This is a genomic window from Vibrio sp. CK2-1, assembly GCF_021726515.1.
In the GTDB taxonomy this organism is placed as follows: domain Bacteria; phylum Pseudomonadota; class Gammaproteobacteria; order Enterobacterales; family Vibrionaceae; genus Vibrio.
The window spans coordinates 57,672-100,528 of record NZ_JAKKCJ010000008.1; the positions used below are offsets into that span (position 1 = coordinate 57,672).

General features: G+C 42.0%; 41 protein-coding genes and 2 tRNA genes (1 of these 43 only partly in view). 8 read left to right on the top strand and 35 right to left on the bottom strand.

What is annotated here, in order from left to right; all coding sequences use genetic code 11:
- The 19 genes from der to trmJ form a co-directional block, all read right to left on the bottom strand.
- On the bottom strand, positions 1-185 hold the 5' end (the start) of the coding sequence (gene der, locus L3V25_RS15560; RefSeq protein ID WP_089123484.1) for a ribosome biogenesis GTPase Der. It extends 1,321 nt beyond the left edge of the window; 185 of the gene's 1,506 nt are visible here — the first part of the coding sequence; it begins with the start codon at positions 183-185; its stop codon lies off the left edge, out of view.
- A 201-nt stretch (positions 186-386) separates the two neighbouring features.
- Positions 387-1,553 (bottom strand): outer membrane protein assembly factor BamB, encoded by a 1,167-nt coding sequence (gene bamB, locus L3V25_RS15565; protein WP_237296376.1) that lies wholly within the window; start codon positions 1,551-1,553, stop codon positions 387-389.
- A gap of 12 nt (positions 1,554-1,565) precedes the next feature.
- The gene (locus L3V25_RS15570) at positions 1,566-2,183 is read right to left on the bottom strand and encodes a tetratricopeptide repeat protein (protein ID WP_237296377.1); all 618 of its coding nucleotides are present in this window, start codon (positions 2,181-2,183) and stop codon (positions 1,566-1,568) included.
- 35 nt (positions 2,184-2,218) lie between these two features.
- Positions 2,219-3,487, bottom strand: a complete 1,269-nt coding sequence (hisS, locus tag L3V25_RS15575; protein WP_237296378.1) for a histidine--tRNA ligase — start codon at positions 3,485-3,487, stop codon at positions 2,219-2,221.
- Positions 3,488-3,517: 30 nt separating this feature from the next.
- Complete coding sequence (ispG, locus tag L3V25_RS15580) at positions 3,518-4,639, bottom strand: flavodoxin-dependent (E)-4-hydroxy-3-methylbut-2-enyl-diphosphate synthase (protein WP_237296379.1); 1,122 nt, start codon at positions 4,637-4,639, stop codon at positions 3,518-3,520.
- A gap of 7 nt (positions 4,640-4,646) precedes the next feature.
- On the bottom strand, positions 4,647-5,624 hold the full coding sequence (rodZ, locus tag L3V25_RS15585; protein ID WP_237296380.1) for a cytoskeleton protein RodZ: 978 nt from the start codon (positions 5,622-5,624) through the stop codon (positions 4,647-4,649).
- Positions 5,614-6,366: a type IV pilus biogenesis/stability protein PilW gene (pilW, locus tag L3V25_RS15590; protein WP_237296413.1), complete on the bottom strand. Its 753-nt coding sequence runs from the start codon at positions 6,364-6,366 to the stop codon at positions 5,614-5,616. Before pilW ends, rodZ begins: the two co-directional genes overlap by 11 nt.
- A gap of 56 nt (positions 6,367-6,422) precedes the next feature.
- Entirely contained in the window at positions 6,423-7,541 is a 1,119-nt protein-coding gene (locus tag L3V25_RS15595; protein WP_237296381.1) for a bifunctional tRNA (adenosine(37)-C2)-methyltransferase TrmG/ribosomal RNA large subunit methyltransferase RlmN, read from the bottom strand.
- A 167-nt stretch (positions 7,542-7,708) separates the two neighbouring features.
- Positions 7,709-8,134, bottom strand: coding sequence for a nucleoside-diphosphate kinase (gene ndk / locus L3V25_RS15600; protein ID WP_237296382.1), 426 nt, complete (start codon positions 8,132-8,134; stop codon positions 7,709-7,711).
- 95 nt (positions 8,135-8,229) lie between these two features.
- Complete coding sequence (gene pepB, locus L3V25_RS15605) at positions 8,230-9,525, bottom strand: aminopeptidase PepB (RefSeq protein ID WP_237296383.1); 1,296 nt, start codon at positions 9,523-9,525, stop codon at positions 8,230-8,232.
- Between the two features lie 310 nt (positions 9,526-9,835).
- Positions 9,836-10,033 carry a Fe-S cluster assembly protein IscX gene (gene iscX, locus L3V25_RS15610; protein WP_089123494.1) on the bottom strand — a complete coding sequence of 66 codons (198 nt, stop codon included), beginning with the start codon at positions 10,031-10,033 and terminating at the stop codon, positions 9,836-9,838.
- Between the two features lie 28 nt (positions 10,034-10,061).
- A complete protein-coding gene (gene fdx, locus L3V25_RS15615) occupies positions 10,062-10,400 on the bottom strand; it encodes an ISC system 2Fe-2S type ferredoxin (protein ID WP_089123495.1) in 339 nt (112 codons plus the stop codon).
- 96 nt (positions 10,401-10,496) lie between these two features.
- Positions 10,497-12,347, bottom strand: a complete 1,851-nt coding sequence (hscA, locus tag L3V25_RS15620; protein WP_237296384.1) for a Fe-S protein assembly chaperone HscA — start codon at positions 12,345-12,347, stop codon at positions 10,497-10,499.
- Between the two features lie 61 nt (positions 12,348-12,408).
- Positions 12,409-12,924 carry a co-chaperone HscB gene (gene hscB, locus L3V25_RS15625; RefSeq protein WP_237296385.1) on the bottom strand — a complete coding sequence of 172 codons (516 nt, stop codon included), beginning with the start codon at positions 12,922-12,924 and terminating at the stop codon, positions 12,409-12,411.
- Positions 12,925-13,035: 111 nt separating this feature from the next.
- Entirely contained in the window at positions 13,036-13,359 is a 324-nt protein-coding gene (gene iscA / locus L3V25_RS15630) for an iron-sulfur cluster assembly protein IscA (RefSeq protein ID WP_089123498.1), read from the bottom strand.
- Between the two features lie 93 nt (positions 13,360-13,452).
- Positions 13,453-13,836: a Fe-S cluster assembly scaffold IscU gene (gene iscU, locus L3V25_RS15635; protein WP_089123499.1), complete on the bottom strand. Its 384-nt coding sequence runs from the start codon at positions 13,834-13,836 to the stop codon at positions 13,453-13,455.
- A 33-nt stretch (positions 13,837-13,869) separates the two neighbouring features.
- Entirely contained in the window at positions 13,870-15,084 is a 1,215-nt protein-coding gene (locus L3V25_RS15640; RefSeq protein WP_237296386.1) for an IscS subfamily cysteine desulfurase, read from the bottom strand.
- 33 nt (positions 15,085-15,117) lie between these two features.
- A complete protein-coding gene (gene iscR / locus L3V25_RS15645) occupies positions 15,118-15,642 on the bottom strand; it encodes a Fe-S cluster assembly transcriptional regulator IscR (RefSeq protein WP_237296387.1) in 525 nt (174 codons plus the stop codon).
- Positions 15,643-15,743: 101 nt separating this feature from the next.
- Positions 15,744-16,475: a tRNA (cytosine(32)/uridine(32)-2'-O)-methyltransferase TrmJ gene (trmJ, locus tag L3V25_RS15650; protein ID WP_237296414.1), complete on the bottom strand. Its 732-nt coding sequence runs from the start codon at positions 16,473-16,475 to the stop codon at positions 15,744-15,746.
- A 175-nt stretch (positions 16,476-16,650) separates the two neighbouring features.
- Here trmJ and suhB point away from each other — a divergent pair, with 175 nt between their 5' ends.
- Entirely contained in the window at positions 16,651-17,454 is an 804-nt protein-coding gene (suhB, locus tag L3V25_RS15655; RefSeq protein WP_237296388.1) for an inositol-1-monophosphatase, read from the top strand.
- Between the two features lie 192 nt (positions 17,455-17,646).
- On the opposite strand, the gene secF is transcribed toward suhB, so the two are convergent.
- The 6 genes from secF to L3V25_RS15685 all read right to left on the bottom strand — a co-directional run bounded on the left by secF (position 17,647) and on the right by L3V25_RS15685 (position 24,222).
- Positions 17,647-18,597 (bottom strand): protein translocase subunit SecF, encoded by a 951-nt coding sequence (secF, locus tag L3V25_RS15660; protein ID WP_237296389.1) that lies wholly within the window; start codon positions 18,595-18,597, stop codon positions 17,647-17,649.
- Positions 18,598-18,606: 9 nt separating this feature from the next.
- Entirely contained in the window at positions 18,607-20,457 is a 1,851-nt protein-coding gene (gene secD, locus L3V25_RS15665; protein ID WP_346656340.1) for a protein translocase subunit SecD, read from the bottom strand.
- A 39-nt stretch (positions 20,458-20,496) separates the two neighbouring features.
- A complete protein-coding gene (yajC, locus tag L3V25_RS15670; protein ID WP_027696760.1) occupies positions 20,497-20,829 on the bottom strand; it encodes a preprotein translocase subunit YajC in 333 nt (110 codons plus the stop codon).
- Positions 20,830-20,931: 102 nt separating this feature from the next.
- A complete protein-coding gene (gene tgt, locus L3V25_RS15675) occupies positions 20,932-22,083 on the bottom strand; it encodes a tRNA guanosine(34) transglycosylase Tgt (RefSeq protein WP_237296390.1) in 1,152 nt (383 codons plus the stop codon).
- 87 nt (positions 22,084-22,170) lie between these two features.
- Complete coding sequence (gene queA / locus L3V25_RS15680) at positions 22,171-23,223, bottom strand: tRNA preQ1(34) S-adenosylmethionine ribosyltransferase-isomerase QueA (protein WP_237296391.1); 1,053 nt, start codon at positions 23,221-23,223, stop codon at positions 22,171-22,173.
- A 93-nt stretch (positions 23,224-23,316) separates the two neighbouring features.
- Entirely contained in the window at positions 23,317-24,222 is a 906-nt protein-coding gene (locus tag L3V25_RS15685; RefSeq protein WP_237296392.1) for a hydrogen peroxide-inducible genes activator, read from the bottom strand.
- A gap of 201 nt (positions 24,223-24,423) precedes the next feature.
- Here L3V25_RS15685 and L3V25_RS15690 point away from each other — a divergent pair, with 201 nt between their 5' ends.
- Together L3V25_RS15690 and L3V25_RS15695 are read left to right on the top strand one after the other, a co-directional pair.
- Positions 24,424-25,035 (top strand): peroxiredoxin C, encoded by a 612-nt coding sequence (locus tag L3V25_RS15690; RefSeq protein ID WP_237296393.1) that lies wholly within the window; start codon positions 24,424-24,426, stop codon positions 25,033-25,035.
- 89 nt (positions 25,036-25,124) lie between these two features.
- A complete protein-coding gene (locus L3V25_RS15695; protein WP_237296394.1) occupies positions 25,125-25,868 on the top strand; it encodes a copper homeostasis protein CutC in 744 nt (247 codons plus the stop codon).
- Between the two features lie 98 nt (positions 25,869-25,966).
- On the opposite strand, the gene phoU is transcribed toward L3V25_RS15695, so the two are convergent.
- From phoU to L3V25_RS15715, 4 genes are read right to left on the bottom strand one after another with little or no spacing between them, the layout of a single operon-like run.
- Positions 25,967-26,659, bottom strand: a complete 693-nt coding sequence (phoU, locus tag L3V25_RS15700; RefSeq protein WP_237296395.1) for a phosphate signaling complex protein PhoU — start codon at positions 26,657-26,659, stop codon at positions 25,967-25,969.
- 46 nt (positions 26,660-26,705) lie between these two features.
- Complete coding sequence (gene pstB / locus L3V25_RS15705) at positions 26,706-27,524, bottom strand: phosphate ABC transporter ATP-binding protein PstB (protein WP_237296396.1); 819 nt, start codon at positions 27,522-27,524, stop codon at positions 26,706-26,708.
- Between the two features lies 1 nt (position 27,525).
- Entirely contained in the window at positions 27,526-29,187 is a 1,662-nt protein-coding gene (gene pstA / locus L3V25_RS15710; protein ID WP_237296397.1) for a phosphate ABC transporter permease PstA, read from the bottom strand.
- A gap of 57 nt (positions 29,188-29,244) precedes the next feature.
- Complete coding sequence (locus L3V25_RS15715) at positions 29,245-31,536, bottom strand: ABC transporter permease subunit (protein ID WP_237296398.1); 2,292 nt, start codon at positions 31,534-31,536, stop codon at positions 29,245-29,247.
- A gap of 218 nt (positions 31,537-31,754) precedes the next feature.
- Here L3V25_RS15715 and ppk1 point away from each other — a divergent pair, with 218 nt between their 5' ends.
- Positions 31,755-33,830 (top strand): polyphosphate kinase 1, encoded by a 2,076-nt coding sequence (ppk1, locus tag L3V25_RS15720; RefSeq protein ID WP_237296399.1) that lies wholly within the window; start codon positions 31,755-31,757, stop codon positions 33,828-33,830.
- 10 nt (positions 33,831-33,840) lie between these two features.
- Positions 33,841-35,382 (top strand): exopolyphosphatase, encoded by a 1,542-nt coding sequence (ppx, locus tag L3V25_RS15725; protein WP_237296400.1) that lies wholly within the window; start codon positions 33,841-33,843, stop codon positions 35,380-35,382.
- A 136-nt stretch (positions 35,383-35,518) separates the two neighbouring features.
- On the opposite strand, the gene L3V25_RS15730 is transcribed toward ppx, so the two are convergent.
- Genes L3V25_RS15730 through phoB form a run of 3 tightly spaced genes read right to left on the bottom strand, consistent with a single transcriptional unit; the run spans position 35,519 to position 38,531 of the window.
- The gene (locus L3V25_RS15730) at positions 35,519-36,481 is read right to left on the bottom strand and encodes a phosphate ABC transporter substrate-binding protein PstS family protein (RefSeq protein WP_237296401.1); all 963 of its coding nucleotides are present in this window, start codon (positions 36,479-36,481) and stop codon (positions 35,519-35,521) included.
- Positions 36,482-36,497: 16 nt separating this feature from the next.
- On the bottom strand, positions 36,498-37,805 hold the full coding sequence (phoR, locus tag L3V25_RS15735) for a phosphate regulon sensor histidine kinase PhoR (protein ID WP_237296402.1): 1,308 nt from the start codon (positions 37,803-37,805) through the stop codon (positions 36,498-36,500).
- A gap of 36 nt (positions 37,806-37,841) precedes the next feature.
- Positions 37,842-38,531, bottom strand: coding sequence for a phosphate regulon transcriptional regulator PhoB (phoB, locus tag L3V25_RS15740; protein WP_237296403.1), 690 nt, complete (start codon positions 38,529-38,531; stop codon positions 37,842-37,844).
- 256 nt (positions 38,532-38,787) lie between these two features.
- On the opposite strand from phoB, the gene rdgC reads away from it, so the two are divergent.
- From rdgC to L3V25_RS15755, 3 genes are all read left to right on the top strand, one after another.
- Positions 38,788-39,699 carry a recombination-associated protein RdgC gene (gene rdgC, locus L3V25_RS15745; RefSeq protein ID WP_237296404.1) on the top strand — a complete coding sequence of 304 codons (912 nt, stop codon included), beginning with the start codon at positions 38,788-38,790 and terminating at the stop codon, positions 39,697-39,699.
- 182 nt (positions 39,700-39,881) lie between these two features.
- Positions 39,882-41,285: a tRNA 5-hydroxyuridine modification protein YegQ gene (gene yegQ / locus L3V25_RS15750; RefSeq protein WP_237296405.1), complete on the top strand. Its 1,404-nt coding sequence runs from the start codon at positions 39,882-39,884 to the stop codon at positions 41,283-41,285.
- Between the two features lies 1 nt (position 41,286).
- Positions 41,287-41,541: a YfhL family 4Fe-4S dicluster ferredoxin gene (locus L3V25_RS15755; RefSeq protein WP_237296406.1), complete on the top strand. Its 255-nt coding sequence runs from the start codon at positions 41,287-41,289 to the stop codon at positions 41,539-41,541.
- Between the two features lie 105 nt (positions 41,542-41,646).
- On the opposite strand, the gene nfsA is transcribed toward L3V25_RS15755, so the two are convergent.
- From nfsA to L3V25_RS15770, 3 genes are all read right to left on the bottom strand, one after another.
- Positions 41,647-42,369, bottom strand: a complete 723-nt coding sequence (gene nfsA / locus L3V25_RS15760; RefSeq protein WP_237296407.1) for an oxygen-insensitive NADPH nitroreductase — start codon at positions 42,367-42,369, stop codon at positions 41,647-41,649.
- 217 nt (positions 42,370-42,586) lie between these two features.
- Positions 42,587-42,663, bottom strand: a tRNA-Trp gene (locus tag L3V25_RS15765).
- A gap of 70 nt (positions 42,664-42,733) precedes the next feature.
- Positions 42,734-42,810, bottom strand: a tRNA-Asp gene (locus L3V25_RS15770).
- Positions 42,811-42,857: the final 47 nt, after the last annotated feature.

Consider the following 42,857-nt stretch of genomic DNA (forward strand, 5'->3'; position numbering starts at 1 on the left):
CCATCAATACCGCCAGTATCGATCACGATGAACTCATGCTCACCCGATTTAGCTTGACCATATTTACGATCGCGAGTTAAGCCTGGAAAGTCAGCCACCAGCGCGTCACGTGTACGTGTAAGACGATTAAATAACGTGGATTTACCAACGTTTGGACGCCCAACTAGAGCCACTACAGGAATCATATTTACCTCTACAATCTTTAAAATCACATCAGTAGTTATAGGTAATGATCATCAACATGATGGTTACCTATAACTACTTAATCTATTCACATTCTTAGCTAACCACTTAAATAGCATAGCTAAGAATAACAACGGCTCCTATAATCCGAGTTGGATAGGAGCCGATTACTCATACTGATAAAATCAGGGGCGCAGATTATATCACGATCCTTCAGGGATCTGCATTTTCTTTATACCGCCATCACGATCAATGATGATAAAGCCATCATCGGTTTCAATTGGCGCGGTCGCGATACCTTCATCATCAATTAACTGTTGAGCGACAAACTTGCCAGAGGTTCTATCTAGCCAATGTAGGTAACCTTCGCCATCTGCCACCACGAGGTAATCACCAATCATCACAGGTGCTGTTAACTGACGATACTCTAGAGATTCATTACTCCAAATCTCAGTACCACTACGGATATCTACTGCCGAAATATGATCTTTATCAGTCACCACAAAAATACGGCTGCCGTCGGTTGCAAGGTCGGTTGCAGAAGAATAAGTACGCTTCCACATTGGTGCACCTGAACGTAAATCAATCGCGACCAACTGGCCATTAACCCCAACCGCGTATAGGTTAGCGCCAATAATTAACGGACTAGCATCAACATCGACGAGACGATCAATTTCTGTTGAGCCTTTTGGCGTACCAATCGGTTGTTGCCACAATAACTGACCACGTTGAATCAATGCTGCAGCAAGACGGCCATTTGCCATCCCCCAAAACACACCACCAGAAATAGAAACCGGAGAGCTATCACCACGTAAGGTTAAGTTAGGCACTTCATTACTGATATCCCAAACTTGCTCACCAGAGTCTTGTTTTAAAGCAATCAGAGAGCCTTTACTGGTATGCAACATCACTAGGCTTTCATCAGCTAGTGGCTTTGCTAAGATCTCACCATCGACTTTCTGCTGCCAAACAATAGAACCATCTTCTACCGACAGAGCAAATGCTTCGCCATTTTCAGTACCGATATACAACTTGTCATAAGAGGCGGTTAAGCCTCCGGATAAACGAGCTGGACCGTCTTCAGATAAATCTTGTTCCCAGAGCGTATTTCCAGTTTCAGGATCCAATGCTTTAACTTCACCATCTCGGCTTGCAACAAACACTTTGTCGTAAGCATACACTGGAGAAAGTTTTGAAAAATAATGTCCAACCCCATCACCGATAGAAGCACTCCACTCTGTTGTCGGAGTAAATTGGCTATTTACGACTGGTAGCGGAGCCATCACAATTGTATCTTCTTCGCTAGAACAGCCGAGTAGACCAAGTGTAATAGCTGAAATCGCTAAGCTACGGTTGAACATTTTTTTCATGCAAGACATCCCTTACTTTGCAAGATCATCAAGTTTAATTTGCAGCGCTTGATTGGTTGAACCATCTTGTTGAGCTTGAGTATAGGCTTTCACTGCGGCGTCTTTATCACCTTTCAGTAGGTAAATATCACCCATAAGCTCTTGGTTTCTCGCCTTCCAAGCTTCTGATTTTACATCTGAAACTGTTTTAATCGCATTATCATACTCACCTTGTGCTGCAAGTACGCGTGCAGTGCGGTAAGCGATAATTGGCGTTAAGGTTTCATCTTTAGTATTAGCTTGAGCCCATTTCAACTGAGTAAGTGCATCATCAAGCTTATCCGCATCGATTTGTACTTTTGCTAGTTGTAATGCTGTTAAAACCGCATAAGCCGTTTTATCGTTATTATCAATGAACTCTTGCGCTGATGCAGCAGCATCAATGCCTTTCGCTTCAATATTCGAAACGATAGCCGTATAGCCATGTGATGCAGTTTCTTGTACCGTTGTTTGGGTGTCTTGATAATAACGCCATCCCAAAATGCCGCCGATACCAACAACAACACCGATAATCACGGCTTTACCGTTCGCATGCCACCAATCTTTAATTGCTTCTACTTGTTGTTCTTCATCAGCGTCGTAGATACTCACGTCCTGTCCTCTTAAATAAATCGACTCAATATAAATTAAATAATGTTAGCTAAATGAGCAGCAACATCGGCTTGCGACATGGTTTGTTGTTCACCACCAGCAAGGTCTTTAACCACAACCGTTTGCTCGGCCACTTCATTTTCACCCAATACCAGTGCAAGGGTTGCGCCTACTTTATCCGCACGTTTGAATTGCTTCTTAAAGTTACCGCCACCAAAGTGAGTCATAAGACGAAGTCCCGGTACTGATTCACGTAATTGTTCAGCAAGCTTCATACCATTAACTAAAGTACCTTCGCCTGCTGTCACTAAGTAAACGTCAACCGATTTACGAGTGTCATTAAGTTCTAAGGTTTCTAGCATTAATACTAAGCGCTCAAGCCCCATCGCAAAGCCTACTGCTGGAGCAGGTTTACCACCAAGCTGTTCAACTAGACCATCATAACGACCACCACCACAAACGGTACCTTGTGAGCCTAGGCTTTCGGTGATCCACTCAAAAACGGTCTTATTGTAGTAATCTAAACCACGAACTAAACGTTGATTGACTTGATATTCAATGCCCGCAGCATCGAGTAATTCACATAGGCCAGCAAAGTGGGCTTTTGAATCATCATCAAGGTAATCTGCTAGTTGAGGTGCATCGACTAAAATCGCTTGGATCTCAGGATTTTTAGTATCCAATACACGTAGAGGATTGGTATACATGCGACGTTTGCAGTCTTCGTCCAGTACATCAATATGCTGCTCTAAAAATTCAATCAAGACACTACGGTAGTGTTGACGCGCTTCTAAAGAACCAATCGAGTTCAATTCAAGGCGAACGTGCTTATCGATCCCCAACTCACGCCATAGACGTGCCGTCATCATGATCAATTCCGCATCAACATCCGGTCCTTGCAAACCAAACACTTCAACACCGACTTGGTGGAATTGGCGATAACGACCTTTTTGTGGACGTTCATGGCGGAACATTGGTCCCATGTACCACAGACGTTGCTCTTGGTTATAAATCAAACCATTTTCAATTCCAGCACGCACACAACCCGCAGTCCCTTCAGGGCGCAGAGTTAAGCTATCGCCATTACGGTCTTCAAAGGTGTACATTTCCTTTTCAACCACGTCGGTAACTTCACCAATCGCACGCTTGAATAGGTTCGTCATCTCAACGATTGGCATACGGATCTCATTGTATCCATAAGAGCTAACGACACGCTTCACGGCGTCTTCAACTTTATGCCAAAGTGGAGATTGTGTCGGAAGGCAATCGTTCATGCCTCGAATTGCTTGAATTGTTTTACTCACAGTCTTTACCGTTTATATTCGTATAGGTGATTATTTATCGATGTGGCTGATATCAATACGGTTATTGCTATCTAACATGGATGCTTTGGCGCGAATTTTCGCTTCTAGTTGATCGATAACATTATCATTATCAAAGCGCTCTTTCTGACGTTTACCATCTTCATAAAACGCACTTTTCTTATTACCGCCAGCGATGCCCATGTGCGAAACTTCAGCTTCACCTGGGCCATTAACCACACAACCGATAATAGAGACATCCATTGGAGTGATGATGTCTTCTAAACGTTCTTCTAGCGCATTCACCGTACCAATGACGTCAAATTCTTGACGAGAACAGGTTGGACATGCAATGAAGTTGATGCCGCGAGAACGAATACGCAGTGACTTCAATATATCGAAGCCAACTTTAATTTCTTCAACAGGATTAGCGGCTAGAGAAATACGTAATGTATCGCCGATACCTTCCGCTAGCAGCATACCTAGGCCAACCGCTGATTTAACAGAGCCTGCACGAGCGCCACCCGCTTCGGTGATCCCTAGGTGCAATGGTTGATCAATTTGTTTCGCCAGTAAGCGATAAGAATCAACGGCTAGAAATACATCAGAAGCTTTCACACTGACTTTAAACTGATCAAAGTTAAGGCGGTCAAGAATATCTACATGGCGCATTGCAGACTCTACTAATGCTTCCGCAGTCGGTTCACCATATTTTTGTTGGATTTCTTTTTCTAAAGAGCCGCCATTAACACCAATTCGAATTGGAATGTTTTTATCACGAGCACAGTCAACAACCGCACGAATACGTTCTTCGTTGCCAATATTACCTGGGTTGATTCGTAAACAATCCACGCCATATTCCGCTACTTTTAACGCGATGCGATAATCAAAGTGGATGTCCGCTACAAGAGGAACATTCACTTGTTGTTTAATCAGCTTAAAGGCTTCGGCTGCATCCATGGTTGGTACCGATACGCGAACAATATCGGCGCCCACTTTTTCAAGTGCTTTAATTTGCGCGACGGTTGCTTCCACATCAGTAGTACGAGTGTTCGTCATTGACTGAACAGCTATCGGTGCACCGTCGCCAACTGGCACGTTACCAACATAAATACGGGTCGACTTGCGTCGTTTAATAGGAGATTCGTGTTGCATAATAATTCTACGGTAATGTCAATCGGGCCACTTTACCTGGAGTATACTTAGAAAGATCAACAGGTTCTTCGGCTAACGAAATAGACACCCCTTCAGGAGCGCCTAAAATAATAGAGTAAGGTGCTTTACCCGTTAAGGTTAAAGATTCACCGGCTTTTTTCAGTCCAGTCGCAAGTACTGAGCCTGAGCTATCTTTTACTTGTATCCAGCAATCATCTTTAAAGTGCATTGCTAGCGCATTATCCGTTTTTTGTTGCTCTGAATCTTGAGTGGCATCTTGGCTTTCAGCTTGGGCTGATTCCACTGTGTCTGAAGATTCAACTGCATTTTCGTCCGATGAAGCTTGTTCTGTTTCTAGCGCTTCTGATTGGGTAACGACTTCAGGCTGATTATCGTCTGTCGCTGTAGAGTCTTGCTCTGATGGCGTTGAAAATTCAGCTATCGTCTCTTCTTCAGAAGTAGGTTCTTCTGAAACAAAAGTTTGTGGGGCGTCTTCTACCTGTTCAGATTCGATCACTGCGCTTTCTTGTTGAGAAGACAAAGACGACGGGGATAAGGTATCGAGTTGGTGATTCTGCCACCACCATACTGATGAGATCCCGATGATGATCACTAAGATCCCCCAAGTTAAACGCATGATACGGTTATCATGTTGTTGTTTCTTGGTTTTTTGAGAAAAGCTATGCATAGGCTGCTCTTTATGCTGCCCTCTTCCTGACTCTTCTAGAGCAGCAAGGATATCTTTCTCTTTAATGCCAACGGCCTTAGCGTAAGATCGAAAATAGCCACGAATAAATGTGGCTACATGATGGCTATCGAAATGATTACTTTCGATATTTTCAATCACAGATATTTTTAGGCGTAAACGTTCAGAAATGTCCTTCTGAGTTAATCCTAACTCTTCTCTTCTTTGGCGTAACATTTCACCAGGAAGGATTTTGTGATTGTCTGATTTTGTCTCTAACTCGTTATTTTCAGTACTCATTCTGCCTGTACTTCTGATATTGGACAGAGTCTGGGTATTTAGTCTTAAGTATGTTGCCATATTTAGACACTAGCTCAGGATTATTGGCTTTGTTTTCTAGTTCTATTAACAAGCCTAAGCTAACTGGACGGTACCCATATCTCTTATTAAACTTTAATAGTCGAACCCTTGCATTGGAAAACTCGTCCTTTTCGATTTCCAACTCAGCCAATTGTAATAACGACTGAGACCTGCTGGGATCATGATCAAGAGCACGAGAAAAATAATTCCTTGCCTTCTCCTTATCACCACTTTTTAGGGCACATAAACCAGCATTTTCATAACTGGCTGCGACTAAGTAATAATAAGGTTGCTCTATCGCGCGGTTAAAATATTCATCCGCTTTTTCATACTCGCCTTGTCGACATAAAAATGCACCGTAGTTATTTAAGACATCCCCATTTTTAGGAGAACTATCCAATGCATCTTCATAAGCCTCTTCAGCTAATTCGTATTCGCCAACTCGTTGATAATAATACGCTACCGAATTCAAAGCTCGATAATAAGATGGCGCATATTTGACTGCCATCTCAAGGTTTTCTCGAGCTTTCACCATATTGCCTTCTTCCAAGTATCCCAAACCTAATGAGATTCTCGCTTCCGACGCTTTTATATTATCAAATTTAGCAGTATTTGGCTTATCGGTCACTGTAACACAACCAACTAAGAAACTAACTACTAAAGTAAAAACTAACTTTTTTATAGAAAACATTGGATTCCACCTAATTCAGGAGTGGGAACCAATGCCATCTATACTTATCAGACGGCTTTTACAGGAATAGGTTCCCCTTGCTGCTTCTGCTTTGTACGTTTTGTTCGGTCGATCACATCTCCGACAAGCTGACCACATGCCGCATCAATATCATCACCACGAGTTTTACGTACCGTCACCGTGTAGTCGTATTGCATTAAAGTTTTCATAAAACGATCAATGCGAGAATTACTCGGCTTCTTGTATGGTGACCCAGGATAAGGGTTAAATGGAATTAAATTAATTTTTGCAGGGGTATCTTTTAGCAACTCTGCGAGCTGCCTAGCATGTTCCATATCATCATTAACGTGATCGAGTAAAACATACTCAATCGTCACTTTGCCGCGGTTGGCATTTGAAGTGGCAATATAACGACGAACTGATTCTAAGAAATCTTGAATATCCCAGCGGTCGTTAATTGGCATAATCTGACTACGCAGCTCATCATTAGGCGCATGCAATGAGATCGCCAATGCCACATCGATGTTGCCAGTCATTTGGTCAAGGCCAGAAACTACACCTGAGGTTGAAACCGTCACACGACGTTTAGATAACCCAAAACCAAGGTCATCAAGCATGATCTCAAGTGATGGCATCAAGTTTTTCATGTTCAGTAGCGGCTCACCCATTCCCATCATTACTACGTTGGTAATCGGGCGACGGCCAGTGACTTTCTCTAAACCAATTTCACGTGATGCACGCCAGATTTGGCCAACAATTTCTGACACTTTTAAGTTGCGGTTAAAGCCTTGTTGCGCCGTTGAGCAGAAAGTACAAGCCAGTGCACAACCAACTTGAGATGACACACATAAGGTCGCGCGATCGCCATCAGGAATGTAAACCGTCTCAACATCTTGATCGCCAACACGCATAGCCCATTTTATGGTGCCATCAGTGGAATGCTGAGCCTCAGATACATAAGGAGCACGAATTTCACAACGCGCTTCTAGCTTGGCTTTAAGGGCTTTATTGATATTACTCATTTGTGAGAAATCATCACAACCAAAATGGTAGATCCATTTCATGATCTGATCGGCACGAAATGCCTTTTCATTCAGCTCTTCGGTAAAAAACTGGCGCAAACCTTTACGGTCAAAATCCAGCAGATTTACTTTTGTCATGGTCATGGTTTTCTCACTAATGGAACGATAAATAAGGGCGCGAATTGTACAGGGTTTATACACTCACAACAAGGTTTGTTCAGCCTTACCGATTAAATCGCACATAAAAAAGAGACCTTATATCAGGTCTCTTTAAGTATAGTGGAATTCTATCTATCTGAATAAAACTGTAATTATCGTGGACAAATTTCTGATTGAGGGAAGAAGTATTCGATTTCACGCGCTGCCGATTCTGGGCTATCCGAGCCATGAACCGAATTATGACGCATGCTAAGCGCATAATCTGCGCGTAAAGTGCCACAAGCCGCTTCTTCTGGGTTGGTTTTTCCCATTAGTTCACGGTAACGAGCAATGGCATTTTCACCTTCCAATACTTGCACCATAATAGGTCCAGATGTCATAAATTCTTTTAACGGCTCAAAAAACGGTTTGCCTTCATGCTCAGCATAAAAACCACTCGCTTGCTCTGCAGTTAAATGCACCATTTTAGCCGCAACGATAGACAGTCCAGCTTTTTCCATTCTTTGATAAATAGCACCAATCAAGTTACGTTCAACTGCATCAGGCTTGATGATTGAAAATGTTCTTTCTAAAGCCATATAAAATCCTTTGGTCTTATTTTTATCATTGTTAGCAAGAGGGAGAAAATCACTCCCTCAAAGCTTTATGTTGTGATTATTTTTATATTGCGCTGCTATTTTGCTTGATCAATTAAAATTCTAGCTAATGTTCGGACACCCATCCCTGTCGCTCCAGCTGACCACTTATCACTTGATGATTTACGGTAAGTACCGGCACAATCAAAATGTAACCAGCCTTTTTTATAATCTTCGACAAAGTAAGACAAAAAGGCTGCCGCTGTACTTGCGCCTGGGCTATACGCCGCTGACGAGATATTCGACATATCAGCAAAGTTTGATGGCAGCATATTGCGATGGAAGTCAGCTAACGGTAATTGCCACAAGCCTTCTGATTCCTGTTCCGCACTTTTTAGCGCTTTCTGTGCTAGCTTGCTGTCGAAAGTAAGGAGAGCATGGTAATCATTACCTAAAGCATTTTTGGCAGCACCCGTTAAAGTGGCACAATCAATAATCAGTTTTGGTTTTTGCTCACTGGCGTACATTAAGCCATCGGCTAGTACTAGTCGACCTTCCGCATCAGTATTCATTACTTCAACGGTCTTGCCATTTTTATAGGTAATGATGTCGCCTAGTTTTAATGCTCGGCCAGAAATCATATTCTCCGCGCAGCATAAGATCAGTTTTACACGCTTATTCAGACCACGAGCGATGGCTAATGCTAGTCCACCAGTAATAGTACCAGAGCCGCCCATATCCGCTTTCATTGAATCCATAAAACCTGATGGTTTAATACTGTAGCCACCTGAGTCAAACGTGATCCCTTTACCGACCAAACACGCATAGACAGGCGCATCAGCATCACCGGTTGGGTTAAAGTCGAGTTGTAACATCGCAGAGGTACGCTCAGAGCCGCGACCTACCGCATAGATCCCTTCCCAGCCTTCGGTGAGTAGATCTTTATCTTTTACAATCTTGTAGCTAACACTGCCTTCTGGGGCTAAAGATTTAATAAATTCGCCCGCCATCGTGGCTAATTGACGAGGCGCCACTTCTTCGGCACTTTTATTAATAATGTCACGAACCCAATCCGTCACCTTAATGCGTGCTTCTAACTCTAATTGCGCTTCGTTATCTAACTGCGGCCAAGTAACGGTGTTGCCTTTTTTAGAAGAACGGAAACCTTGAACGAAAGCCCAGATCATTTCCAAATCCCAATCTTCACCGGTTAGCTCAACATGTTTAATGCCTTGTGAGTCGAGTTTGCGTGCTGCACGTTGCGCCGAATCAAAATCAGATGCTGATGGTAAGTGAACAATCGCACCCTCGGCAGAAAAAGAAAGTAGTGCCTTTTCACCCCATTGAGATGGAGCCGCTTCACGAGTAATACTCACTGATAGTTGTGTTGACATTTTTACTCCTTACCTAAATGTCTGGGGAGCCCTTAAAACCAAATAGGCTGTCATTATTTGAGAAGATAACGAGCGCAAAATTTGCTCTATAAGCTCGCATCTTGAAATTACTTGGGTATATAAATTAGATTTAAAGCTAAGCTATATCATAATGCGATTCATCACAAGTATCATAATAGCCGTGAGAACTTGTGACTTTGACCTTTCTTTGCTGAAAATCCAGTCAGTTTTCCTCTAAGAAAACCTTCAGGCAAAATAAAAGCCTCCGAAGAGGCTTTCTATAAATGAAAATCTAATATGTTATCTAGCGTTAAATTTCATCTAACCAACAAAGCAAAATAGCTTCTAAGATTTTCTCATTAGAACGATTTGGCTCGTCATCAAAATCTTCGAGCTCAGTGATCCATTGGTGCATATCCGTAAAACGTACCGTTTGAGGATCGAGATCTGGAAATTTATCCGCGAGTTCAATGGCAATATCTTGTGAATCCGTCCATTTTAATCCCATGTGCTACTCCTTGCTCTACCAGATATTATTAATGATTTTCCGATGCTAAGTTGATGGTATAGCGAGGGATTTCAACCACCAAATCTTGATCTGCGACTTTCGCCTGACAGCCTAAACGAGATTCTGGCTCCAGACCCCATGCTTTATCTAGCATATCATCTTCTAATTCTTCACTTTCTTCTAATGAATCAAAGCCTTCACGAATCACAATGTGACAAGTTGTACAGGCACATGATTTTTCACAAGCATGCTCAATACCAATGCCATTTTTCAATGCGACATCTAATACAGATTCTCCTGTTTGTGCTTCTAATACAGCACCTTCTGGGCATAAATCTTCGTGAGGTAATACAACAATCTTAGGCATAATCCATCCTACTTCAATAGAGTTATTATAAGTTTTCTTTACTCATAATATATTGTCTATGCAACTGGTTAAGTACTTTTAACCAGTATCCATTCATTAAATATTATCGACTGACTGTCCGGCTAATGCCGCGCGAATTGATACATCCATTCGACGCGATGCAAAGTCTTGGCTTGCTTTGTCAGTATCTTTAATTCCTTGCTCAATCGCATCCGCGTCTTGGCCATTACGTAGTTGGATCAAGGTTCTTACTGAATCTTCTAGTGCTAAGTATTCTTCTTTACTTAGTAGCTCTTCACCATTTTCTTGCAAGGCGACAAGTAGACCTTCTATCACTCGGTCAGCTTCAACTTTCTGTTCCGCTAACGCACGAGCTTGCATATCTTCTTTAGCATGAGTCATTGAAGATCTCAGCATGTCGGCGATTTCAGTATCACTTAAGCCGTAAGAAGGTTTCACCTGAATATCGGCTTGTACGCCAGTACTCTTTTCCATTGCCGTCACTGAAAGCAATCCGTCAGCATCAACTTGATAAGTCACACGGATATGCGCAGCCCCCGCTTTCATTGGCGGAATACCGTTAAGAGTAAAACGAGCTAATGAACGACAATCATCAACCATTTCACGTTCACCTTGCGCGACGTGAACCAGCATAGCGGTTTGACCATCTTTGAATGTGGTGAACTCTTGCGCTTTAGCGACAGGGATAGTGGTATTACGTGGAATGATTTTCTCAACCAAGCCGCCCATGGTTTCGATACCAAGGGAAAGCGGGATCACATCCAATAGCAGCATGTCTGAATCGGGTTTATTACCGACTAGGATATCCGCTTGAATACCAGCACCAATTGCCACAACTTCATCTGGGTTAATGCTAGTCAGAGGTGTACGGCCGAAAAACTCACCAACCATAGTACGTACAAGTGGAGTACGAGTTGAACCGCCTACCATCACGACTTCACTGACCTCTTCCGCGGTAACATCGGCATCTTTTAATGCGCGACGACACGATAGTAAGGTTTTTTTAACTAGTGGCTGAATAATGTCATTAAATTGCTCACGAGTTAATGTGATGGTTTGACCTAGCACTTCAACGCTAACTTGTTCATTATCTGACAAACCGATTTTGGCTTGAGTTGCCGCATCCAATAACACTCGGTGCTGCTCGGCACTTAATTTATCAAGCTGACCAACTTGCTGCTTAAAATAACCTAATAAAAGATCATCAAAGTCATCACCACCTAGTGCAGAGTCACCGCCTGTAGCCAATACTTCAAATACGCCTTTTGATAGACGTAATAGTGAAATATCAAAAGTACCACCACCTAGGTCATAAACCGCGATCACACCTTCTTGGCCTGAATCTAAGCCATAAGCTATTGCCGCGGCAGTTGGTTCGTTTAATAAACGGAGTACTTTCAATCCGGCTAATTCGGCAGCATCTTTAGTACCCGCGCGCTGAGCATCATCAAAATAAGCAGGAACGGTGATCACAACGCCTTCGATCTCATGGGCTAGAGTGCTTTCCGCTCGCTCAACTAAGCTTTTTAAAATTTCACTCGAAACCTGAATAGGATTGACTAAGCCCGTAGGCACTTGAATAAGTGGTAGACCGTTGTCACTGGCTTGAAATTGATAAGGTAGATCAGCATAACGAGATTGAACATCATCAAGTGAACGACCAATAAGACGTTTCACTGAACTAATGGTATTTTTTGGATCTTGTTGCGCTTTTTGTTTTGCCTGTGCGCCGACTGACACACCATCTTGAGAATAATGAACTACTGAAGGCAAAATCGCTTTTTGGTTTTCATCAACCAAAGGAGTGCATGAGCCACTTCTTACTGCGGCAACAAGAGAGTTGGTAGTACCTAAATCAATCCCTACGGCGAACTTATGCTCATGTGGTGCGGCACTTTGACCAGGTTCTGCAATTTGAAGTAGCATATTCGGAACTATCCTTTCTATATTGGCTAATAGAGATTAAACGAGCTTTAACTCTAAAGCTTTAGCCAAGCAACTTATCTTCAAGTTGCTCGATTTCATATCTTAATTTATTAACAAATTTAAGCTTTCGAACGCCATCCGCAGCACTATCCCACTGCTCACTTTCAAGCTGTGCTTTTAATTGTACGAGTTGCTGCTGATACATTTTTTGAACTTTACTATCAAAATCCAATAAAGCACTTTCTGGCTCATCAGATTGAGCGATAGTTTCAATTTCTTCTCGCAATTCCATCTGTTCCATTAAGAACATTGGATCACTCATTGTCTGCTGTTCAGCACGAATATCAACACCTTGTAGAGCAAGGATATATTCTGCTCGAGAAATAGGAGACTTTAAGGTTTGATAGGCATCGTTAATTTCTGCTGCTTTCTGCACAGCCATTAATCGATCTCGTTCAGAAGCAGAGGCAAACTTATCTGGATGAAAGCGACGTTGCAGATCACGGAACGTTTCTGACAACGTATTATTATCTAACTCAAACTGATTCGGTAAGCCAAATAATTCAAAATGGTTCATAGTAATAACTCGTGCCTAATGCTAGCCAGTCACATGGTATTCACACATCACTGGCGTCTTAAAATGGCAATGGCACCCTAATTAGAGTGCCATCGTACCTATCATGAAGGATTATACGTTGAAGCTTTCACCACAACCACATTCACCTTTCACATTAGGGTTATTAAATTGAAAGCCTTCATTTAGCCCCTCTTTGACGAAATCAAGTTCGGTGCCATCGAGGTAAACTAAACTTTTAGGATCAATAATAATCTTTACCCCATCATGTTCAAAAGTTTGATCTTCTTCATTAAGCTGATCAACAAACTCTAAAACATAAGCCATACCTGAACACCCAGTGGTTCTTACACCTAAACGAAGACCAATGCCCTTGCCTCGGTTTTCCAAGAATGTTCTTACGCGATTTGCTGCCGCGTCTGTCATGGTGATGGCCATACTGCAACCTTGTGTATATCAATAAATAGGGTAAAAAATTAAAAAGATGCCTACGTAAAACAGGGAAAGGAAAGCCCTTCCCCTGATTTTACATTATTGCTGATGTTTCTTTTTATAATCCGACACTGCCGCTTTAATTGCATCTTCTGCAAGAATTGAACAGTGAACTTTTACTGGTGGCAATGCCAATTCTTCTGCGATTTCAGCGTTTTTAATTGAAGCCGCTTCATCTAGGCTTTTGCCTTTAACCCACTCGGTTACCAATGAGCTTGATGCAATGGCAGAACCACAACCATAGGTTTTAAATTTCGCATCTTCGATAATGCCTTCTGGCGATACTTTAATTTGCAGTTTCATTACGTCACCACAAGCTGGAGCACCTACCATACCGCTACCGATAGAAGGATCTTCTTTATCAAAAGAACCGACGTTACGTGGGTTCTCATAATGTTCAATTACTTTTTCGCTATACGCCATAATGTTTACCTCGAATCCTCGACTTCCTTGAGATTAATGATGAGCCCACTCAACGGTGTTCAAATCAATCCCTTCTTTGTACATGTCCCATAATGGTGACATGTCACGGAGTTTGTCTACTGCTACACGAATTTGTTTAACGGCATAGTCAATTTCTTCTTCAGTCGTAAAACGACCAAAAGAGAAACGAACCGAGCTGTGTGCTAATTCATCATCTAGCCCTAGTGCACGTAGTACGTACGAAGGCTCAAGGCTGGCAGATGTACATGCAGAACCCGAAGATACCGCAAGATCTTTCAGTGCCATCAATAATGATTCACCTTCAACAAATGCAAAACTTACATTTAAGTTGTTTGGTAGACGCTGCTCAAGATCGCCATTAATTGTCACAGCTTCCATATCTTTGATGCCGTCTAACAAGCGATTACGCAGTGCTAATGCATGGTCGTAATCTTTTTGCATATCTTGTTTAGCAACCGCAAAAGCTTCACCCATACCAACAATTTGATGAGTCGCTAAAGTACCAGAACGGAAACCACGCTCATGACCACCACCGTGCATTTGTGCTTCTAAACGAATGCGTGGTTTACGACGAACATAAAGTGCGCCAATACCTTTAGGACCATAAATTTTATGTGCTGATAAAGAGATTAAATCCACTTTTAATGCTTTGGTATCAATAGGTAGTTTACCTGCTGATTGCGCTGCATCGACATGAAAAATCGTTTTGTTTGCACGACATAATTCACCAATCGCTTCGATATCTTGAATAACACCGATTTCATTGTTGACGTGCATAATAGAAACTAAAACCGTATCTTCACGTAGTGCTGCTTTAAACTTCTCAATATCAATTAAGCCAGTGCTTTCCGGCTCAAGATAAGTCACTTCATAACCTTCACGCTCTAGCTGACGACATGGGTCTAGCACAGCTTTATGTTCAGTTTTACAAGTGATGATATGTTTGCCTTGCTTACCATAAAAGTGCGCGGCACCTTTAATTGCAAGGTTATCTGATTCTGTAGCACCAGAAGTAAATACAATTTCACGTGGGTCTGCATTTAAGATGTCTGCAATTTGCTCACGAGCATGATCAACTGCTTCTTCTGCCTGCCAACCAAATCGGTGAGAACGCGATGCAGGGTTACCAAAGGTGCCATCCATCGTCATAAATTGAACCATTTTTTCCGCCACACGTTGGTCAACCGGACATGTCGCTGAATAGTCAAAATAAATAGGCAGTTTCATTCTTTACTCCAATGTGAAAACTTTTCGCTCACGTTAAAGGTGAGCATTCATACCAACAGTGTCCGCTTTATCATTCTTTTCTGAAGCGTAATTGTTATTACCAAAGCTGTTATTCACTATTAGTTCAATATTCTGGCGCTCGGAGATATCAAGAACTTCATTGTTCATCATAAGCTCACCAAGCGTAATACCATCTAAGAACTCACTAATGCGAGCACTTAAATCATGCCACAGGGTATGAGTTAAGCAGCGTACGCCACCTTGGCAATCGCCTTTACCTTGACATTTTGTTGCATCAACCGATTCATCAACGGCTGAAATCACAGTACCGACCGCGATCTGATCCGCTTCGATACCAAGACGGTAACCACCACCTGGACCACGTACGCTTGCCACTAAGCCGGCTTTACGTAGTCGTGAAAAAAGTTGTTCCAAGTAAGATAGTGAAATCCCTTGGCGTTCTGAAATATCCGCTAACGGCACAGGTCCTTGATTTGAATGTAAAGCTACATCCAACATTGCTGTTACCGCGTATCTTCCTTTTGATGTAAGTCTCATATGCACCGTACCCACAGTAAGTATGTGGGGACTATAATTCCATACCATACTAAAATGGTCAAGTATTTATTTGACCATTTTAGTCAAGTATTCATAAGTGGCTATTTTTTCTCAGGAATAGACTTTTCAATCGAGGTTAGAATGCCTCGTAGCATGTTTAATTCTTGAACCTCAGGACGAGCTCGACTAAACAAGCGACGTAATTTATTCATCACCAAATTTGGTTTATCTTTAGAGATAAATTGGGTCTTCAAGATGGTGTTTTCAAGGTGCTGATAAAATAATTCTAATTCTTTATGCCTTGGGTACTCTTCAGCGACAGGTTCTGGATACTGCCCTGCTTGCTTGTTAAGCCAAGCCATGCGGATCTCATAGCTTAAAGTTTGTACTGCCATCGCTAAATTAAGCGAGCTATATTCAGGGTTTGCCGGAATACAAACATGATAATGACACTTTTGTAGCTCTTCATTGGTTAGCCCGGTTCTTTCACGGCCAAACACTAAAGCGACTTTACCTTTTTCAGCTTCTTGAATAAATTTTTCACCACACTCGCGAGGTTCAAGCATTGGCCATTCAAGCGTACGAGAACGAGCACTTGACCCAACCACTAATGCACAGTCTGACACCGCTTCATCTAAGGTTTCTACAATGCGGGCATTTTCCGCCACATCACCAGCGCCTGATGCTAAAGAAAGTGTCTGTTCATCAACTTGACACTGTGGTGCAACTAACACTAATTCGGTTAGCCCCATCACCTTCATTGCTCTTGCCGCAGAACCTATATTCCCAGAATGTGAGGTGCCGACTAAAATTACTTTTACGTTGTCTAACATTGCAGTCTTCGTCATAGTGAAAATTAGCCGCATAATATCATACTCCAAGCCAAATAAATGCTACCTTAATCGAGACAATTTACGAGTGAACAAAAAATAGACGCTTTCTATTTAGATAAACTCTGGTATACTGCACGCCGCTTTTTCGTTCTTTAACATCCGTTGGGAAAATTATATGCATCCTATGCTAAATATCGCTATTCGTGCTGCACGAATGGCTGGCAACCATATTGCAAAATCATTAGAAAATACTGACAAGATTGAATCTACTCAAAAAGGTCAGAACGACTTTGTCACAAACGTCGACAAAGAAGCAGAACAACTGATTATCGATACCATCAAGAAGTCTTACCCTGATCACTGCATCGTAGGTGAAGAAGGCGGTTCTATCGAAGGTAGAGATACTGATGTTCAATGGATCATTGACCCACTGGATGGCACTAATAACTTTGTAAAAGGTTTCCCTCACTTCTCAGTTTCAATTGCTGTGCGTATGCGCGGTAAAACTGAAGTTGCTTGTGTTTACGATCCAATTCGTAATGAGCTATTTACCGCTCAACGTGGTTCTGGCGCACAGTTAAACAACGCTCGTCTACGTATTAATCCTATTAAAGATTTGAATGGCGCTATTCTTGCTACTGGCTTCCCATTTAAACAAAAACAACACGCAGAAAGCTTCGTAAAAATCGTTGGTGGCTTATTCTCAGAATGTTCAGACTTCCGTCGTACTGGTTCTGCAGCCCTAGATTTATGTTACTTAGCGTCTGGCCGTGTTGATGGTTACTTTGAACTAGGTTTGAAACCTTGGGATATCGCAGCTGGTGAACTTATCGCTCGTGAAGCAGGTGCTATCTTGACTGATTTCGCTGGCGGTACTAACTACCTAGCTTCTGGTAACATAGTCGCTTCAAGCGCACGTGGTGTGAAACACATCCTAAAACACGTTCGTGAACATTCTAACGAAGGTATGATGAAGTAATTCATCCTTTCATAGTAGAGTAAAACAAACGCCCGCTGAGTTTCTCAGCGGGCGTTTTTGTTTGTGCGGCTCGTTGCTCGTTGCTCGTTGCTCGTTGCTCGAGGTAATAGAGCACTTTCTCCGCTAGAAGCAAGCTAATAAAAAAGGCTTTGAGCGAAAAACTCAAAGCCTTTGTTTTGAACTGATATCCGATTAAGGGATCATTGACTCTTGGTCAGCGCCTTCTTTCTCAACTTGTGTTGGCATCAAGTGCTCACGTGTTAAGCCTAGTTTCAATGCTAATGCAGAAGCCACATAAATTGACGAGTAAGTACCTACGGTAATACCAAGCAATAATGCTAGTGCAAAACCGTGAATATTCGCCCCACCTTGAGTGAACAAAGCAATAACCACAAACAAAGTTGTACCAGAGGTAATCAAAGTACGGCTCAATGTCTGAGTGATTGAATGGTTCATGATATCGCCCGGTAGACCATTACGCATCTTACGGAAGTTCTCACGGATGCGGTCAAATACTACGATGGTATCGTTGAGTGAGTAACCGACTACCGTCAATAGTGCTGCTACGATGGTCAAATCAATCTCAATTTGTAGTAATGAGAAGATACCAAGTGTAATGGTTACATCGTGCGCTAGTGCTAATACCGCACCAGCAGACAAACGCCACTCAAAACGCATCGATACATACATTAAGATACAAAGAAGCGAAATCAGAATCGCTAAACCACCCGCTTCGGCTAACTCATCGCCAACGTTAGGTCCAACGAATTCAATACGCTTAAGGGTTACTTGATCACCCGTACCTTGTTTTAATGACTCAAGGACTTGGTTACCAATGACTTCACCTTTTGCACCTTCACGTGGGCGCATACGCACCATCACATCATGCGCAGAGCCAAAGTTTTGTACAGTAGCATCAGCAAAGCCATCTTTGGCTAGCGCTTCACGTAATACAGGTAGGTTGGCTGGGTGCTCAAATGACACCTCAATCAAAGTACCACCGGTAAAATCTAGCCCCCAGTTAAACCATTTAGCTGAAATGGTAAACAAAGATGCAGCGATCATTAGGCCAGAGAACACAAAGGCAAACTTAGACCAACGCATAAAGTCGATCGCTTTGTTAGCTTTCAATATTTGAAACATGACTCTTCCTTAGATCGACAATTTCTTGATATTACGCTTGCCGCCATACATCAGGTTAACCACACAACGGGTGCCGATGATAGCCGTAAACATAGACGTTAAAATACCGATAGACAGAGTAACCGCAAAGCCTTTAATCGCACCTGTACCCACTGCAAATAGAATAATTGCGGTGATAAGCGTGGTGATGTTGGCATCTGCAATGGTACTAAAGGCATTGGCATAACCTTGGTGAATCGCTTGTTGAGGACTACGCCCTTCTTTTAGCTCTTCACGTATCCGCTCAAAGATAAGAACGTTAGCATCCACTGCCATACCAACCGTTAATACGATACCGGCAATACCCGGTAGGGTCATTGTTGCCCCTGGGATCAACGACATAACACCAATAATTAACACTAGGTTAGCCATTAAGGCCATATTGGCAATAAAGCCAAATCGACGGTAATAGATCAGAGTAAATAGCATTACTGCCACCATACCCCAAACACAAGCTTGAATACCTTTATCAATGTTTTGCTGCCCCATTGATGGACCAATGGTGCGTTCTTCTACAATTGAAATAGGCGCAATCAAAGCACCAGCACGTAATAGTAGTGCCAAGTTATGTGCTTCTGCCGCTGAATCAATACCAGTAATACGGAAGCTACGACCTAGAGCCGATTGAATGGTTGCTTGGTTAATCACTTCTTCGTGTTTAGCCAATACCACTTTACCTTCTGGCGTACGTTTACCGCTGTCTTTATATTCGGTAAAGACTGTCGCCATTAACTTGCCAATATTTTTCTTCGAGAAGTCAGCCATTTTATTGCCGCCTTCGCTATCAAGAGAAATATTTACTTGAGGGCGACCATATTCATCGGTACTAGAACTTGCATCCGTAATACTTGAACCACCAAGAATTACACGCTTTTTCAGTACTGCCGGACGGCCATCTTTATCAAATTTAACTTCACTTCCCGGTGGTACACGACCTGCGGCAGCGGCAGCTAAATCAGCTTTATCATCAACCTGACGGAATTCAAGCGTTGCTGTAGCACCAAGGATTTCTTTAGCACGCGCAGTGTCTTGAACACCTGGTAATTCAACTACGATGCGGCTTGCACCTTGACGTTGAACAAGTGGCTCTGCAACACCTAGTTCATTAACACGGTTACGTAAAATCGTAATATTTTGCTCAACCGCGTAGTTACGAATTTCAAGTAAGCGAGCTTCATTAAACTTGGCGATCAATGCGTTGTTTTTACCTTCAGTAAACACCATATCGCGATGCTTATCGGAAAGAATGCTTTTCGCTTGTTCAAGTTGTTCTTCATTACGTAGAACTACTTCAACAGCGTCTTTACCTGAAGGTCGAATAGCACGGTAGCGAATACGTTCATCACGAAGATCACTACGGAAAGATTCTTCTTGTTGGCCAACGAGTTTTTCCATCGCAGCGTCCATATCCACTTCCATCAAGAAGTGAACACCACCACGTAAATCAAGGCCAAGCTTCATTGGGGTTGCACCGATTGAATCAAGCCAACTCGGTGTCGCAGGGGCAAGGTTTAAAGCAACAATATAATCTTTACCCATTGATTGGTTGATTACATCGCGAGCACTGATTTGAGAATCAGTATCTTTAAAACGAATAAGAACAGAACCGTCTTCTAATGCAACAGATTGGGTTTCAAGATCGTTTTCTTTTAATACGGTATTAATAGAATCCAGTGTAGACATGTCAACTGAGGCGCCGCGCGCCCCAGTGACTTGTACCGCAGGATCTTCACCGTAAATATTTGGAAGGGCATAGAGCGCGCTGATTAAGATGACAGTAGCCACCATCAGATACTTCCATAACGGGTAACGGTTTAGCACAGCGGGTATCCTTTAGCTTTTATAGCTAACTAACTATAATTAAAGAGATTTAAGTGTACCCTTAGGTAGCACAGCCGTAACGAAATCTTTCTTGATTGTTACTTCATTGTTTTCATTTAAAGCTAGTAGGATGTAGTCGTTATCGTCAGAAATCTTAACGATTTTACCTACAAGGCCACCACCAGTAATCACTTCATCACCTTTTGACATCGCAGCCATTAGGTTTTTATGCTCTTTTACTCGTTTTGCTTGAGGGCGGTAGATCATGAAATAGAAGATCAACGCAAACATACCAAGCATGATGAACATTTCCATACCACCGCCAGCTGGGCCAGCACTTGCAGCGTGTGCTTCTGAAATAAATAAGCTCATTAAAACATTTCCTTTTTCTGATTTTGATAATTTGTTTTTAGATTGGGGTGCTCTCTACTTTTTTCAAGGCAAAGAGCAGCTTAACCCATTTAAAATACGATGTTATTGTGATGAATCACTCATTCGTAGTTCTTTTTGTAATGGTGGTACTTCTCGATCACGACGAGCGTAGAACTCTTGTACAAATTCTTCGAAACGATCTTCATCAATTGCAAGGCGGATGCTTGCCATTAAACGTTGATAATAACGAAGATTATGAATGGTGTTTAAACGCGCACCTAAAATCTCGTTACAACGATCAAGATGATGTAAGTAGGATTTCGAATAATTCTTACAAGTGTAACAATCACAGTGTGGATCAAGCGGTGATGTATCCGTTTTATGTGACGCATTACGAATCTTAACTACGCCACCTGTTACAAACAGATGCCCGTTACGCGCATTTCGAGTTGGCATCACACAGTCGAACATATCAATACCACGACGTACACCTTCAACTAAATCTTCCGGTTTGCCAACTCCCATTAAGTAACGAGGTTTGTCTTCCGGTAGTTGTGGGCAAGTGTGCTCTAACATGTGGTGCATATCTTCTTTCGGTTCACCAACCGCAAGACCACCCACCGCGTAACCATCAAAGCCAATTTCCGTTAAGCCTTTCACTGAAACGTCACGTAAATCACCGTACACGCCACCTTGAACAATTCCGAATAGAGAATTTGGGTTTTCAAGCTTATCGAAATGGTCACGACTACGTTGCGCCCAACGTAATGACATTTCCATCGACTTACGCGCTTCTTCATGGGTCGCAGGATATGGCGTACATTCATCGAAAATCATTACGATGTCAGAGCCAAGATCTTTTTGAATTTCCATCGACTTTTCTGCGTCCATGAAAATGCGATCGCCATTCACAGGATTACGGAAGTGCACACCTTCTTCGGTGATTTTGCGCATTTTACCTAAGCTAAATACTTGGAAGCCGCCTGAGTCGGTCAAGATAGGGCCTTGCCAGTTCATAAAGTCATGCAAGTCACCATGTAATTTCATGACCTCTTGACCAGGACGAAGCCATAGGTGGAAAGTATTACCCAGCAAAATTTCTGCGCCAGTATCTTTCACTTCTTCTGGCGTCATACCTTTAACGGTGCCATAAGTACCCACCGGCATAAATGCAGGGGTTTCAACCGATCCGCGCTTAAAGGTTAAGCGTCCACGACGAGCAACGCCGTCTTTTTTAATTAGTTCGTATTTCACGAAGCCTCCAAAATGTCGGATAAACAGTCCAACGAAAAATCGAGGCTCGTCTATCGAGCCTCGTATATCGAGTAACGAGATTCGAGCTTACGAGTCTCGCTTTGTAACAAACATCGCATCGCCATAACTGAAGAAGCGATATTCTTTATTTACAGCATGTTGATAAGCGTTCATCACATGCTCATAGCCAGCAAAAGCGCTCACTAACATAATTAGGGTCGACTCAGGCAAATGGAAATTAGTGATCAGTACATCGACTAATTGATATTCATAACCTGGGTAGATGAAAATTTCTGTATCACCAAAAAATGGTACAAGCTCGGTGCCTTTTTGCTTGGCATCTTGCGCGGCACTTTCTAACGAACGAACGGATGTGGTACCCACGGCAACAATTCGCCCACCACGAGCTTTGGTTGCGTTAATGGCATCAACCACATCTTGTGGCACTTCCACATATTCAGAATGCATGTGGTGATCGTTAATATCATCGACACGAACTGGCTGAAAAGTCCCCGCGCCAACATGCAAAGTCACATACGCAAACTCGGCACCTTTGGCTTTAATTTTCTCTAAAAGTTCATTATCAAAATGCAATCCAGCAGTTGGCGCAGCAACCGCACCTGGCTTTTGATTATAGACGGTCTGATAACGCTCTTTATCGGTATCTTCATCTGGGCGATCAATATAAGGCGGAAGTGGCATGTGGCCGATTTCATTCAGAATATCGAACACGCCTTTTTCATGCTCAAAATGAATCTCAAATAACGCATCATGACGTGCAACCATAGTGGCTTGATATTCGTCATTTTCACCTAAAAATAGTGCATTGCCTGGCTTAGGCGATTTTGACGCACGCACATGAGCAAGAATCGAATGTTCATCCAATACACGCTCGACTAATACTTCAATTTTACCGCCTGACTCTTTACGTCCAAACACACGAGCAGGAATAACGCGAGTATTATTGAATACCACTAAGTCACCCGGCTGAACGAGATCCAACACATCGGTAAACTTCCCATCCGTTAGATCACCACTATTGCCATCTAACTGTAATAGTCGACTTGCAGTGCGCTGTGGTTGAGGGTAACGAGCGATCAGCTCATCGGGTAGTTCGAAGTCAAAATCAGATACTTGCATGAAGGGTCACTTTTTTAAGGCTAAACAATTATTCAATTTGGATATTAGCGGTGTAAAAATCTGGCGCTAGTATAAGGACTGATGGGCTTTGAATCAAAGTAAACCTTCTACTACATTAGCTAATGTTTCAAAGGTCGCCGTACGATTCGAGCTTGGTCGCCAAATCAAACCAATTTGACGGTGAGCACTTTTCCCCGGCGGCTCAATCACAACAATGTTTTGGTTATCCACTAAACCGTGGTCAATCGCCATTTGAGGAATAAAAGTCGTGCCTAACCCATTAGCGACCATTTGCACTAAGGTATGCAAACTGGTGGCGGAGAATGGATTAATTTTTTCTTTCTTAGTTAATTTACATGCCGACACCGCGTGCTCGGTTAAGCAGTGCTCATTTTCAAGCAAGAACACCGATTCATCCGGCAGGTCATCATAACGCAGGGGAATACGGAGCGAACCAACTTGCTCTCGGCTGATGATCATACGAAATGGATCTTGGCCAACAATTCGACATTCCATTCCGTCAATTTCTACCGGCATCGCCAAGATCAACACATCCAAATCACCATTACGCAAAGCTTTTAATAAATTGGTCGTGGTATCTTCACGCAACAATAAAGTCAGTTGCGGAAAGCGTTGATTCACTTCTTGTACCAAATCACCCAGTAAAAACGGCGCAATGGTAGGAATACAGCCAACTCTTAATTGGCCTTGCATAGTATTGCCCTGACACAACGAGCCTAATTCAAGGAGATCTTGGCTTTTGGCTAAAAGTTCCCGTCCTTGCTTCACCACTTGCTTACCTGCCAAAGTAAAAACCAGCGGGCTCTTTTTGTCTTTTTTTTCGTAAAGTGGGCAACCAATTAAGGACTCTAAATTTTGAATACCTTTACTCAAGGTCGATTGGCTAACAAAACAGCGCTCTGCTGCCTCGCTAAAGTGACGCGTTTCATAAAGCGTCACGAGATAATGTAGCTGTTTTAAACTTGGCCATTTAGTCATATTAAATTTCGATGAAGTAGTGGTGAAATCATGCTGTGATCACAAATTAGAGATAATCGCTTTTTTCGATGAAGTTAATCGGTTTATTTCGCTTTTTTTCATACTACAACTTGTACTATAGTTTGTCGCGTTGAAACAAAACTCAGACACAGAAGTTTGAGTGTTGATTTTTATATCAAAGAAAAATTTAGGAGCAATAAAATGGTACTAGTAGGTCGTCAAGCCCCAGATTTCACAGCAGCAGCAGTTCTAGGTAACGGTGAAATTGTTGATTCATTCAACTTTACAGAATTCACTAAAGGCAAGAAAGCCGTTGTTTTCTTCTACCCTCTAGACTTCACATTCGTTTGCCCATCAGAGCTAATCGCTTTCGACAAGCGTTTCGAAGATTTCCAAGCTAAAGGCGTTGAAGTAATCGGTGTTTCTATCGATTCACAATTCTCACACAACGCATGGCGTAACACTGCTATCGCTGACGGCGGTATCGGTCAAGTTAAATACCCTCTAGTTGCTGACGTTAAACACGAAATCGTTAAAGCATACGATGTTGAGCACCCAGAAGCAGGCGTTGCTTTCCGTGGTTCTTTCCTAATCGACGAAGACGGTCTTGTACGTCACCAAGTGGTTAACGATCTTCCACTAGGTCGTAACATTGATGAAATGCTACGTATGGTTGACGCACTAAACTTCCACCAAAAACACGGTGAAGTTTGCCCAGCACAGTGGGAAGAAGGTAAAGCAGGTATGGACGCATCTCCAAAAGGTGTTGCTTCATTCCTATCTGAGCACTCAGATGACCTAGGCAAAAAATAATTTAGCCTAAACGGTTTATTGAGCCCCGCCATTGTGCGGGGCTTTTTTTGTTTTACAATACACCATCACTTTTTAGCTTAGAGCCTATCATGACCATTGAATTAGAAGTCTGTATTGATAATTTAGAATCCCTACACCTTGCGATTGAAGGTGGTGCGACTCGTATTGAACTATGCTCATCGCTTGCGTTAGGTGGCTTAACCCCTAGCTATGGTTTTATGAAAAAAGCCGCTCAATACTCAAGTGTTCCGGTTTACGCCATGATTCGCCCTCGCCAAGGTGACTTTCTGTATAGCGAGCAAGATGTTGAATCGATGCTAGAAGATGTGCTTTGCGCCAAACAAGCGGGCTTGCAAGGCATTGTGATTGGTGCTCTTACCGCAGAAGGTGATGTGGATAAAGCAACATGTCAGCGTCTTATCGAAGCCGCTTCAGGTATGCGCGTGACTTTTCATCGAGCAATTGATCAATGTCGAGATCCTAAACAAGCACTAGAAGATATCGCTGAACTAGGCTGTGAACGCATATTAACGTCAGGGTTAGCGAGTACCGCAGAACAAGGCATTAACGTTATCGCGGAAATGGTTAAACAAGCTCAAGGGCGATTTTCGATTATGGCTGGCGCAGGTGTTAACATTGATAATGCAGCGCAAATAATCAAGCAAACTGGTATTCACGAGATTCACCTTTCAGGAAAAACTACTCGCCCTAGTTACATGAAACTGCACGCTGATAGCGCAAAAATGGGTTCAGATTCAGTCGATGATTTTGCAATTCCGGTAACCAGTAAACAAACCATTCAATCGGTGAAGCAAGCCATCCAGTGCTTTTGAAAAGTAGGCGTTTAAAAAACTGGCATTTAATAGCAATCGAATAAAAATGGCGACCTCAATTAGTCGCCATTTTTACAATGAAAAGCTAGTCATTTATCTTAAATTAAAGATTCTAAATAATCCTTATCATGACGAACATCTTTACCTTGTACGAAGTAAATGATGTATTCACAGATATTCTGGCAGCGATCACCGACTCTTTCTATCGATTGAGCGCAGGCAACTATCTGCATCACTTTGGGTACTGAACTAGGATCTTGCATCATAAAATTGATCATCTGCTGCTGAACTTTTTTATGCTCCGAATCCAGCTCATCATCCATCCGATATACCGCTGCTGCAGCTTGTACATCCATGCGAGCAAAAGCATCTAACACTTGATGTAACATGTTGACGGCCATGCGCCCAAACGCTTCAACTGAAACAATCAAGGTTTCTTGTTTCGGGGCAAATGCTTCTTGTGCGACATAACTCAGCTTAGTCGCGACATCACCAATTCGTTCCAGATCTGAAATGGTTTTAATGATCGCCATCACCAAACGTAGATCTTTTGCGGTTGGCTGCCTTTTAGCAATAATGCGCGTGCAAGCTTCATCAATCGCCACTTCCATTTGGTTCACTTTGTCATCATTACGCTTAACCTTAGTGGCTAATTGAGAATCGTGTTTATACAGCGCGTGTAATGCCAGAGAAAGCTGCTCTTCAACCAAGCCGCCCATCGCCAATACGTGAGTACGAATAGACTCAAGCTCGACATTAAACTGCCCTGAAATATGACGACCAAGTTGCATGCTATTTTAAATCCTTATTTACCATTACTTATTTACTGACAATAGATTAACCGTATCGTCCCGTAATGTAATCTTCGGTTTTCTTCATTTTTGGCGAAGTGAAAATTGAATCGGTATCACTATATTCCACCAGCTGCCCCATGTGCACAAAAGCCGTGTGATCACTTACTCGTGCGGCTTGTTGCATATTATGCGTAACAATCACCACTGTGTATTTGGTTTTTAATTCCGAGATCAACTCTTCAATCGTCAACGTAGAAATCGGATCCAAAGCGGATGTCGGCTCATCGAGTAATAAGACTTCAGGCTCAATGGCGATAGCGCGAGCAATCACTAAACGTTGCTGCTGGCCTCCAGACAATCCAAAAGCATTTTCATGTAGGCGATCTTTCACTTCAGTCCACAAGGCTGCCGCGCGTAATGAACGCTCAACCGCATCATCTAAAGAGCGAGAATCTTTGATCCCTTGCAAACGTAACCCATATACCACATTTTCATAAATTGATTTAGGGAAAGGGTTAGGACGTTGGAATACCATACCCACTCGTCGACGCAAGCTCGCGACATCAACATTAGGGTGATAAATATTATTACCGTTTAAAAGAACCTCGCCTTCTACTCGGCAACCATCTACTAAATCATTCATGCGGTTGATACAGCGCAACAAAGTCGATTTACCACAGCCAGAAGGTCCGATAAAAGCGGTCACTTGGCCTTTAGGAATACGCATACTAATATCTTTCAAGGCTTGAGCTTTATGGTAAAACAAGTTCAAACCATCGATAGAAATCGCCGTTTGTTTTTCGGTTAGGTTATGAACATCTAAAGGTTCAGGATGCCCAAGCGCCGAATGAATCGAAAGCATATTAATCGTTTCCTAATATCTTAAACTTTTCGCGTAAATTATTGCGGATCATGATCGCAGTAATATTGAGACCAACGACGACCGTGATCAATAAAAATGACGTCGCAAATACCAATGGCCTTGCCGCTTCAATATTCGGCGTTTGGAAACCCACATCATAAACGTGAAAACCAAGATGCATAAATTTTCTTTCTAAGTGTAGGTATGGGAAATTACCATCAACCGGCAAATTAGAAGCCAATTTCACTACCCCCACCAGCATCAAAGGGGCTACTTCACCTGCCGCCCTTGCAACCGCAAGAATTAAACCCGTCATGATCGCAGGACTCACCATAGGCAACACGGTTCTCCATAACGTTTCGAACTTAGTTGCTCCTAGAGCATAAGAACCGTGTCGAACCGAGTTTGGCACCCGAGCCAACCCTTCTTCTGTAGCAACAATCACCACTGGTAGAGTTAATATTGCTAACGTCATCGCAGACCATAGCAAACCGGGAGTACCAAACGTCGGCGTAGGTAAGGTATCAGAGTAGAACAACTCATCAATTGAACTACCTATGGTGTAGACAAAGAAACCTAGACCAAACACGCCATAGACTATCGATGGCACGCCGGCGAGATTAACCACTGAGATTCGAATCAGTCGTGTAAGCATGGTATTTCTGGCGTACTCATGCAGATAAATTGCAGCAATCACACCAAGCGGCATAACGACCACTGACATGATAATAACTAATAACACGGTACCGAAAATAGCCGGAAAGACGCCACCCTCTGAATTCGACTCTCTTGGGTTATCGAGTAAAAACTTTCCAACTTGTTTAGCCCAATGATGAGCCTTTTCTCCCCAACTCATTGCATTGGGATACCAAACATCCAATATTGAATCTAAAGGTAAGGAAACAATCTCACCTTTCATATCTTTCACTAGCACTCGTGCTGATGATAGTTGTTCTTGCAATGCTAAAATCTTACTTTCAGCCAGAGTAAACTTAGACTCTAACGCATCTTGACGTTGATATAAGGTTTTGAGGTAGGCGGCTGTCGCTTGGCCTTCCTGCTGCTTTAATCGCTTCTCAATACGTAACTTATTAAGTTGTTGAGTAACGACTTGCAGTTCATTTTGTAAAATATCATCAATCTGATCCCGAACCGCATCCGCACTTTGTATCGCAATCGCAATGCGCTTAGGTAGTGAGTTTTTATAAACTTGGCCTTCGCTTTCAAATGATACCGGTTGACCAAAAAAGTCCCCTGAACGCGTACGCTCAAAAACAGCAAGATCTTGAGGCGTATCTTGATGATGTAAATCTATTGATAATACCGAAATAAAATCTCGCGGATAAATATCACGGTTAGCCACTTTGATAGATAATCGCTGCGCTTGCCCAGATTGCAATACAGACTCTGGCCACTGTCTATCTTGATTTGATAGCTGATCAAGAGAAACATAATTTTGCTGATAGTTCTGACCTATCAAGCGCTGCCCATTCTCATCCTGCCATTGATATAAAGGCGCTGGCCAAAAGTACACTAGCCCTTTCCAACCAATTAATAGCAGTAAGCCTAATACTGAAATAAGGCTAATACTCACAGCGCCAGCCGTCAGCCATATCCAAGGATTACCAGATTTAATCCAAGTAAATTGATAACGGCTTAACATTGCAGACCTCGTACTCCCAATATCACTCCAAATATCAAGCCACCTTTTGTCATTGAACTATAAAGCACTGTACTTATCCCTTAAACGTTGGCGGATTAGCTCTGCTATCGAGTTGACGACAAAGGTAAAAATAAACAATAAGAAAGCCGACAAAAACAATAATCGGAAATGAGAGCTGCCGACTTCCGATTCCGGCATTTCAATCGCAATATTGGCCGACAAGGTTCGCATGCCTTCAAAAATATTCCAATCCATCACAGGAGTATTACCGGTTGCCATCAGTACAATCATGGTTTCACCAACCGCGCGCCCTAGTCCCATCATCACCGCTGAGAATATCCCGGGAGATGCAGTGACTAAAACTACGGTAATTAAACATTGCCACGGGGTCGCACCAAGCGCACTAGCACCATCGGATAAGTGTTTTGGTACTGAGAATATGGCATCTTCCGCAATGGTAAAAATGGTTGGGATCACCGCAAAGCCCATTGCAAAGCCCACAATTAATGCATTTCTTTGATCGAAGTCGATGCCCATATTGGCCATAAATAATCGAACATCACCGCCAAACAACCAATGTTCGAAATAATGGCCATAGCTGAATACCAACCAAGCAAAACCGATCACCACAGGTACTAGAAATAACGCTATCCAACCTTGATATTCACCTAGCCCAGTAGATTTTCGAACCGCTTGCCACAACAGCGCTGCGAGCAGAATCACCACAGGTAACAACACGATAAACAAGACGGTATTGAGTAAATTTAACTCAACGATTGGAGCTAACCATAATCCCGCCAGAAAACCAATAATCACCGTCGGCAGAGCTTCCATTAACTCAATCGTCGGTTTTACGTAACGGCGCATTCTTGGCGTCATAAAGTAAGCCGTATAAACCGCGCCACAAATAGAAATTGGCACAGCAAAGATCATGGCAAATAACGCTGATTTTAAAGTGCCAAAAGCGATAGGAACTAAGCTAAATTTCGCTTCAAAATCATTACTGGCAGCCGTAGATTGCCAAATAAACTCAGGTTCAGGGTACCCCTCATACCATACTTTTTTCCATAAAGAGGTAAAGGAAATATCAGGGTGAGGATTATCAATCTTAAATAGCGATAGTTTGTCTTGAAAGGCGGTAATTAAAAACTGCTCATTGGATGAGGTCGCCGCAGCTAGAGGCAATGTTTGAGCAATTTTTTTCGAGAAAACTTTATCATCTGAAGTAGTGTAGAAATTATTAACTCGGCCAGCATCATCAAATAAGAAGAAACCTTTACGATAAAAGTCCGGCAACACAAAAGCGGTTTCAGCCTTATTGCCTGAATCAAAATCACGAATTTGAGTAAACTGGCGCTTACCCTCTTTTAGCACATCAAACCATTGCGAAACCTTACCATCCGATTGAGTAACTAAAACGGAATAAGCTCCGGAAAGTAAATCGAGCTTAACGCCTTGTACCGATGGCGACTTTTCTTTTTGAGAATCCTGATTAATAGGTGTACTCACTAAAGCGACACTTTCTCGTAATAGGAAACCTGCATCATTACGCTTTAAAACGCTGATCGAATCAGGATATAGCACATATAAGGTTTGCCCATCTGGCGTGAGTACAAAATCTCTCACCTTGGGAGATAACTTGGGTAGGTTAAGTGGAGAACTTTGCCAATGTGATTCCGTATCGCCAAATTGTGAAGTATTTTGATAACCAGTAGCGCGCCACTCACCATTTTGGTTAATACCAATAAAGGTCGCCTGATCCGCCTGTATAGAAAAATCAAACTGACGAATTGCGACCCCATCACTATCAAGGGAGACCGGGTTATCGGCAAAAGCACTAAAGCTTGGAGAAGACTGACGACCACCAGCGGTAAACACAGTCGAAAACTTAGGTCGAACCGCATGGATTCCTCCTTGGTTATCAGCATAAGCATACCAACGAGAACTGGTTTCCGCCGCCTTAAAGGCCACTGGCTGTTCAACAATTTGGCTCACCAATAACGGCTCGACCTTTTGACTAGTGTTAACCGAGGAATTTAAAGATTGGTTGAGCGAAGAGAAAATCAACTTTCCATCGTCAGTAAAGCGGAAAGCCGTACTACCGTCATCATCAATACCAACGGCAAAGGTTTTATTTATAGTTTGATTAGCCGTAAGTAAGTATTCACTTTTTAGCTTTATACCTGCAGGAGAAAATATAGGCGCAATGACTACAATCAAATAGAAAATCAGTAATACTAAAGCGATAAGAACACTAATACCTCCCAGTTTAATCACCGAGCTTGCAAAGCGATCTGTCAGCCATCGCCTTTTATCTCGTTTTTGAAAGAAAGTATCGACTTGAGCCATGTTCCACAGTACCTTTTTTGATTGATGACATAATATGTCGATTGTGTGACAGTTTTATTACTATACTTTGATTTGTAGTTGATTTTACTACTATTGCTTCTTTATATAAGCCTCATTGAAATAAAAGTGTCACAAAAAACCACTAACGTACTCTATTAGATATGGTAAAGGATTCCATTCTCTCTCCCCTTCTCTACTAATACATGCTGGATGGTAAAATGAGCTCCGAGAAACTCTACATAGAAAAAGAACTAAGTTGGCTATCGTTTAATGAACGCGTCTTACAAGAAGCGGCCGATAAAACAGTTCCTCTGATTGAACGTGTACGTTTTTTAGGGATCTTTTCTAGTAATTTAGATGAGTTTTATAAAGTTCGCTTTGCTGATGTAAAACGTCGCATTTTAATCAGCCAAGAAAGTGGTAGCAACGACAGCCCTAAACATCTTTTAACCAAGATGCAGTCGAAAGTATTAAAGCTTAATCAACGATTTGATGAATTGTATAACGAATTAATACTCGAAATGGCTCGACGCCGCATATTCTTAGTTAACGAATCACAGCTGCAAGAATCTCAACAAAAATGGATCAAAAAGTATTTCCAACGTGAAGTGCTTCCTCACATCACCCCCTTTTTGATGAATAAAGATACCGACGTACTGAGCTTTTTAAAGGATGAGCATTCTTACCTTACTGCGGAAATCATTCATCAAGACCAAAAGAATTATGCCTTAATTGATATTCCCACCGATCATCTTCCGCGCTTCATTATGGTACCGGAACAAAAAGGTAAGAGACGTAAAACGATTATACTGCTTGATAATATTATTCGCTTTTGTCTGGATGATATTTTCAAAGGCTTCTTTGAATACGATGAGCTTAATTGCTACACCATGACCATGACGCGTGACGCTGAATATGATTTACGCCATGAGGTTGAACACAGTTTATTAGAGCAGATGTCGGAAGGGGTCAACCAGCGCCTGACTGCTATGCCTGTGCGACTCGTCTATCAACGAGATATGCCGGAAGATCTACTTAAATATTTATGTGAAAAGCTAAACATGAGTAGTTATGACAGCTTAATTCCTGGTGGCCGTTATCATAACTTTAAAGATTTCACTGGCTTTCCAAACGTGGGAAGGGACTACTTAGAAAACAAACCTTTAGCGCCACTTAAATGTGCTGATTTTGATGGTTATCCAAATAACTTTGAAGCCATCAGCGCGCAAGATATTTTATTGTATTATCCGTATCACAGCTTTGACCATATTACCGAGTTAGTTCGACAGGCTTCTTTTGATCCCAAAGTAATCAGTATCAAAATCAATATTTATCGTGTTGCAAAAAACTCGAAGCTGATGAATTCCTTGATGGATGCGGTACACAACAAAAAGAAAGTCACCGTGGTGGTTGAGCTGCAAGCTCGTTTTGACGAAGAAGCCAATATTGAATGGGCTAAATTACTAACGGATGCCGGTGTACATGTTATTTTCGGCGCACCAGGATTAAAAATACACTCAAAACTATTACTGATTACTCGTAGAGAAGATGATGAATTAAAGCGTTACGCTCATATTGGTACCGGTAACTTTCACGAAAAAACCGCTCGAATTTATACCGACTTCGCTTTGTTAACTGCAGATCCACAATTAACCAGCGAAGTGAAAAGTGTCTTTGGTTATATTGAAAACCCTTATCGCCCTGTCAAATTTACTCAATTGATGGTGTCACCACGCAATGCTCGCCAACAAATTTATAAATTAATAGACAATGAAATCGCCATTGCTAAAGAAGGTCGCCCCGCTGGTATTACTTTAAAAGTAAACAACCTAGTCGATAAGGGCCTCGTTAATAAGTTATACGGCGCAAGCAATGCTGGGGTTAAAATCCGCATGATCGTTCGCGGCATGTGCTCATTAGTACCTGGCATTCCTGGGGTGAGTGAAAACATTTCAATTATTAGTATTGTCGATCGATTTTTAGAACACCCTAGGGTCGTTGTGACTGAAAATGATGGCGATCCAAAAGTTTATATTTCTTCAGCCGACTGGATGACACGTAACTTAGATTATCGAATCGAAGTCGCAACCCCTATCCATTCTCAACGATTAAAACAACGGATCATCGATATTCTCAACATTCATTTTATTGATACCGTCAAAGCCAGACGTATCGATAAAGAGATGAGTAACAGCTATGTACCACGCGGCAATCGAAAAAAAGTCCGCTCACAAATTGCTATTTATGATTATTTAAAGCAAATTGAGAGGAAGGCTCGTTTAAAAACAGAATAAATAGGTATTTATGAATCTAGCAACCGAACCAAGTATTAGGCACATTGCCGCTATCGATTTAGGCTCAAACAGTTTTCACATGGTGGTGGCCAAAGTCACTGGCCATGATTTGCAAATTGTCAGTCGCCATAAACAACGTGTTCGGTTAGCTGATGGTTTAGATTCACATATGAACTTAGACAATACCGCAATGCAACGTGGCTTGGACTGTCTCGCCATGTTTGCTGAACGTATACAAGACTTCGATGCCGATAACGTCAGGATCGCGGCAACACATACGCTTCGCCAAGCCAATAATGCTCATATATTTCTCTCTCGTGCTCGTCATGTATTACCCTTTCCAATTGAAGTGATTGCAGGTGTTGAAGAAGCACGCTTAATTTATTTAGGCGTTGCCCATACTCAACCTGAGTGGGAGAAAAAGTTTGTTATTGATATCGGTGGTGGCAGTACTGAAATGATCATTGGTGCTGGCTTTGAACCTCAACTACTTAATAGTAAGCAGTTAGGTTGCGTCAGTTATACCAATAAATTTTTCCACAATGGGAAGTTATCAAAGAAGAACTTCTCTAAAGCTATCTTAGCGGCTCAGCAAAAGTTAGAAGCCTTATGTAAACCATACAAGAAGTTAGGTTGGGATGCTGCAATAGGCTCTTCGGGTACGATAAAAGCAATCAGAGAAGTCCTCATTGGTATGGGGCATGAAGATGGCATTATCACCTTAGAACGACTCAACCAACTGGTTGAAGAATTGTGCAAACTAGATCAAATTGATGATATTAAGCTCGAAGGTTTAACCGATGAACGGAAACCTGTATTTGCAGCTGGTGTCGCGATTTTATTAGCTATATTTGAATCGTTTTGCATCAAACAACTGCATTTTTCCGATGGTGCATTACGTGAAGGTTTAATGTATGAAATGGAAGAGCGATTCCAGCGTTCAGATATTCGCATGCGTACCGCAGAAAACCTTGCCGATAAACATCAAGTTGATGTGAGTCATGCTAAAAATGTACGTAATCAAGCTGAGCGCTTTTTAAAACAAGTAGGTTCAGAACTCGATATAAAACCTAAAAGCGGACTTTGCAGCTTATTATCCTGGGGAGCCTTACTACATGAAGTTGGGCTTAGTATTAGCTATAAAGGCTTTCACCGCCATTCTGCTTACATCCTTCAACACACCAACATGCCGGGATTTAACCAAGAACAACAACAAGTTCTTGCTGCATTAGTTCGTTTTCAACGTAAAGCCCTTAAACTGCAAGAAATGCCCGAATTAACCATTTATAAGAAAAAACAAATACTACCTTTAATTGCCATATTACGTTTAGCGATCGTCGTTAATGGGCAGCGAAAAGAAGAAAATGAGCTGCCTAAGTTGACTATTTCAGTGGAAACAATAAACGGTGGAAAGAATGAAGAAGGTGCTGATCAACTATGGAAACTAGCTTGTGAAGATGAAGATTGGCTAGATAACAATCGCTTATTACATGCCGACTTACAAACAGAGCAGCAATATTGGAGCAATGCGGGTTGGAACCTCAGCTTTTAAAGCGATATACCCTTTATTGCCATGACAACTTTTTTGAACGTTAAAACAGCCTTTTTCAAGGCTGTTTTTATTTATAAAGATTAAACTAAGCTGTTTAGAAAACGTTTATCATTTTTCGAATGACTTCTCTAATAAATTAACGCAAGCCGACTTTCTGCAGTTGAGCATTGGCCAGTTCACGTGATAGAGGAACATAACCATCCTTCTCCACCCCTCTTTGTCCTTGTTTAGAGTATATAAACTTTAAAAATTCAGCCTGTGGTCGAGGCAGTGGCTTTAATGGATTCTTATTTACATAAACATATAAATAACGAGCGAGTGGATAACGACCATCTAAAATATTATCTCGAGTTGGATAAATATAATCTTGCCCTTCAAGAGCAATGGGGATCAATTTCGCTTTTGATACTTGATAACCCACACCAGAATAGCCAATGCTATTAATTGAAGAGGCAACAGATTGCACAACAGAAGCTGAGCCAGGTTGTTCATTCACTTGCCTTTTAAAGTCACCTTTGCACAATGCATGTTGCTTAAAGTAACCATAAGTACCTGATACCGAATTACGACCAAAAAGTTGGAAACCTAACTTAGCCCACTCGGTATTTATGCCTAGTTGTTGCCACTTATTTAATGGTGCGGTTGCTCCACATTTTAACGTTGATGAAAAAATGGCATCCACTTGTGAAAAGTTTAAACCTTCAATTGGGTTATCTTTATGTACAAAAATACCAATTGCATCAATGGCAATTTTTAATTGAACTGGTGGGTACCCATATTGACGCTCAAAAGCCTCCAATTCTTTGGCTTTCATAGGGCGACTCATTGGGCCAAGTTGTGATGTTCCTTCTGTCAAAGCTGTTGGTGCCGTTGATGAGCCAGAAGATTGAAGCTGCATATTAATATTAGGGTAAATACGTTGAAAATCTTCCGCCCACACAGAGGTCAATGTCGCAAGAGTGTCCGAACCTACAGAAGATATAGTTCCCGACATTCCTGATACTTTATGGTAGCTGTCAAGCTCATCACTAGCGATTTCCTTTGCCAGACAAGGCATTGAAAATACGACCATCAAACAAGCGAGTACTGCGTAACGCATATTCTTCCTTTGCATGTTATGAAATTGAACGAGCGACAAGCTTCTTAGGTAATACGAACGAAAAGCAACTACCTCTATCGACTTCACTGGTGATCTCTAAATAAGACTCATGGTGGCTTAATGCGTGCTTAGCAATTGCCAAACCAAGCCCACTACCACCAGTTTCACGGGACCGAGCTTTATCCACTCGATAGAAACGTTCTGTTAATCGGTTAATATGTTGAGGCTCAATGCCATCACCAGAGTCTTCAACCGATAGGCATGCACCTTCAGACGTTTCATACCATTTAACATGTACATCTGCCCCCGCCGGAGTGTACTTAACGGCGTTATACACTAGGTTTGAAATGGCACTGCGTAGCTGCTCTTCATCACCATATACCGTCATGTTCTTATCGATATCAAACACAATTTTATGTTGATTATCACCACTTAACGCGATGGCTTCTTTTTCTAAAATTTCTAACATCGCCGGCACATTCACAATTTCATCAAGCTCATGAATCGGTGATGCTTCAATCTTCGAGAGTGTCAGCAATTGTTCAACCAAGGCATTCATACGCGACAATTGCTCAGTCATCACACCATGCGCCTTCGACCACATTGGTCCCGCCAAGATTTCAGGATCTTCAGTCATCTCAAGATAACCTTGCAATACCGTCATCGGCGTTCTTAATTCATGGGAAACATTAGCAAAGAAGTTTCTACGCATCCCTTCCAGTTGTTTTAATTGCGTCACATCACGCACAACCATCAGGTGCTCACCATCGGTATAAGGTACAATACGCAATTCTAAAATACGCTCAGGCGTAAGCGGAGATAGCATTTCAAGCGGTTCAGTAAAATCTTGCTTAGAAAGGTATTTAATAAAATCAGGCGTGCGAATTAAATTGGCGATCGGTTGCCCTGAATCATCTGGCCAACGAAAGCCAAGTAGCGATTGAGCGAGTTTATTGCACCAGACAATATTGCCTTCACTACGAAATACCACCACGGCATCGGGTAAGGATTCCGCACCATTTCTAAAACGACGAATTAAATTGGCGAGTTCTTTTCTACGACGACGCTGCTTTTGCTGCAAACGATAAATACCGTTAAATACCGGTTCCCAATGGCCAGTACCTGAAGGTGGGCTCAAGCGTTTTTCATCCCACAGCCATTCAGATAAGCGTATTTGGTTATGCAATTGCCATAAGAGTTGTAATACGGTAGCGGCAAATAAGAGCCAGCCCATATAACCAAAAAACCAGCCAATTATTAGCCACGGAAGGTAAAAAAAAGCCAGCGACCAAGCTAGCTTTTTTCTGGTTAACCTTTCAACCATTCAGTTCGATACTCCGTCATTCGGATAAAATATAAATTAAGCTCGTGTTGAGAAACGGTAACCTGCACCACGTACGGTTTGAACAAGTTTATCGTGACCTTCTTGCTCCAATGCTTTTCTCAAGCGACGAATATGTACATCAACCGTGCGATCTTCAACATAAACATTGGTGCCCCAAACGTTATTCAATAACTGTTCACGGCTATAGACTCGCTCTTGATGCGTCATAAAGAAATGTAGCATTTTAAACTCAGTCGGCCCCATGTCGAGTGGAGAATCATTCGCTGTCACACGGTGAGAGACAGGATCGAGTTTTAATCCTTGAACATCAATGACATCTTCTACTGCTGTAGGTGTAACACGACGAATAACCGCTTTTAAGCGAGCGACGAGTTCTTTAGGAGAAAAAGGTTTGGTAATGTAATCATCCGCACCGACTTCTAAACCGCGAACTTTATCTTCTTCTTCACCACGTGCAGTAAGCATCACGACAGGAATATTTCGGGTTAACTCTTCACGCTTAAGGTGTTTAATAAAATTGATACCGGAACCGCCTGGTAACATCCAATCTAATAAGATCAAATCCGGATAGGGTTCGCACAATTTATTAATGGCGGTATCGTAATCTTCAGCTTCAACCGGTTGGTACCCTTTTTGTTCTAAAACAAAGCACAACATTTCCCTGATAGGAGCTTCATCTTCAACAACCAAAATTCTTCTCGACATACCCAAAAATCCTTTCGCGTCTACTTTACTAATTTAAATTAGCCAAAATTAATCTGCTACTTATTATGTGTCTTAAGTATGACAGTTTTGTGACTTCTGCAAAGTAATTTTCATATAACTGTCAACCAATCATGGTTATTTTGTCACAGCAACCATTGCTTTAAGTCAGAACTGCGTTGAATACTCTCCTTCACTTTGACTAAGTGAATAAATCTTCTATGATAGGCGTCCAATTTCCAGACTGAGTATGAGAGTTATGTGGTTTAAGAATTGTTTAGTGTACCGTTTCAATCGTGAAATTAACTTTGATGTTGATAAACTCGAATCTCAACTCGCTGAATTTAAGTTCACGCCTTGTGGTAGCCAAGATAAGCAAAAATTTGGCTGGACGAGTGTACTGAATAAGCACTCAGATGTATTAACTCACATCGCTGGTGATCACATTCTGATCAAAGCAAAAAAAGAAGAGAAGCTGCTTCCTGCTTCAGTAATTAAAGACTCACTACAAGACAAAATTGATCTGCTTGAACAACAAGAAGGTCGACCTCTTAAGAAAAAAGAAAAAGATGATCTTAAAGATGAAATCTTAATCGACTTATTACCACGTGCGTTTAGTCGTCATAACTTTACATCAATTTTAATCATGCCAAAGCTTGGCTTTATTGTGGTGGATTCAAGCAGCAGTAAAAAAGCGGAAGATGCACTCGCTCTACTACGCAAAACCTTAGGTAGTCTTCCTGTTGTACCAGCTATTCCAGAAGTTGCGATTGAAACCAGTTTAACCGAATGGGTAAAAACCGGCGATCTACCACAAGGTCTGCAACTATTAGATGAAGCTGAGTTCCATTCTTTACAGGAAGAAGGCGGGATCATTCGTTGTAAGAAACAAGAGCTGAGCGCGGAAGAAATTCAAAACCATATCGCTGCCGATAAAGTGGTAACAAAACTGGCGCTTGATTGGCAAGAACGTATTGAATTTGTACTGGCTGCCGATGTCAGCATTAAACGTTTAAAATTCAGCGATGAATTAAAAGACACCAATGAAGACATTCCTCGTGAAGACCAAGCTCAACGTTTTGATGCAGATTTTGCTCTAATGTGCGGTGAATTCGACGCATTTTTCCCGCAACTATTTGATGCACTAGGTGGATTACCGAAAAACAATTAATCGTTAAATCCTAACCATTATCCAGAGCTTTGTTACACAGCAAGGCTCTGCTGTTTATTTATTCCCTACTTCCCTTGTGCTTTTCTCGCTTTTCTTCTTAACTTGGCGTAAAATTCGCTCCCCTAATTTATACCGCTTGGTGGTATGAATCTGACCTGAAATCAGACCTAGAGAAATACATTATGTTTAAACCAGAACTACTGTCTCCTGCTGGCAGCCTAAAAAATATGCGCTATGCATTCGCTTATGGTGCCGATGCGGTTTACGCCGGACAACCTCGTTACAGCCTGCGTGTACGTAACAATGAATTCAATCATGAAAACCTACAAATCGGTATCGATGAAGCCCACGCTTTAGGTAAAAAATTGTATGTGGTATGTAATATCCAGCCACACAATTCAAAACTTAAAACTTTCATTCGTGATTTGAAGCCCGTCGTTGATATGGGACCGGATGCGTTGATCATGTCAGATCCTGGTTTAATCATGATGGTACGTGAAGCTTTCCCTGAAATGCCAATCCACTTATCGGTTCAAGCTAATGCGGTTAACTGGGCAACAGTGAAGTTCTGGTCGACTCAAGGTGTTGAGCGCGTAATTTTATCACGTGAGCTTTCTCTAGAAGAAATTGAAGAAATTCGTGAACATTGCCCTGAAACTGAATTAGAAATTTTCGTTCATGGCGCGTTATGCATGGCTTATTCTGGCCGTTGTTTATTATCTGGCTACATGAACAAGCGAGATCCTAACCAAGGAACGTGTACGAATGCTTGTCGCTGGGAATATAAAGTAGAAAAAGGCACCGAAAATGATGCCGGCCAGATCGTTGAACAATTCGATCCAAGCCAAGCGCAAGATATTGAAGTTCAAGAGCAACGTCCTGAAAATACTTTAGGTCTTGGTAAACCAACTGATGAAGTGGTATTGCTGTCAGAATCTCACCGCCCTGAAGAAAAAATGGCGGCATTTGAAGATGAGCATGGTACCTACATCATGAACTCGAAAGATCTACGTGCGATCCAACATGTTGAGCGCCTAACTAAGATGGGTGTTCATTCGTTGAAAATTGAAGGCCGTACTAAGTCTTTCTATTACTGCGCGCGTACTGCACAAGTTTATCGCAAAGCGATTGATGATGCGGTAGCAGGTAAACCTTTCGATGAAAGCCTAATGGGTACATTAGAGAGCCTTGCTCACCGTGGTTATACCGAAGGGTTTTTACGTCGTCATACTCACGATACTTACCAAAACTATGATTACGGCTATTCAGTATCGGATTCTCAGCAGTTTGTTGGTGAATTTACCGGTAAACGCCGTGGCCATTTAGCTGAAGTTGAAGTGAAAAATAAATTCTTACTAGGTGATAGCTTGGAGCTAATGACACCAAACGGAAATATCAACTTCACTTTAGAAGAAATGGAAAACCGTAAGTCAGAAAAAGTGGATGACGCAAAAGGTAACGGACACTTTGTATTTATCCCTGTGCCGGAAGAGCTCGATTTAAGCTACGGTTTATTAATGCGTAACCTGTCTAATGGACAAAATACGCGTAATCCAGTTTCAGCCGCGACAGCAGAAGCAAAGTAATATGGCCTTATTAATTACAGATAAGTGCATCAATTGCGATATGTGCGACCCTGAATGCCCGAATGGCGCAATCAGTATGGGTGATAGCATTTATGAAATTGATCATAACCTATGCACTGAATGTAAAGGACATTACGATAAGCCTACCTGCCAATCGGTATGCCCAATTAACAATTGCATCATTACCGATCCTGAGCATATAGAAACGGAAGATCAGCTACTTGAAAAGTTTGTGGTTATCCAAAACTTGGCTTAATCATCAATTGTTAGCTAATTAAAATTCTATAAACGTTGAATAAACAAAATGGCCTGCTGCACTTATCATGCAACAGGCGATTTTTTATGCTCATTTAAAGATGAATTACTTCGTCGCCAACCCTTTAGAATTTAAGTAGTCACGGATAAATGGACGTGACTCTTGGCTTAGTCGACTACTAATATGATCCGACCACGATCCTGACTTTTGATTACTACCGCGCGTCTGATAATAATGGCTAGTCTCAGCATCGTATTTCTTGATTGCTTGCTCTGAAAGCGGTTGATATCCATCTTGATGCACCATGACCCTCTGTGGCAAACGAGGCTTAATTTGTGGATCTTGATCTGGATGACCTAAACACATCCCAAACATCACTGCACAATATTTCGGAAGACCTAACAATTCATCGACTTCTTTAGGTGCATTACGTAAGCCACCAATATAAACACCACCTAAGCCTAGTGACTCTGCAGCAAGTAGTGTATTTTGCGCCATAATACCGGCATCAATCGCGCCAATTAATGTCAGTTCAGTGAACTCTGGTTTCACTTCGGGTGATAATTGAAAGTGGCGTTGATAATCGATACAAAACACTAAAAACTCAGCGGCCGTTTCAACATATTTTTGCCCGCCAGCAAACTCAGCCAATGCAGCACGTTTAGTCGGGTCGGTAACACGAATGATCGAGGTAGTTTGGAGAAAGCTAGATGATGATGCTGAGATTCCCGCAGACAAGATAGACTCTAATTGCTCAGAAGCGATCGGTTGCTCGGTAAACTTACGAATTGAGCGGTGGTTTAGCATAGTTTCAATAGTCGAATTCATATCTTTCTCCTCTAATATTTGCCGCAACTCTACCACATTATCTCGCTTTGCTTTAATTGAGAATACGCAAAGAGAATATGAATAAAAATCATATCTATAATTGAATTTAAAGCCAAAAGTACGACATGACTAGTCTTCTACTACGAGAATCCGCTGCTTTGCATCAGATCCACTAAACGTAAAAAAGGCCTCAGCATTTCTGCTAAGGCCTTCAATATGGCAGGGGTGGAGAGATTCGAACTCCCAACACGCGGATTTGGAATCCGCTGCTCTGCCAATTGGAGCTACACCCCTAAAACTTTGTTTATATTACTTTATATTGGCTAATAAAGTAAATTGTCTTTTTCTAATATTTAAGAAAAAGTGGCGGAGTGGACGGGACTCGAACCCGCGACCCCCGGCGTGACAGGCCGGTATTCTAACCAACTGAACTACCACTCCGCAGTGTCTATTCAGTATTTCAATTCAAAGCCTGGCGATGTCCTACT

Excerpts from the sequence above, each read along its gene's own strand:
- bamB (WP_237296376.1), bottom strand. The coding sequence starts at position 1,553 with ATGAAAAAAATGTTCAACCGTAGCTTAGCGATTTCAGCTATTACACTT.
- hscA (WP_237296384.1), bottom strand. The coding sequence starts at position 12,347 with ATGCTACTTCAAATTGCAGAACCTGGTCAAAGTGCCGCACCACATGAG.
- pstB (WP_237296396.1), bottom strand. The coding sequence starts at position 27,524 with ATGCTTTCGATTCATTCGGCGCTTGGGCATCCTGAACCTTTAGATGTT.
- phoU (WP_237296395.1), bottom strand. The coding sequence starts at position 26,659 with ATGCAACTTGGTCGTCATATTTCAGGGCAGTTTAATGTCGAGCTTGAG.
- L3V25_RS15640 (WP_237296386.1), bottom strand. The coding sequence starts at position 15,084 with ATGAAACTGCCTATTTATTTTGACTATTCAGCGACATGTCCGGTTGAC.
- iscU (WP_089123499.1), bottom strand. The coding sequence starts at position 13,836 with ATGGCGTATAGCGAAAAAGTAATTGAACATTATGAGAACCCACGTAAC.
- pepB (WP_237296383.1), bottom strand. The coding sequence starts at position 9,525 with ATGTCAACACAACTATCAGTGAGTATTACTCGTGAAGCGGCTCCATCT.
- pstA (WP_237296397.1), bottom strand. The coding sequence starts at position 29,187 with ATGTTAAGCCGTTATCAATTTACTTGGATTAAATCTGGTAATCCTTGG.
- phoB (WP_237296403.1), bottom strand. The coding sequence starts at position 38,531 with ATGTCGAGAAGAATTTTGGTTGTTGAAGATGAAGCTCCTATCAGGGAA.
- ispG (WP_237296379.1), bottom strand. The coding sequence starts at position 4,639 with ATGCAACACGAATCTCCTATTAAACGACGCAAGTCGACCCGTATTTAT.
- iscA (WP_089123498.1), bottom strand. The coding sequence starts at position 13,359 with ATGGCCATCACCATGACAGACGCGGCAGCAAATCGCGTAAGAACATTC.
- ppk1 (WP_237296399.1), top strand. The coding sequence starts at position 31,755 with ATGAGCTCCGAGAAACTCTACATAGAAAAAGAACTAAGTTGGCTATCG.
- L3V25_RS15715 (WP_237296398.1), bottom strand. The coding sequence starts at position 31,536 with ATGGCTCAAGTCGATACTTTCTTTCAAAAACGAGATAAAAGGCGATGG.
- ppx (WP_237296400.1), top strand. The coding sequence starts at position 33,841 with ATGAATCTAGCAACCGAACCAAGTATTAGGCACATTGCCGCTATCGAT.
- rdgC (WP_237296404.1), top strand. The coding sequence starts at position 38,788 with ATGTGGTTTAAGAATTGTTTAGTGTACCGTTTCAATCGTGAAATTAAC.
- trmJ (WP_237296414.1), bottom strand. The coding sequence starts at position 16,475 with ATGTTAGACAACGTAAAAGTAATTTTAGTCGGCACCTCACATTCTGGG.
- L3V25_RS15685 (WP_237296392.1), bottom strand. The coding sequence starts at position 24,222 with ATGACTAAATGGCCAAGTTTAAAACAGCTACATTATCTCGTGACGCTT.
- L3V25_RS15755 (WP_237296406.1), top strand. The coding sequence starts at position 41,287 with ATGGCCTTATTAATTACAGATAAGTGCATCAATTGCGATATGTGCGAC.
- L3V25_RS15695 (WP_237296394.1), top strand. The coding sequence starts at position 25,125 with ATGACCATTGAATTAGAAGTCTGTATTGATAATTTAGAATCCCTACAC.
- ndk (WP_237296382.1), bottom strand. The coding sequence starts at position 8,134 with ATGGCTTTAGAAAGAACATTTTCAATCATCAAGCCTGATGCAGTTGAA.
- rodZ (WP_237296380.1), bottom strand. The coding sequence starts at position 5,624 with ATGAGTACTGAAAATAACGAGTTAGAGACAAAATCAGACAATCACAAA.
- queA (WP_237296391.1), bottom strand. The coding sequence starts at position 23,223 with ATGCAAGTATCTGATTTTGACTTCGAACTACCCGATGAGCTGATCGCT.
- yegQ (WP_237296405.1), top strand. The coding sequence starts at position 39,882 with ATGTTTAAACCAGAACTACTGTCTCCTGCTGGCAGCCTAAAAAATATG.
- yajC (WP_027696760.1), bottom strand. The coding sequence starts at position 20,829 with ATGAGCTTATTTATTTCAGAAGCACACGCTGCAAGTGCTGGCCCAGCT.
- secF (WP_237296389.1), bottom strand. The coding sequence starts at position 18,597 with ATGTTTCAAATATTGAAAGCTAACAAAGCGATCGACTTTATGCGTTGG.
- L3V25_RS15730 (WP_237296401.1), bottom strand. The coding sequence starts at position 36,481 with ATGCGTTACGCAGTACTCGCTTGTTTGATGGTCGTATTTTCAATGCCT.
- L3V25_RS15690 (WP_237296393.1), top strand. The coding sequence starts at position 24,424 with ATGGTACTAGTAGGTCGTCAAGCCCCAGATTTCACAGCAGCAGCAGTT.
- phoR (WP_237296402.1), bottom strand. The coding sequence starts at position 37,805 with ATGGTTGAAAGGTTAACCAGAAAAAAGCTAGCTTGGTCGCTGGCTTTT.
- iscX (WP_089123494.1), bottom strand. The coding sequence starts at position 10,033 with ATGGGATTAAAATGGACGGATTCACAAGATATTGCCATTGAACTCGCG.
- suhB (WP_237296388.1), top strand. The coding sequence starts at position 16,651 with ATGCATCCTATGCTAAATATCGCTATTCGTGCTGCACGAATGGCTGGC.
- nfsA (WP_237296407.1), bottom strand. The coding sequence starts at position 42,369 with ATGAATTCGACTATTGAAACTATGCTAAACCACCGCTCAATTCGTAAG.
- hscB (WP_237296385.1), bottom strand. The coding sequence starts at position 12,924 with ATGAACCATTTTGAATTATTTGGCTTACCGAATCAGTTTGAGTTAGAT.
- L3V25_RS15595 (WP_237296381.1), bottom strand. The coding sequence starts at position 7,541 with ATGACCATGACAAAAGTAAATCTGCTGGATTTTGACCGTAAAGGTTTG.
- iscR (WP_237296387.1), bottom strand. The coding sequence starts at position 15,642 with ATGAGACTTACATCAAAAGGAAGATACGCGGTAACAGCAATGTTGGAT.
- fdx (WP_089123495.1), bottom strand. The coding sequence starts at position 10,400 with ATGCCTAAGATTGTTGTATTACCTCACGAAGATTTATGCCCAGAAGGT.